Here is a 57,671-nt window from a genome sequence, read left to right on the forward strand (position 1 = left end):
CTGATTTTAATTTCTCAGATTGGCGTTGCAAACTAAGAATATCATCTTGAAAAGTTTTGGCTTCTTTTTCAGATTTATTGCCTTCGATTTCCATTTCTGTTTTCAGACCTTTCAGTTTTGCCTTAGTCGCTTTAAAAACTTCACGATTTTTAATCATTTTTTGTTTTTGTTCTTCCAATTCGTTGAATGGATTGCTGTTTATCAAAGCTTTATGAATGTTTTTGGTCATAAAACGCAATCCTTTCATAATTACAGGATACATCATTACTAGAAAAACCAAGAAAACTCCGGTGGCTGATATGGCAATAGCTTGACCCAACATTGTGAAAAGTGGCGGGATAATATAAGTCCAAGTTAAATAGCCACCAACACCCAAAACAGCGGCTGCCAGAGCCCAAAATAATGTTTTTTCCCCTTTTTTGAGGGTGTCTTTATTGATTGCTATTTCGCCTTTTGACTCGTCGAAATGTTTTAATATGGGAAGTTCAGATAATGCTGTTTTTTCTTGTTCGTATTTTGTACTCATAATTATAAATATTGATTGATTCCTGTAACTACAGTATTGATTGATTCTAAAATTTTGTGTTTGGCGATATTGTTGGCGTCGATTTTTAACTGAATTTGGGTAAACATCTCCTTGTTATCAAAATCAATTCTTGCCAATTCTGCTTTTTTAGCTTCTAATTCCGCTTGTAATTTAGCTATTTGCGTTTCTAAATCGGCAATGTTTTTGGAAAGATTGTATTTTTGAGTTGTTATCGTGTTATTTAAATCTTTGTTTTTAGAATTTCCAGTAGCATCGTATTTGGCATATACTTTTTCTATTTCAGAAATGTAGAACTTTGATTTTTCCAGCAACAACTCTTTTGACAAATCACTTTTAATGGTTTTTCCCATAGTGAAAGCCATTTGGTAACTTTGCGGATTGGTTGGTCCTACAGCCATCACAGATTTATACATTTCAAAAAAATCGAAACCTTCGCTATTTAATCCTTCAAAACCTTTGTTGTAAACTTCGAGGATTTCATTCAGAAAAGGATTCTCACTACTTCCCATAGGAACCGAACTTGTTACCATATTCGTTTCAGGAAACTTATTGTCTCTGATTGGTGATTGTACAGATGTTGGAATTTGAGTTACTTGTTTTTCTGTGTTGTTTGACGAAGATTCGTCATTTACAAAAATACTTTTCCAGTTAAAACCTTCTTTAGTCATTAATTTATTTTTTTGTGGTTCACTTAAATTATACGTACTAAGTTATAAAAAGTTACCGGTTTTATTTAAAAAACTTAAAAATAGTTAATTTATTAAAACAAAGTGCTTTTATTTACGACAATCCTTTTTCGTTAATCATTTTTATAAAATGAAATCCCTTGGGAGCATAGCCTTGATTGTAATAAAAACGATGTGCTTTAAAATTTCCTGTAAAAGCATCTAACACAATCATTGTACAACCTAATTCATTGGCTTTGGCATCAATATAATCGGTCATAATTTTGCCCAAACCTTTCATCCTATGGTCTGGATGCACAATAAAATTATCGATTTCAATGTATTTACCAGACCACAGTTTGGTTCCTGTCCAAAAACCTGTTAACGCTACACAAACATCGTTTTCGAAAATAGCGAGTTGTTTGTAATTGTGCGGAATCATTTCGTTGAGATACGATTCGTATTTTTCTACTGTGAAGTTGGGATACAAATACGTAATTATTTCAAATTGAGAAAGCATTTCTGTTATTGTGGTAAGTTCTCTGGTTTGCATTGAAATTATTTTAAAGTAAAATTACAATAAATATTATACTTTAGAAACTTGTAGTACTTTTGTTTCCTTTTTAAAAATTTAATATGAAAAATTGTTGTTGCCTGATAGTTTGTTTATTCTTATCTTTTTTTTCTTTTTCACAGGATAATGTAGCAACAAAGAAAATTACAAATAATATAACGAAATTTAATTTTAATTTTAATGATGAATATTCTTGGTTAGAAAATACAGAAACCGAAGAAGTAAAAAATTGGGTTAATTTACAAAATGAATTTTCGGAAACTATTTATAAAAGTGTAAAAAAGAAAGTTTCGACTTTAAATAAACTAAAAATTTATAATTCATTAACAACAGGTCAGGTGCCAATAAGTACTAATGGTTTAAAATTTTACTTGGCGACTATAGATCCGAAAAAATCTCCCCATTTATTTTTGCAACGGGACTCTAATTCGCAGTTTGAAGATGTTTTTAATCCGAATAAAATTTATTCAGATAAAAACGTTAGCGTTGATGAAATTTCTATGTCAACCAATTCAAAATTTGTTTCTTGCGCTTTGCGAATAAATGGCAGTGATAAACTTGAAGTACGATTTGTAGATTTATCCAAAAACAAAACTATGAATGATGGTTTAGTAAATGTAAAATTTTCTAATATATCCTGGAAGAAAGACGAAGGTGTTTTTTATAAATTGAACACAAATAAATTTCATTTTGAAAAAGATTCGACCTATAAAGTATTCTATCACAAGCTGAATACAAATCAAAAAGCAGATGAATTAATCTTCGATGGATCAAGCAAAAATACCGACATTACTTTTTTTAACAACAAAACGATGTTTTTTTTAACAGAATATAATCCTGCAACCAATTTAAAAAAGTATTATTATGCAGATCTAAATTTAGATACATTTGAACTTAAACAATTTTATGAAGATGCAAGCAACTCTTTCGAATTTATTAATTATCATAACGGAAGAATATTTTACTCTACAAAAAAGAGTAATTGGGGCGAAATTCGTTCGTTTAATTTTGAAAATATAAAAGATGATGAAAAATTAATTCCACAATTTTACAATAATCTTCTCCAAAAAACCAATTTTACTGAAAAATATTTAATTTGTGAATACAAATCTGAAACAAAAACATATTTGTCAGTGTACGATTATGAAGGCAATTTTATAAAAAAAATAGAATCGCCAATTGGAGCCAATATAACATTTAGAGATTTTGATGAAGCGAAAAATGAATTGTATTTTGATGTTGAATCTTACACAAATCCAACTAAAAATTTTAAAATAAAAATTACCGAAACAAAAGCAACAATACGAAACCCGAATGAAGAAGTAATGTATTCGGCAGATAAATTTGAAATAAAGTGCGTGAATTTTAAAAATAGAGATAACATAGATGTTCCTATAAAAATCATTCATAAAAAAAATTTCCTTTTTAATGGTAATAATCCTTGTCTTTTGAAAGCTTACGGTGGTTTCGGAATTACAAATTCTGCTAATTACGACAATTCTTTATTGAATTTTTTAGATAATGGTGGCGTATATGCATTTGCAGAAATCAGAGGTGGTGGCGAAAAAGGTGTAGACTGGCATATGAAAGGCAGCGGGAAAAACAAAATAAATGGTTTAAACGATTTTATAGATGCTTCTGAGTTTTTAATAAAACAAAAATACACAAACCCTTCAAAATTAGCAATAACTGGTGGTTCTCATGGCGGACTCGTAGTTGGTTACGCACTTACAGAAAGACCAGATTTATACAAATTAGCTATGCCAGAAGTTGGCGTTTTTGATATGATAAATGCTCATAAATACACAGTTGGAAAATACCATTTAGATGAATTTGGAAATCCTAATTTGGAAGACGAATTTAACTTAATTACTAAATATTCCCCTTTGAACAAGATAAAAAATAATGTAAATTACCCAACAACTATTATTTTTACTGCAGACAATGATGATCGTGTTCCGCCTTTTCATTCCTACAAATTTGCCGCTGCTTTACAAAATAGAGATTCTCAAAAAAATCCTATTTTACTAATTACAAAGAAAAATCTTGGACATAATGGAGGCAATTCTTACGATAAAAGCGTTCAGGAAGATGCCAAATTTTATGATTTTTTAATTTATTATTTAATGAAGTAGTAAAAGTATAAAACAGAAAAGCCAGCAAATAATGCTGGCTTTTCTGTTTTATAAAAAAAATCTTATCCTTTCAAAGCTTCCGCTCCACCTACAATTTCTAATATTTCATTAGTAATTGCTGCTTGACGGGCTTTGTTATATGTCAATTTCAATTGATTTCTCAATTCGGTTGCGTTGTCAGTTGCTTTGTGCATTGCCGTCATACGCGCTCCGTGTTCTGAGGCGAAGGAATCTCTGATTCCTTTGTACAATTGTGTTTTCAATGATTTTGGAATCAAAGTCAATACAATTTCTTCTTTTGATGGTTCAAATAAATAATCACCTGTTTGAACTGGCTTATCCGATTTAATTGGAGCTAGTGGCAAAAACTGTTCGGTTTGAACGATTTGTGTAGCCGCATTTTTAAACTGATTGTAAACCACTTCAATTTTATCATAATCGCCAGCCACAAACTTATCTGTTAGTGTTTGGGCAATTTTAGACACGTTTTCAAAAGTCAAAGCATCAAATACTGAACTTTCGTTATTTACAACCGAAAATGTTTTAGATAAAACATCGTTTCCTTTTTTACCAATTGCAAAAACATCTACTTGTTTTCCTGCATAAAAATCGGAACGGTTTTTAACTTCTTTTATTACATTAGAATTAAAAGCGCCACATAAACCTCTGTTTGAAGTTATTGCAACTACTAATACTTTATTAATTTCACGTTGTTTTGTAAAATCTCCACCTACTTCTCCTTCAAGAGTTGCAGAAAGATTTTGTAATAATTCCGTTAGTTTTTCGGCATAAGGTCGCATTGCTGTAATGGCATCTTGTGCCTTTTTTAGCTTTGCTGCAGAAACCATTTTCATTGCCGATGTAATTTGCATCGTAGATGAAACGGAAGTAATTCTATTACGGATTTCCTTTAAGTTTGCCATTTATTTGTAAAAGTTAGGAGTTGGAAGATGGGAGTTGGAAGTAAGATTTTCACTTCTTACTTCCAACTTCTAGCTTCAATCTTAATTATATTTTGCAGATAATTCTTTAGCGGTTTTTTCGATAACATCAGTTATGTTGTCATCTAGTTTACCTGCTTTCAAAGCATCTAATGTATCTCTGTGTTTGTTGTTCAAGTATTCGATAAAATCTTTTTCGAACTCTTTTACTTTATTTACAGGAACGTTTCTCAATAAGTTTTTAGAACCAGCGTAGATAATAGCTACTTGATCTTCAACAGTATATGGAGAGTTTAAACCTTGTTTCAAGATTTCAACGTTACGTTTTCCTTTTTCGATTACGTTTAAAGTAACAGCATCTAAATCAGAACCAAATTTTGCAAACGCTTCTAATTCGCGGTATTGCGCTTGGTCTAATTTTAATGTTCCTGCTACTTTTTTCATTGATTTTATTTGTGCATTTCCACCTACACGAGATACCGAAATACCAACGTTGATTGCTGGACGAACTCCAGAGTTGAACAAATCACCATCTAAGAAAATCTGACCGTCTGTAATCGAAATTACGTTAGTTGGAATGTATGCAGAAACGTCACCTGCTTGTGTTTCGATAATTGGCAAAGCCGTTAATGAACCACCACCTTTTACGATAGATTTTAAAGTATCTGGTAAATCGTTCATATTCTTAGCAATATCATCATCAGCAATTACTTTACAAGCTCTTTCTAACAAACGAGAGTGTAAGTAAAAAACGTCTCCTGGATATGCCTCACGTCCCGGTGGTCTTCTTAACAAAAGAGAAACCTCACGATACGCCACTGCTTGTTTAGACAAATCATCATACACAATAAGTGCTGGACGACCTGAATCACGGAAATATTCTCCAATTGCAGCTCCAGCCATTGGTGCGTAAACTTGCATTGGTGCTGGATCAGAAGCATTGGCAGCAACAATAACGGTGTAAGCCATTGCTCCTTTTTCTTCTAACATTTTTGCAATTCCTGCAACAGTCGAAGCTTTTTGTCCGATAGCAACATATATACAGAATACTGGTTTTCCAGCATCGTAAAATTCTTTTTGATTTAAAATAGTATCCAAACAAACAGAAGACTTTCCTGTTTGACGGTCACCAATAACCAATTCACGTTGTCCACGACCTACTGGAATCATCGCATCGATTGCTTTGATACCTGTTTGTAATGGTTCAGTTACTGGTTGGCGGAAAATAACTCCAGGAGCTTTTCTTTCTAAAGGCATTTCGTATAAGTCCCCACCGATTGGTCCTTTTCCATCAATTGGAAAACCAAGAGTGTTTACTACACGCCCTACCATTTGCTCTCCTACTTTTAGAGAAGCGATACGTTGTGTTCTTTTTGCTGTTGAACCTTCTTTGATTCCAGTTGATGGTCCTAAAAGTACCACACCTACATTGTCTTCTTCCAAATTCAAAACGATTCCTTCTAGACCATTATCAAATTCTACAAGTTCACCATATTGAACATTTGAAAGTCCGTAAACACGAGCGATACCATCTCCAACTTGAAGTACCGATCCTACTTCTTCTAGCGTAGCACCAGATTCAAAACCTTCTACTTGCTTTCTTAATATTGCTGATATTTCAGCAGGTTTAATTTCCGCCATAATTATTATTTTTTCCTACTATTATTTATTTTTTTGAATATAAATCAACTAAATTATTTAGCCCATCTAAATTTGTATAATCAATTTTTTCTAAATCACTACTGCTTACAGAATTACCAAGGTATTCGTTTAATTTAGTTATAAACTTATCAAGTTTTCCGTTTCTAATAAAAATTTGAAATCCTTTTTCTTGATTAGGTACTTTTATTACAAAACTTTTTGAAACTACATCTTGTAAAATACTAATTTTTTCTGTTTTTATAATTTCCTTAAAATATTTCCAAGAAGCAGAAGCCAAACTTAAACCACTTAAACTGCCTAAATCCAATACTGAATTATCTTTAGGCTGATTGGCATCTATTTTTACCAAAACAGCTCTATATATTGTTTCAGTATTATCGTCATTAATTACCGAAAAATAAACGCCTTCTTTAGCTTTATAATTGAAAAATCTTAATTTGCCCTTCTCGTTTTTAGCAATAATAGTTGCCATTTTACCTACACCATCTAAATCGACAATACCAGAATTATTTACAACTATCTTTTCAAAATCAATTGACAATTTACCTTCTAATTTTTCTCCTTTATCGTCAACCGCATAACCATTTTTTTCATAAATATTTACTGAATTCTTTTTGGCCTCAGCAAATTTTTCCTTGTTTTCTTCTTTTTTTGCTGCTAAAAGAGTTTCCGCTTCCATTAAGGTGATGTATTTTTGACCATTCATGTAAGTTTGCTCAACTAATTCCTTAACAAACTTTGCAACAGATTCACTATTGTTTTGATCCAATCTTACTGTTGGTGTGTAGACGAAAGTAGCGTTTGACTCTGTTAATGCAACTACCATTTTTCCGCCTCTATCCACTGCTCTTGCTAATATTCTTTCGCTCAACGAAGATATATCAACATTTAAAACTGGATAAGGCGATGAATCTTGCTTCATTGAGATAGCATACATGCCAACTACTTTAGACATAAATTCATTATTTTGTTGCTCTGTATATTTACTTGAAAAAGCATCATTTGGGATTGTTCCAGAAAAAATCAATTTTTGAGGCGTGAATACAAAATAATTTACATTAGCCAAATCTTTCTGAAGAGAAACTTTAGCTACATTCAATTTTTCAACTTCATCTGAAATAATAGGTCTTTTTTCATCAAAAAAAACATCAAGATTTTCGATTCCATTCGCGGTAAAAATATTGTATTTTTTTGCCAAAAGTTCTGCAATTGCTTTTTTATAGTTTAAAGAAAAAGATAAAAATTCAAAATTAACTTCTGTTTTTTTAGAAGCATCTAAATTAGTAACAAGAAGCCAGCTTTTTGAATTTTGAGCATCAATTTTAAAAGTCTTAAAGGTTACAATTATACCATTTGCATTGTTTATAGAATTGTATTTAAAAATAGTACTTGTGGCATCTTTTTCGACATTTGCGATAGCAACATCATCAAATAAAATTTGGTCTTTTTTCTCTTTTATTTTTTGACCGAAAGAAAAGAAGCTCACGCAGAAAACAAGTGTATATAAAAAATTCTTCATTTATAAAATTTAATTAGTTAATTCTCTTTTTAAAACTTGCAATCTATTGGCAACAGACGCATTGTATTGATTGTCGCCTAGTCGCAAAATAAATCCTCCAATGATGGAAGCATCTATTGTGTTTTTAATCGTGATTTTTTTGTTTGAAAAGGTAGCTATTTTAGCCAACACTTTCGCTTCCAATTCTGGTGTCATTGCAATGGCAGTAGTCACATTAGCAACTTGAACACCATTGGCTTCATCAAACAATTTGTTGTATTCAATCGCAATTGAATCTAAAATTTCAAATCTTTTGTTTTCAAATAACAAATGAAATAGTCCTTTTGTTACGTTGTTTATTGATGCAAAAACTTCCATTAAAGCACTTTCTTTAACCTCAACTCTGATTGTTGGATTTTGGATAAACGAACTCAACTCTAAGTTACCTTCAATAGTGTTTGCAATTAAAGTCATATCTTGACTAACTTCTGAAGCAACGCTTTTTGAAGTAGCTAAATCTAAAATCGCTTTCGCATAGCGAATGGCTGCTCTTGAATTTGACATATTAGTTTAATTTTGCATCACCTAACATTTTTTCCACTAATTTCATTTGTGAATCTTTGTTAGATAATTCTTCTTTTAGTAATTTTTCGGCAATTTCAATTGACAAGCTAGATACGTGAGATTTTAACTCTGCCATAGCTGCGTTTTTTTCACTTTCGATAGCTGTTTTAGCTTGCTCTATCATTCGTAAGCCTTGCGTGTTTGCTTCTTCTTTAGCGTCAGCAATCATTTTTTCTTTGATTTCTCTGGCTTCTTTAAGCATGGTATCACGCTCTAAACGGGCTTCTTGCAAAGTACGTTCGTTGCTTGCTTGCAGATTTTGCATTTCTTTTTTTGCATTTTCTGCAGAAAGCAATGCGTTTTTGATTCCTTCTTCTCTTTCGTTTACTGCGTCAAGAATAGGTTTCCAAGCAAATTTTTTCAATAAAAAAATTAATGCTACAAAAATTAACATTTGCCAAAAGAACAATCCTAACGAAAAATCTTCTAATAACTTCATAATATATAAATTCTATTAAATAATAACTTTAGTAAAACAACAGTTATAACCAACCGTTACAACTGTTGCTGTTTGTTTAATTAAGCTGCGAATAACGCTGCAAAACCAATACCTTCAATAAGTGCAGCTGCGATAAGCATTGCAGTTTGAATTTTTCCAGATGCTTCTGGTTGACGAGCGATAGCGTCCATTGCTGAACCACCAATTCTACCAATACCTAAACCAGCACCGATAACAATTAAACCCGCTCCTACGAAATTTAAACCTTCCATATTATATATATTAAAAATTAAACATTTGTTTTTATGGTTTAATCGTTAATTCGTTTATTCGTTGAATCGATTAAACAAATTAAAGGTTAAACAACTAACCTATTAATGATGAGCTTCCTCGTGATGATGCTCTTCGTTTCCAGCACCAAAATAAAGCGCTGACAACATTGTGAAAATATATGCTTGCAAAAATGCTACTAATAATTCTAGTAATGACAATGCAAATGCTAGTCCGAAAGACAAGCTACTTCCTATCCAACTTTTAAAGAAAAACATCAAAGCTATTATGCTCATCAACACGACGTGACCTGCTAAAATGTTAGCATATAAACGTATCATTAATGAAAATGGTTTGATAATAGTTCCTAACAATTCAATTGGTGCTAAAACAAATTTCATTGGTGTCGGAACTCCTGGCATCCAGAATATGTGTCCCCAGTAGTTTTTATTTGCTGAAAAAGTAGTAATTAAATAAGTAATTAAGGCTAAAGAAGCTGTAATGGCAATATTTCCTGTAACGTTTATTCCTAGTGGTGTTAAACCCAATAAGTTTAATATCCATACAAAGAAAAAGATAGTCAACAAATAACTCATGTATTTCTTATAATGTTTCTCGCCAATGTTTGGAATTGCTATTTCGTCACGCACATATAATACAAGTGGTTCGAAAAAACGACCAACTCCAGATGCGATTCCTCCGTTTTTGGCATATGATTTTGCTAATCCTGAAAAAAGCAACACCATTAATATCGCAGTGAAAAATATGGTAAACACGTTTTTTGTTATAGAAAAATCAAGCGGTTTCACATTTGTTGGATAATGCTCGTCTCCCGTTATAGTTCCTGCTGCATCGGTTTTGTAAATTTTTGCATTGTGCATCAATTTATAGTAGTTTCCGTTAGATTCGGCAACAGCTTCTCCGTGGTGAAATTTTGAGGAAGAAAAAATCTGCAAACCATTGTCCCAAAGAATTACTGGTAATGGAAAACCATAATGTTTCCCTGTTTCTTCATTTGAAAACAAATGAAAATCGTGCGAATCTAAAAGGTGGTGTTTTATGTATGCTTTGATTTTTGATTTCTGATCTTGTGGTTCTGCGTGACCAGCATCGTGATTAGCTTCGGTTTCTGAATGAGATACTGTTGTAATTGCATGTGCTGTATCTGAAACCGCATGTGCTGTTTCTGTATGAACTTTAGTAGAATCGGAAACATTATTTGCAAAACTAAATAATGGAAGACAAGCAATTGCTGCTGTCAATATAAATCTAAGGGATTGCTTTGAAATTATCATATATGAAACTATAATGCTACGTTTGTAAATTTGGTACAAAGGTATAATTTTTATTACTATTTTTTCTTTTTTAAGAAAAAAAAATAAAATGTTGTTTTTAATTGGGTTTTTTTGGGTTTTTCGCATTTAGTAAATAAATGGTAAACAGTGTTTCGGCTACTAAAAAAATTATGAAAAGTGCGAAAAAATTCCATTTTTCTAATGAACTATTTGTGCTGTTTTTTAAAACGGGTTTCACTATCAAATAAGCAAATACCATTTTGGTAGACGATATTAGGAGAAAAGTGTTTCCTACAATATCTATGTTTTTTTCTTTTACCTTTATTAATAGTAGTATTGTAATAATGGTGTAGCTTGAAAAAAAGAGATAAATAATTTCTAAAGAATATGTAAAGGTTTCTGTTTTAAAATCGAAAACCCAAAACAATAGTTTGTGGAACGTGTATAATAGTATAATTGATAAAACTAGTATTCCTAGTTGCTTTAAGTTTGGTTTGAACATTTTATTGGTTTTTTCCTATTTCGTTTACTTGGCGATACACGTTATACAATGCTAAAAACACGCCCAAGATTGTGAATAATTTGTAATAATAGAGGGTTTTGCTTGGATGGTTTTCGTCTAACCAAAAACCGAGTTTGTAACTCAAGAAAATAATAATTCCCATTTGGATTGGAATATTAATTAGTGACAACCACTTATTGTATCCTTTTTTTTCTTGATTATTGTTCGTCATTTTCGAGTTGCGCTGATTTGTCTGTTTTCATTGTACAGGTTGCGCTAAAATCTGCTCCTGGTTCAACTGCTAGTTTTCCGCAGGTAACTTCACCTTGAATAACTGCTTTCGATTTTACGTTTAGGATTTCTTCTATATATAGTTTTCCTTCTACTTTGCCTTCCACATCAACGTTCAAGCACGTTATGTTTCCTGAGACACATCCTGCTGGACCTACAACTAATTTTCCTTTTGAATTAAAATCGCCTATTAAGTGACCATCAAGTCTAAAATCTGCAATAGAGTCAATATTTCCTTTTATAGTTGTACCCTCTACTATTCTGTTGGTTTTTCCGAGTAAATCAGTATATGATTTTGGTTTGTTGTCAAACATAGTTATAGTTTTAATTCGAGAAATTCATTGTAATTCTTTTTGACTTGTATTACCGAATAATTTCTGCTGGAAATTATTGTGGCTGGTATTGTAATTTTGTATTCTTTAGTATCTCTTAACAATTCCATAAAGAAATTAGCATATTCTTTTGAGGTAATTCCGTGGACTACTACAAAATTTTCTGTTTCAGTATACACATCATAAGAAACACTGTAGTTGTCATATTTTTTTTCTGCAATGTAGTTGTTTATTTTGTCCATAACTGTTTTCGTTTCTATTGCATCAGAATTTCCTGCTTTGTAAAGCAATTTCCAACTTTTAGACACCGAATCATTTTGAACTAAACTCATTTGTTCTAATTTAGGAATATTTACATTCAAAATATCTTCTGCTTGTTTACCTTCATCACTGTTGGGGTAACTCAAAGCAACATAATTAAGTGCTTTTTTATATTCTGTAATTCCTTTTAATTTTCCCGTTACATTGGCTTTCAATAATTCGTATTTCGGGATTAAATCATCGCCTGCAAACTGAGTTAAACTTTTTTCAATGCTTTGTGAAACCGAAGCATACTCTTGATTTTCAAACTGCTTGTACAAGTTGTTGTATGTGTCGTTTGGAGATTGTGTTAGTGTCTCTTCATCAATAATTTTACCACTCAATATTTGTGCATATCTCGTATTTGGATAGTTTAAAATAATTTGGTTTTTGATGGTTTCAGCTTTACTCTTGTTTGTTATTTCATAAATTTTGAATAAATTATACATCGATGGCAATATCAATCGTTCTTCAGGATTACTTAATAAAACGGTTTCAAATTTTGAAGCTGAAAGTCCTAATTCTTGAAATTTTTCTTTATAAATAACGCCCAATTGATAATTTGCAAAATCACGTTCTCTATCCAAACTGTCGATTACTTTTTGCGATGTTGGCAATTGTTTTAAATAAAAATCAGCAGTGTAATTCTCTGAAATAGTCTTAACATCATTGGAATCTGTAGTTGTATTTTCTACAACTTCTATGTTTTTTTGCTGACTTGATTTTGATTCGCTTGACCAACGCCAGTTTTCTTTTCTATCTCTCTTGCCCCATCGTTTTTGAAACTCAATTTTTCCATAAGCAACCGTTGCTGGTGTATAAAAATAAAATGCAGCACCGCTATTGGGTGGTTTATTGTTTAATTCTGTTGCAAATTCTGTAGCGTTTTTAGGGTCGCCTTTTCTTAACTCTCTTGGTAAGGTGTTTTCAATTTCTAAAATTCCTGAATTATTTTTATTTGCTTCTAATTTTTTTGCTTCTAAAGCTTTTGCAGTTTCATCTTTGGTTTTTAGTTTGATGATGTGGTTTTCAAAAAAAGTTTTTCTTCCCGTTTCAGACATAGCAACTAATTTTAAGATACTGTCATTATTTTGAACGATATCTTCATATTTGATAACATCGACAAGGTTTTCTCGTTTTTTTAAAATACTAAAATATTCTCTATTTTTTTTGATAAGTTTGGTTAACGTACTATCATAATATTTTCCAGCGGCTATGTACTTTGCTTTGTCAAAATAAATAGTGGCTAAATTTTTATATGTTTTTGCCTGAAGATAATTGTCGTCAGATTTTGCTTTTAATGACTTGTTATAAAACGTTATTGCTTTGGATTTGTTGTTCAACTTATCGTAAAAAATAGCTTTTTGATAATTCAAAATATCGTGATGTGGACGATTCTCTCTGTCTTTAAAAAGTTTGTCATATTTTTTAAGAAAAGCTATTGTGTCTTGTGTTTGATCCACCAACTGAGATTGCATAGCGTGCGATTGCATTACATATTGTTTTGGTGATTTGCGTTTCATTTCGATAACTTCTTGAAATTCAGCAAAAGCACTATCGCTGTATTTCTGCGATTCGTAGAGTTGTCCTAAAATGAAATGATATCGTGCTTTTTCTTCTCTTGATTTCGTTGCTTCTAATGCTATTTTCAATGGAGCGATGGCACTGTCTTTTTGTTCTAAATTAATATGTGCTTGCGCTAAAATAGCATTCGCATCCGCTAACACTTGAGAACTAAGCTTATAGGTTTTTATTAATTTTTTTAGATTTTTTACAGCTAAAGCATCATTTTCTAAGCGAATATTTGTTTTTTCACGCCATATCTTGGCTTCATAAATTTTGTCCGAATTAGAGTATTTGTACAAAATATAATTAAAAGCTTCTAGTGCAGGAATGAATCGTTGATCATAATATCTTGCTTTTCCTAACAACAAGTGCGCTTCATCCATTTGTGCGTTTTTTTCACGCCCTTCAATATTCATAGAGTGTTTCTGAATTGCCTTGGTTGCTTTAGTTTCGGCACGATCAAAATTTGCGTTTTTTGTTTTCTGTCCTGGAAGCATCGCTTGGTCAATTAACTGCATTCGCTCCACGGGTAGAATCTCCCAAAAATTGTCTTTGTAGCCACTTTTTAATTCCGTAATCCCTAATTGTAAGGCAACATCACCGTTGTAAAGTGTGTTGTACTCTGTGTTTAGAGCATGCCAGTTACGACCTACAAAGGAATTTTTTTTAGTAGAACAGGCTACTAAAAAAATCGAAAAAATGATAAAAAAAATATATTTTAAACTAGTTGTTTTCAATGCAAAATGTTTTAAATAGTAACTAAATAAATAGTGTTTTAGTATACTAACTGGTAAAAATACGTTTCTTTTTGAAATTGTGAAATATAAAGTATTTTTTAATTTTTTTAAACTAATTAAAATATGTCCAAATCGTTTATTAATTTTGCATTAAATAGTTTAAAATATGTCCACATTCTACAAGTTAAATATAAAAGAAATTAAACGAGAAACCAAAGATGCTATTTCATTAGTTTTTAATGTTCCGCTAGAATTTCAAGACTTTTATAAATTCACTGCGGGTCAGTATTTGAATTTAAAATTAAAACTCGATGGTGAAGAAATTCGTCGTGCTTATTCTATATGTTCAGCTCCTGATAGTGGCGAACTTCGTATTGCTATAAAGTCAGTCAAAAATGGATTGTTTTCTAAATTTGCTAACGAAAAACTAGCTGTAGGTAATACTCTTGAAGTTGGAACACCTGAAGGGAAATTCACGTTTGAACCGCATCAAGACCGTCAAAAAAACTACTTAGGCTTTGTGGCTGGAAGTGGAATAACGCCAGTTATGTCTATCATTCAATCGGTTTTAAAACAAGAAACTCAAAGTTCCTTTGTTTTGGTTTATGGTAATAAATCTGCTGATGATGCTATTTTCCACAATCAATTAATTGAATTACAACAACATTATCTAGGTCGTTTTTTTGTGCATTTTGTATACAGTCAAGCTAAAGTTGACGGAAGCCTTTTTGGAAGAATAGACAAATCTGTGGTGAATTTTGTGATGAACAACAAACACGCCGAAAAAGAATTTGACAAGTTCTATTTGTGTGGTCCTGAAGAAATGATAAATGTGGTAAGTACTGTTTTAAAAGAAAAAAACATTGCTGAATCCGCTATAAAGTTTGAACTTTTTTCTACTTCGACCAAAGAAAATGCGATTGACACTAGCAAAAACGAACACACTAAAATTACCGTTTTAGTCGATGGGGATGAAGCTACATTTGAAATGTCTGCCAAACAAACTCTTCTTGAAGCGGCTTTAAAACAAGGTATCGATGCTCCTTATTCTTGCCAAGGCGGAATTTGCAGTAGCTGTCTGGCTCGTGTAACCAAAGGTTCGGCTCAAATGAAGAAAAACTCCATTTTGACCGATGGTGAAATTGCTGAAGGTTTAGTTTTAACCTGTCAGGCACATCCAACATCAAGTGAAATTTTTGTCGATTATGATGACGTATAAAACGACAAAGTCAAAAATCAATCACAATAGCAAAAATTAATAGTTTAAGAATAGCTTTTCTAGCTGAAATTAATTGTAATTGTGTTGATTTTTGAAATTGAAATTAAAAAAAATGAAATCAATTCGTGAACTATTCAAAAAAAAAGACTACCTTCTTGAGGAACCAGAAGTGGAGAAACTTTTGGATTATTGTGAGCAATTGCAAGACGAAATTGTGGAATTCAAATTTGATAAAGACAAAAACAAAGAAATAGTTTTACTCGATATGATTCGTGAAGTTATAAAAGGGTGTAATGCTATTGAAAAAGAACAGGTAGAACATGAACGTTTTGGCTACGAATCGCCAAATTATCAGGAAACCATTTCAAACTTGAAACGTTATATTTTAGAACGCTGTCGTGATGAAAGAATTTGGTTGTAAAAAAGAGTTATTGTATTTCTTTTTTTATTTTATCGATAACTGTTTTTGGTAAAATAGTTCGCATCACGTCTTGATATCCTTCCACAATTTTGTTTCCGTAGACTGAAGTTGGCAACAAAGGGTATTTTTCTCTATCGGAAACGATAGCGGTTTCAAAATCTTGGTTGAATGGTAAAAATCCAGCATAAGGATGTGTGGCTCCCCAAAGTGTTATCACTTTTACACCTAGCATCGCTGCTAAATGCGCATTTCCTGAATCCATTGAAAGCATGATTTCTAAATTTGAAATTAAATCCAATTCTTGTTGAAGGTTTAGTTTTCCAGCGGCAACAATTACATTGTTATGGCTTTTTCTCATCTCATCTAAAACTACAATTTCTGAGTTTCCTCCTCCAAAAAGTATAATTTTATTTTCTGGATTTGAGGCTAAATTATCAATAACTTCTTGCATTAAATCCTGTGGATATACTTTTGATTCGTATTGTGCAAATGGAGCGATTCCTATTAATCTTTGGTTTTCAGGTTGAACCAAATCTAAAATTTCTTGGCTTAAAATTGCCTTTTTAGGAAGTTTTACATTTGATAAATTTACTGGAAAACCTAGCCTTTCAAAAGTTTCACAATGTATTTGAAACATTGTTTTTACGGGTTTAAAAATTTTATTTTCGGCTCTTGTTAAAGCAGTTTTATCTGCTCTTTCTTTGTTGGAAGAAGCAATTTTTTTACCAAATAAAACAAACGCTTTTCTAATGGCTTTGGATCGAATTACATTATGCAAGTCAGCAACGGCGTCAATATTAAGTTTTTTTAAATCGATAAACAATCGAATCAATCCAAAAAACCCTTTATGACGATTATTGACATCGACTCCAAAAAAGTTCACATTGGAAATATGATCAAAAAAAGGTTTAAAAAAACTTCGTGAAACAACGGTAAGTTTGACTTCAGGATATTGCAAAACAAAAGCTTTCAAAACAGGAACTGTCATTGCGACATCGCCCATTGCTGAAAGCCTAATTACCAATATATGTTTTATGTTTGACAACTTAGTGATGTAAACTATTTTTTATTTTGATACAAAACAGGATTCAAATCATCATCATTGTACATTTTCATTTGTTTGTATACTTTCATATACTTATCGCCATTTTCTATGTCATTTAATAAATCATCAATTGCGGTGGTTAAATCTTTCTTTTGTTCTAAGAGCACATTTAATTTTTCTTGACATTTTGCTCTATGCTCTGAAGAAGCTTCTTTACGAGTAGCTTCTTCATTCATGTGATAAATTTTTAATGCCAAAATAGACAATCTGTCAAATGCCCAAGCCGGACTTTCTGAATTGATTTTTGCTGAAGATTTAACTTGTACAGCATTGTATTTCTGAAGAAAATAACTGTCAATATATTCGACCATATCAGTACGAACTTGGTTGGAAGCATCGATTTGTCTTTTTAAGACCAACGCAGCAACAGGGTCAATTTGCGGATCACGAATAATATCCTCATAATGCCATTGCACGGTATCAACCCAGTTTTTTGCATACAACAAATGCTCAATTTCTGATAGAGGAAAGGGGTTATTGATAGGTTGTTCAACACTATCGTGCTTATGATAATCGTTAATACTTTGTTCAAAAACGGAAAATGCTACATGTGAAAACATATTTACTATGAATTGATTGAAGACAAATATACTTTTTATACCTTTATCAAAACAAATATTTATCAAAATTTATTACAATGCACATTCATTATATTTCTGAAAAAAACAGTATTCTCAACCATTTTTTAGCCCAAATTCGCGATGTAAATATCCAAAAAGACAGTATGCGTTTTAGAAAAAATATTGAACGAATAGGCGAAATTATGGCATATGAGTTGAGTAAAACACTCGAATACAAAGAAATAAACGTGCAAACACCGTTAGGTCAAAAACAGACAACAACCATTGCGGACAACGTGGTTTTGTGTTCCATTTTAAGAGCTGGATTGGCATTGCATACTGGCTTTATGAGTTTTTTTGATGATGCTGAAAACGGATTTGTTTCTGCCTACAGGCACCATCCAAACAAAGATGATTATTTTGAGATATTAGTCGAATATCAAGCGGCTCCTTCATTTGACGGGAAAAATTTAATATTGTTAGACCCTATGTTAGCTACTGGGCAATCATTAGTCGCTGTTTTTAATAAATTAATTACAGCCGAAACACCTAAAGAAATTCATATTGCGGTGGTAATTGCTACTCCAGAAGGTATTGCTTTTTTAGAAAAAAATCTTCCAAGCAATTGTCATTTGTGGGTTGCCGCTCTAGATGAAAAACTCAACGAAAAAAACTATATTGTTCCTGGTCTTGGCGATGCGGGTGACTTAGCTTACGGTGATAAATTATAACTGAAGAATATAAGTAATTATACTCGCTCCAATTATAATTCCTAGAATTGTTTCTTTTATCCAATATTTCTCTATGGTTTCTAGAAGATTTGTCAACATAATTGATACCGGAACAAAGGTGAAAATTAGGTAACTATTATCCTTGTTTGGGGAAATAAAGAAAACCAAAAGTCCAATTATAAAGGCAAAAATTATTTTTTTGTATGAAGCCTGCATATTTAATGCTTTTTTTGATACCATAAATACCATTGAAAAAAAAGCGATTATTGCAGTTAAAATGTAGATAAACAAAGCTATGTTTTGAAAAATGGTTTCGATGTATTTTAAATCAAAATCTATCTTTATTTTATTCAAAAATAAATTTATAAAATGTTGCCCAACTATTAAATCAACCATTAATCCAATAATTACGACTGTAAAAAAAGCAATAAATGGAATAATCCAGTTTCTATAATCCCTTGAAACATAGAAAATAATAGATACAAAAACCAAAATAATAAATAAAACAACCCAAAAATGAAAGAGACTTGCCACAAAAATCCACAAGGAAGCATCAAATATTTTTTCTTTTGGGGTTTTAAGCGATTGAAGTGAAATTAATCTTCGGAGTGCTAATAATAGGAATGCATTTGAAATAATTAACGAACCATTGGATAGGGTTTTTGGAAATAAAATCAAAAAAACAAAGAACAATAGAAAAGTATAACTGTTGTCTTTACTCAATCCGTTGCGTTTGGTAATAAAATTAGTTATAAATAAAGAACCTAATAATATGAGTAATAAGGTCACTTTTTCTCCAATTTGTATTGCAGTTATTGAACTGAAATTAGATTGGAATTGAAACAATAAAAAGCACAAAACCAACAATGTTGTAATTAAAACATAATTTATTGGTCTAGATTTACTAAAAACGCTTGTTATCATAAGTATATTTTATATTTTTGCAATGTAAATATAATACATTATAAAATGAAATCATTTTTTGAAGCATTACAATGGTTAAATGACGAAATATTAATGGCCTTGCACGAAGCGTTACGATTCTTAGAATTGGACAACTGGTGGTTAGCAAATATTATTTCTTGGGCTTTTATCATTATTTGTTGTTACTATTCTTGGTATTGGGTAAAACAATTGCAATTGCACAAAGACAATAACGAAGAAAATCAAGATACAACAGCGCATTCTTTTTTAAAGTAAATCGAGACCAATATCGGTTCTAAAATACATCTTATCAAAATGTAGCTTGTCTATATTTTGATAAGATTTTTTTATGGCTTCTTGAAAATTATCTCCATAAGAAGTGATTGCTAAAACCCTACCGCCATTACTCAAAACTTGTCCGTTTTCTTGCTTTGTTCCTGCGTGAAAAACGATAGAATCTGTAATATTTTCTATTCCAGTAATTGCTTTTCCTTTTTCATATTCTTCAGGATAACCGCCAGAAACCAGCATTACGGTTGTGGCGCTTCTGGAATCAATTTCTAAAGAAACGGTATCGAGTTTTTCATTGGCAACAGCCTGAAATAATTCCACTAAATCGGTTTTAATTCTCGGAATAACCACTTCGGTTTCGGGATCGCCCATTCGTACATTGTATTCAATAACAATAGGTTCTCCTTTCACGATTATTAGCCCAATAAAAACAAAACCTTTATATTCGATTCCCTCTTTTTTTAATCCATCAATGGTTGGTCTTACAATTCTAGTTTCTATTTTTTCCATCAAAATAGCATCTGCAAATGGCACTGGAGAAACCGCACCCATTCCACCAGTATTCAATCCTGAATCGCCTTCGCCAATGCGTTTGTAGTCTTTGGCGGTTGGCAGAATTTTATAGTTTTTACCATCAGTCAAGACAAAACAACTCAACTCAATTCCGTCTAAAAATTCTTCAATAACCACTTTCGAGCTGGCTTGACCAAATTTTTGATTCACTAACATATTGCGTAATTCTTCTTTGGCTTCCGCCAAATCTTGAATAATCAAAACCCCTTTTCCAGCAGCTAATCCATCGGCTTTTAGCACATAAGGAGATTGTAATGTTTCTAGAAATTGACATCCTTTTTCGACTGTTGTTGCGGTAAAACTATTGTAACCAGCCGTGGGAATGTTGTGTTTTACCAGAAACTGTTTGGCAAATTCTTTACTGCCTTCTAATTGAGCACCTACTTTTGATGGTCCAATAACTGGAATGTTTTTTAAATCAGTATCGTTTTTAAAGAAATCGTAAATTCCTAAAACTAATGGATCTTCTGGACCCACAACAACCATTTCGATATTTTCTTGAAGCACAACTTTTTTTATGGCTTCAAAATCTAGAATATTCAGATTTAGATTTGTTGCAATAGAAGCAGTTCCTGCGTTTCCTGGTGCCACAAAAAGTTTAGAGCACTTGTCACTTTGAAGCATTTTCCAAGCTAGTGCATGTTCGCGTCCTCCAGAACCTAAAAGTAAAATTGTCATTGTGTAGTTGTTTTAATCTGAACTTGTTTCAGATTCTGTTGTTTTGCAAAAGTAGGTTGTTTTGAATTTGGGTAAAAGGGATTCTTGCAAAAAATTAAGTCGAAAGTGTATTTTCTTTTATTATTTTTGATAAAATTTATTTTTAATGTTCCAACTATTCGATTTAACGCTTCTACTAAATGGTTTTCCAATTAAGAAAGCCAAAAGAGATTTAGAAAAAACTGTCCTTTTATCTGAAACTGATTACTTCACTTTTTTAGAAGCTAAAAAGAAAGAAATTGTAGCCTTTCATTTGAAAAATAATCCTTTTTATTGTGAGTTAGTAGGTTCAGAACCTATTAAATCTTGGGAGGATTTGCCTGTTTTACATAAAAAAAACCTTCAAAAACCATTAAAAGAAAGACTTTCAAAAGGATACAACCTAAAAAATAGCTACATAAATAAAACCTCAGGTTCCAGCGGTGATCCTTTTGTTTTTGCAAAAGACAACTATTGTCACGCACTAATTTGGGCAAATATTATGCGCCGTTTTGCGTGGTATAAAATCGATTTTAATCATTCGTTTCAAGCTCGGTTTTACGGAATGCCTTTGGATTTTATTTCCAATAAAAAACTTCGTATTAAGGATTTTTTTAGCAATCGTTTTCGTTTTAATATTTTCGATTTTTCTGATGAAGGCATTCAAAAAATGATTAAAAAATTTGAAACTACAAAATTTGATTATATCAATGGATATACGAGTTCTATTGTTTTATTAGCCCGTTATTTAGAACGCAACAACCTGTTTTTAAACACTATTTGCCCAACTCTGAAGGTTTGTATTGTGACCTCTGAAATGCTTTTTGAACAAGATAAAATACTGCTTGAAGAACGATTTAGAATTCCTATTGTAAACGAATATGGTTCTGCTGAATTGGAAATTATAGCTTTTGAAAATCCTGATGGAATTTGGAAAATAAACTCGGAGACCCTTTTTGTAGAAATTCTTGATGACAACAATATGGTTTTACCTTATGGAAAAGAAGGCAGAATTGTGGTTACTTCGCTTTACAATAAGGCACATCCTATGATTAGATATGATGTAGGCGATTATGGTATTCTTGATGAAAAAAGCACATTACAAAATCCCATTTTAAGAAAATTAATTGGTCGGACTAATGATGTTGCTCTGCTACCAAGTGGGAAAAAATCGCCTGGAATGATTTTTTATTCTATTACCAAAAAACTTTTTGATGATGATGGAAATGTCAAGGAATTTAAAATTATTCAAACCCATTTGGACACTTTCGAAATAGAATATTCCAGTGAAAATGAGCTTTCTGGATATGAATTGGAAAAAATAAAATCGACATTTACTGCTTTTTTAGAGCCTAATTTAAAGTATGTTTTTACCCGAAAATCAAAACTAGAAAGAGAAAAAAGTGGTAAGTTGAAGCAATTTAAGTCGTTGTTATAATTATTCGTTCCAATATTTACTGTAAAAATTATTAGTTTCCATTAATTTATTATGATCTCCTGATTCTGATATAGTTTTGTTTTCAAGAATATAAATTGAATCTGCTATGCTTTTCAAAATATTTAATCTATGAGAAATAAACAATATGGCGCAATTTTTTTTTGCTTTCTGTAATAGTTCAAGTGTAAATTTTTCAGTATTTCTGTCCATTGCAGCCGTAGCTTCGTCAAGAATTAAAAATTGTGGTTCTTTATATAAAACTCTAGCTAATGCTATTATTTGTTTTTGTCCGCCTGATAAATTAATCCCTTCTTCACCTAAAATTGTTGCCAAACCTTGTGGCAATTGATTAAAATAATAATCAAAACCAAATTCTTGAAAAAACAGCAATAATTTTTCTGGATTTTCTTCTTTACCCAACAAAACATTATCTATAACATTCCCACTAAAAATTATTATTTCTTGCGGAATCACCCCAATTAGGTCTCTATAATTTTTTAATCCTATTTCTAAAAACTGATATTGATTGTTTACAGTGATTTTTCCGTTCTCAAAACCATAAAAACGTTGCAATATCTGCCCTAAAGTACTTTTACCACAACCGCTTTCTCCAACAATAGCTGAGAGTTTTCCTTTTTCGATTGTAATATTTACATCATAAAACAATTCGCTTCTTCCTGCAAAACAAAATGATAGATTTTGTATTTCTATTTTATTTAAATTTTGTAATTCAATACCTTGCTCGTTTTCTTTTTCTAAAGATGAGAATTCAAGCATTCTCTTGAATGCAATTTTTGCTTCATTTATTGGAATTGAAACTAGTGCTAAATTAGCTATTGATGGTAATAGAGAACCTGAAATTCCTAAAATCGCCATTAGTTCACCTAATTTCATTTCTTTATTAAAAACCGCTATGGAGGTGTAAATAAGAATTCCAATTAAAAAAACAACACTAGAAAAACCAGATTGTCCTAATAATTGAATATTAATTTTGCCTAGACAAAACGTTTTTTCTTGAAATTTATTAAAAATAGATTCGTTAATTTTACTATAAACATCTTGACGATTATGATTTTTTATAGTTGCAATCCCTTGCATACTTGAAATATAGTTGCTTTCTGTAAAAGCATAACCTTGCATAACTTCATTTTGTGAAGCTACTATTTTTCTATTATTCTTGTAAATGATATAAAAATAGATTGGTAAACTAATTAAAGCAATAATAGCTACTTTCCAAGAATATATAAACAAAAAAACAATTGAAACTAAAGAAACCAGTATATCAATAACAAAATTGCTTGCTAGTGTTTTTATGACACGTTGCACGCGTTGTGTGTCATTTAAACGAGCTACAAGTTCACCGATTTTTCTTGTATCAAAAAAAGACTTTGGTAAATGTAATAATGAGGAATAAAAACCAGCATTTATTCTATTGTTAAAATCTTGTGACTGTTTTAAAAGGAAAAACTCACGTAAAATCATAAAACCAACTCTTGCTAAAAGCAAAACTATTAAAAGAATAATTCCTGTAATTAATTTGTTAATGTTGTTAGACGGTAAGATATCATCAATTAATTTTTGAGAAAAAATAGACATTGCCATACCTAAACCCGCAATAAAAAAGCCAATTATAATACTAAAGGATAAAATTTTGTAATCGTTTTTAAGCAATTCCAAAAAATATTGTTTTTGTGATTTAGATGAGTCGTCTTTTTTTACAAATTGCTTGTTTTGTGACAGAGTTAAGCAGCTTTTAGAAACCCATATTTTATCTAATTCTATTTCTGATAAATTATAAACTCCTTTGCTTGGATCACCAATTGTAAACCCTTGATTTTCAGAAAAACCATAACAGACCATATAATGTTGCAATTGATTTTCTATCAAAACATGGAGAATTACTGGTTCTCCATGGTCTTTTAATGCTTGCATATCAGCTTCACATCCTTCAGCTGAAAATCCAAGTTTATTTGCAACTTGATATAAACCCAACATTGTTGTGCCTTCGCGAGAAGTACCGCTCAAGTGTCGAAGTATTTCAATAGTTGCATTGCCACCATTAAGTTTAATTATGGATAATAAACAAGCAACTCCACAATCTGATTGGTCGAGTTGTAAAGTATGTGTTTTTTGTATTAATTTTAAATTCATCTTTAATTATTCGGGGAGGTTGGGGGATTTAGTAATCGAATAATTTTATTTATTTTTGTTTGACCTTTTAGTATCTTAATAAGTTGTTTATTATTATCGTAGATAACTAAACTAGGAATAGACTTAACGTCAAATGTGCTAGAAAAAGTAGCTTTTGAATCAAAAATAAAAGTAACGTTATCATAACCTAATAGTTTGTGTTTTTGTGCAAATACTTTAATTTTTTCTGTGTTCTCGAATGAAATAAATAACAATTGAACCGAATTAAACTTATTGATATTTTGTTTAATCATTATCGCTTCTTCATTGCAAAAATCACATTCAGTATTAAAATAGATAAAAACAGTAGCCTTATTTTTACTCAAATTATCATTGTTGAAAGTGCTATTTTCAAGTGTTTTATACTCAAAGGAAGGCATTGTTTTAATACGTTCAGCAATTTCTTTTTTATGGTTTATTTTATTTGAAACTTTATAGCCAATAAAGACTAATAATGATAATACAACAAGTGGTATTATTATTTTTATATATTTTTTCATTTTTAATTAAGCTTTTACACGTTTGATAAATTAAATGAGCGTTTTGTAACAAACTTAAATTTTAGGAGTTGTTAAGCATAAAAAACATAACAACAGTAATCCAAAGAATCATACTTGGAATATAACTGTATCCAACTATTTTTAAACCATATTCAGTGGTTGAATCCGTAATTTTCCCCACAAGAGTTGCTATATAAATTACATAAGCCATCTCAAAAAAATTAAGTACTTGAAAAGGATAAATAAACCAAGGTTCTAAACCGTTATAACCAATAATGTTTAGTCCGGACAATGGATAGAAATATTGAAAATCTTCTAAAGTATAATTAATTTGAAAAAAGTAAAACCAAACGATTTTGAAAACAGGAACTAACAAAAATATAAATTCTGCTTTAAGAATTATATCCCAAACAGATTGGAACGAAATCTCTTTTTTGCTAAAAAAGAAAACGCCTATATAAACGGAACTAGCAATCAAAATAGTTTTGATTAAGACATAAACAGGAAAGAAGGAATAAGAAATCCACTTCCATTTGTCTTGTAAATCGAAAAAACTTTCTATTTGAGATGATGTGAGTTTTTCAGCTAGAGAAGTATAGAGCAATTTGTCAAAATTAAGAACCTTTTTGGTTATTTCTGTTACTAGGATTAGGGCAAGAGTAAGCACTAGGTACTTTATGAAAGTACTTTTCATTATTTTAATACTGTTATGTGAATTTATAAAGGAGTAGCAATTTTAAATTGCTACTCCTAAAGTTTTAAGACGGTAAAAAAAATTTTTAATTACGAAGTCTAGTTTTGAAAGGGTTTTGCTTTTCAATAACAGGTACGACCAATGTTAAAACAAAACCAAAAATTAAAAAATTATTTATTTCAGGACAAATTTTAAATACCCTATTTACAATAAAGCTTAGGACAAAAATAATACTAAGTAAATTCCTTAATTCTAATTTTTTTATTTTCATTTATTTTAATTATTCCAGCATTCCGCTATGGAGCTTGAAAAAACTGCTCCTGCTGGAGCCCAACCAATAATTAACATACCAAGTCCAAAACACTTTAGAGGACTCATTGTTCCTCCAGTTAATTTTTCTAAATCTAATCTATTTATTTTTTTCATTTTTGTGTAGTGCTATTACAGCATTAAAGTTGATTATAAAAGACAATAGAAAAAATACGTCGATAATCGTTCTGTTCGTGAATAAATTATAATAATGCGACAATATTCCAGCAAATATTAATAATGTAGAAGCAATTAAACTTAATTTTAAATTCGTCATAATTATTTTAATTTATATTTTTAGTAGCAATGTCCACTAGTAGCACCAATTGCAACCGCTCCAGGCCAAAAACCACAACCAACACAAACTGCGAGACCCATACCACGAAGCAAACAATCTCTCATCATTGTTCCGCCTTCTAGGTTTTCCATCTGATTTAATTCTAATTTTTTCATAATTTTAAAGTTTTTATTTGTTAAACAAGTACAAAAATGAAAAAATCAACATCAAACACTTATCAAAATAACAGATAATTTATTATATTGCAAAATATTTTATAGTGTTTTTTGTTAACGTTTATTGGTCAGCGACTTAAAATTAAAATTTTTATGGAAATAGGTAAAAGATTAAGAACACTTCGAGCGGAAAAAGGTTTTACTCAAGAAAAAATTGCTGATTTACTCAAAATTCCTCAAGCAACTTATTCCAATCTAGAAAACAACAAAGGAAAATTGGACTTGAAAGTTGTCGAAAAAATTGCTAGCATTTATGAAATTGATGTTTTGGACCTTTTGAAAGAAGATGGATTCGTCTTTAATCAAAAAAATAAAAAGGGTGATAATAATGGTTTGGTCATCAATCAACTATCAGAAAAACTTATTGAGCAATACGAACTTCGATTGAAAGAAAAAGATGAAATTATTGCAGATTTAAAGTCTAAAGTGTTATAATTTCTTTACATACAAAGGTTTCACAACAAGTTGTGTGAACAAAAAACCTATCATACAAAATAGTGAAACCACAACATTCAATTTATGAAATTGTCGGTACACCGAATAATTATGCGTTACTAAACTGCCTTTTGAAGCAGAAATAGAGTCTTCTCTTACTCTATAGAATGCTAAACTTTCTGGAACGGGTTGTGTGGTTTTTATTTTTTTTAATAGTGTGAGCCAAACCATCCAATCTTGTCTTTTTCTGCTGGAAGAAATGGCTATTTTTCCAAAATATTCACTGTTGTAAATTCCTGTAAGATTGCCTACATAATTACAAAAAAACAATTGTTTGTAGCTTACTGTTTTTGGTGCTTCTACTCGTTTGTTTAACAAATTACCGCCTTCATCGATACAATCATAAAAAGAAAACGTGAACGGCAAATTATTGTTTTGCATAAACGCCAATTGTGTGGCTAGTTTTTTTGGTTTCCATAAATCATCGGCATCTAGAAAAGCGATATGTTTTCCAATAGCAACATTTAAAGCGGTGTTTCTAGCTACACCAGCACCTCCGTTTTTAGACAACTGTATTAAGTGAATTCGATGGTCGTCTTCCATAAAATTTTGAATACTTTCAATTGTTTTATCGCTAGAACAATCGTCCACAATAATCATTTCCCAGTTGGAATGGGTTTGTGATTGAACCGATTGAATGGTAGCTGATATGAACTTTTCAGAATTGTATGTTGGCGTAATTATTGAAACAAGTTCCTTCATACTAATAGGCTTTTTCTTGTCCTTTAAAAATATTAATTACCGTCAAAAAAATAATTTTTAGATCTAATAACAAAGACCAATTTTCAATGTAAAACAAATCATATTTGATGCGATTAATCATTTCGTCATCGGTTTCAATTTCGCCTCTAAACCCTTTTACTTGAGCAAGTCCCGTAATTCCTGGTTTTATATGCAAACGAAAATTGTATTTTTTAATTTTGAGTTGGTATTCATTGTTGTGTGACCATAAATGAGGTCTTGGTCCAACAATGGACATATCTCCTAGAAAAACATTAAAAAATTGAGGCAATTCGTCAAAACTGCTTTTTCTTAAAAAAGCACCTGTTTTGGTTATTCTTGGGTCATTTTTGGTTACAGATTCTTCTGTTTTATCATTGATTTTCATAGACCTAAATTTGTAACAAAAAAACTCTTTTTCGTCAAGTCCTGGCCGCCCTTGTTTGAAAAAAACAGGGCCTTTTGATTCCAATTTAATCAAAATAGCTATGATAGGAACTAACCAAGACATTATAAAAAACAGAATAAATAGAGAAAATAATAAATCAAACAATCGTTTAGAAAACTTTAATAAAGGTTCGTTAAGTGGTGTTCTTTTTAACGAAAGTATGGGGAAAAACTCGTAGTAATCTATTTTTAAATTTTTAGCATAAATTTCATTAGACTCTGGAATGAATTTGATTGTTTTTTTGTGGTAATCTGCAAATTCCACTAAATCTTTAAGCTGATGGTTTGAAAGTTCTTTCAATGCACAATATATATCATCAATCTTATTGTTTAACACAAATGTTTCTATCTCGGAAATTGTTCCTATTACTTCCTCAGTCTTAACTTTATCTGAAAAAAAACCTTTGAAATGATAGCCGTAATCAGAACGATTTTGAAATAATTTTTGAAGGTTTCTTGAACTTTTGGTGTATCCAATAATAATTACATTCCTGTAGTTTCCTCCTAAAACAATTCGGTATTTTTTTAGGTAATAGAAAAGTAGTGATTTGAACACTGTAATCAACACAAAAGTTAAAGCTATAAAAGATAATAAGTATTTAAAGCTAAAAATTATTTCACGTGTTATGGAAAAAAAAGCAATGATTATTAACGAAAATAAAAACAATTGTTTAAACAATAATGTCATTATTTCGGTAGGTTTTGTAAAACGATATACTTCGTAAAAACCAATATAATAAGCCAATGCTAACCAAGAAATTACTTCATAAACTAAAAAATAAGGCAACGATATTGGAAATTCTTCTAAAAAGAAAACAGACAAAACAACTAGTATTACACAGTCTATGGTAATACTAATGGGTCTAATGTATTTCGAATATCTTCCTTTTGACATTTTTTTTAATGAATATAACCAGAGAAATCCTTATGTTCTTCTTTTAAAAGTTCCGATTTAGGTAGTGCTTTGAAGTATTCATAGGTAATCTTCATTCCTTCAGAGCGGGAAACCTTAGCTTCCCAGCCTAACAATTTTTTAGCTAAAGTAATGTCTGGTTGACGTTGCAAAGGATCATTTTCAGGCAAATCGTGGTACACAATTTTCTGATGGGTTCCAGTAAGTTTTATGATTTCTTCTGCAAAATCTTTAATCGTTATTTCATCAGGATTTCCAATGTTTACGGGTTCAACATAATCAGAATGCAACAATCTAAAGATACCTTCAACTTGATCGTCCACATAACAAAAAGAGCGTGTTTGAAGCCCATTTCCAAAAATAGTTAAATCCTCACCACGCAATGCTTGACCTATAAAAGCAGGAATTACCCGACCATCATTAAGACGCATTCTAGGACCGTACGTATTGAAAATACGAACTATTCGAGTTTCCAGTCCGTGAAAACGGTGGTAAGCCATCGTGATGGATTCTTGAAAACGCTTGGCCTCGTCATAAACACCTCTTGGACCTATGGTGTTTACGTTTCCATAATAACTTTCAGTCTGTGGGTGTACTAATGGATCTCCATATACTTCGGATGTGGAAGCGATTAAAATTCTAGCTTTTTTTACTCTTGCTAATCCTAACAAATTGTGTGTTCCTAACGAGCCTACTTTTAGGGTTTGAATTGGAATTTTTAAATAATCTATTGGACTTGCTGGTGATGCAAAATGCAAAATATAATCTAAATCACCTGGAACGTGAACAAATTTTGATATATCGTGATGATAAAACTCAAAGTTTTGCAGTTTGAACAAATGTTCAATGTTCTTTAAGTCGCCTGTAATCAAATTATCCATTCCAATTACATAGTAACCTTCTTTAATAAAGCGATCGCACAAATGCGAACCTAAAAATCCTGCTGCTCCAGTTATTAGAATTCTTTTCATTTTTTTATAGGGTTTGCAATAGTGATTCCTTCCAGTCTTTAATTTCTATTCCAAAAGCGGTCTTGATTTTTGATTTGTTTAAAACACTATATTTTGGTCGTTTTGCAGGCGTAGGAAATGCTTCGGTTGGAATCGGTTTTAAATCAATAGTTACATTATTTACCCTAAATATTTCTTGTGCAAAATCAAACCAACTGGCTGTTCCTTCATTACTAAAATTATAGATACCGTACTCTATTTGGGATTTGGGATTTTCGATTTTCGATTTTAAAATTATTTGCATAATCGCATTGGCTAAATCCACAGCATTTGTAGGTGATCCTATTTGGTCGCTAACAATACTCAAACTATCTCTTTCAGAAGCCAATCGCAACATTGTTTTCATAAAATTATTCGCAAATTGGGAATACACCCAAGAGGTTCTAATTATGAAATGTTCTTTTAAGTTTTCCGAAATGGCTTTTTCGCCATCTAATTTTGTTTGTCCATAAATTCCCAATGGATTCGTAATGTCTGTTTCTAAATACGGTTTGTTTGATGTACCGTCAAAAACAAAATCAGTAGAAATATGTATTAGTTTTACACTGTTGTTTTTACAAGCAACAGCTAGGTTTTTGGATCCAAGAACATTAATGGCTTCTGCCTTTTCAAATTCTGTTTCTGCTTTATCCACTGCGGTGTAAGCTGCGGCGTTGATACAAAAATCAATTTTATTGCTTTTAAAAAAAGAATTTACACGCTCTTGATTTGTAATATCTAAATCTTGCGAGGATGCAAAAACAAATTCACAATCGCTGTAATCTGGAGCAATGTGTTGTAATGATTGTCCTAATTGACCTGATGCTCCTGTTACTAAAACTACCATACTTTCTTAGCGTTTTCTAGTGTTGGTAAAACAACATCTTTCTCTGAAATTATGAGTTTTTCCTCTGGGAAATTCCAATCGATTCCTAATGCTGGATCATTATATATTAATCCTCCTTCAGAATCTTTGTTATAAAAATTATCGCATTTATAAAAGAAAATAGCCGTTTCGCTGGTTACTAAAAATCCGTGAGCAAATCCACGTGGAATAAACAATTGCTTTTGATTTTCAGCTGATAATAAAATCGAAAATGACTGACCGTATGTTGACGATTCCGGTCTCAAATCGACAGCAATATCAAGTACTTCTCCTTCCAAAACACGAACCAATTTTGCCTGAGCAAATTCGCCGGTTTGATAATGCAAACCACGTAAAACGCCTTTTGAGGAGAACGATTGGTTATCTTGTACAAAATGTACTTTTTGACCCACAGCATTATTAAAAGTAGTTTCATTGAAACTTTCCATAAAATAGCCTCTTTCGTCTTTGAAAACTTTAGGTTCTAGTACAAAACAGCCTGATAAATGAGTTGGTATAAAATTCATTTAAAATTATTTAACGTTAAAAATTTGTTCTAATATTTTAATGGTAATCAAATACGTTGGCTTCACACCTGTTGTTCCTAATCCACCAGAAGCCAGTGTACTTCCTGTTTCTAGAGGGTTATCCGAAGCGTAATACGCATAACGTACTTTAACATCTTCGTTAATACTCTTTCTTATTTTTGATGCCGATTGAATTGCTTTTTGATAATAAGCGCCTTCCATTTCTAACCCTATTGCTCCCCAAGTAGATTCGTGAAAAAACTTCAACAAATCCTTATTTTGTAATGAGGTTCCTAGAACAGAAATCATTGGACCCGCAAAAACTGGAATATCATTTCCTTCAAACATTTGTGGTGTCAATTCGTTATGAAACGGATAATTGTCAGCGGTTCCCTCATTGATGTGAGCATTAGGAATCATAATATCGCCTTTTCCGCCTTGTAAAATGCCTGCTTTTCCCATTATAGAAACCGATTCTACATTTAGGAAAATAGTATTGTTTTCTTTTTTGTACGGTTTTAATAATTCATCAATAGTTTCAAAGGCTTGCTCTCCAAAAGCATAATCCATAACGATTAAAACTGGTGCTTCTTTGCCTATTTTTGATTTAGGAAAAGATGATTTTGCCCAATCAATTTTGGAAGTATCAAATATTTGAACGTCAATATTAGTTCCTGAAGTGTCTGGTAAAGAAAACATACCGTGTTTCAAAGCTACTTCTTCTACTTTAGAACGAACATCGTGTGCTCCAGATTTGCTTAATTCTTCATAAATAAAGAAATCAGATTTGTCTTTGAACTTTGTTTTCAAAACGGTAGTGGCAAAAATGGAGTTCATCACACTGTGCATATTAGCACTAATAATATGAATAGGTCTTGTCAATAAATTATTTTTATCTAAAACTTCTTTAATGTTTGTGGCCCAAACCTCTCCGTGAATATGATGCCCTAATCGTTCTCTTAAAATAGGACTAAAAGTAATGGTTCTTTTATTGTTGTCCAACACTTCTTCTATGGCAATTTTTCCCAACCAATATACAATATCCAAAAAACGATCTGGGGTTGATGGGGTTGAAAAATCATCATAAATTGCAGAAACCTCAGCAAATGTTCTTCCTAACACATTAGCTGCGTGTGATATTGCTTTTTCTCTTTCTATTAAAGGTAATTTTTTACTTTGTAAAGCAGCTTGTTCCAGTTTTAACCAATCACGGGAAACTTTGCCTTCATCATCAATAAGAACCCTGTTTTTAATTTTGTGGGATTCAATAAAAATAAATGTCAAATGCGTCAAAATATCATAAATATCCGAACGCCCTCGGGTAATTTCAACATTCATTTGTTCTTCATCAATGCGGTAGCAATTTCTTCTACGTTTGGGTGGAACAATCGCTTGAAAATGCGAATTAGAATACCCTTCATCAGACGTTAAATTGATGTATCGACACTCTTCAATCCCAATTGGTAATCGCTCAATAACATATAATAATCCGTTGAGTTCAACTTTTTCTTCGGCAATAGATCCATAAATTTCTGGACGCAATGCTAGTAATGCTTCTCGTAATGTGTCGCCTGATACACCCATTGGTTTATAGAAACCACGGTTGAATAAATGGCGCATTGTGATGTACAATCGTTCGATAGCAGCCGACGATTCTTGCGCTCTTGAGCGCGAAATGTTTTTAATTTCTTTCATTAAAATTTTTATTTTATAACCAACAAAGGTACTGTTTTTATTTTTAGTTGGTTAAAATGAGATTTATTGCTGGTTCAAATACTTTTGTATTTGGCGTTTTACTTCTTAACTTATTCCATTTTCCGCCATAAAAAGTCCAGAGAAAAGGTCTTTCTACATAGGCACAAAGAATAATTGGAAAATACGTGTTTTGCGTTTTTGTGGTTTTTGAAATTAAATCTGTCGTTGTTTTTTGAAACTTATTTTTTTCAATAATCAATCGTTCTACCCCTACAAAAATTCCTTTTTTTGCTATTGATAGATTAAAGTCTGAAACATTAAAAATAGTTCTTCTTTGTCCTTTTTTTACAGAAACTATAAAGTTTTTATCCAATAATTCTTTTCCTGGGAATCCCGTTGAATCAACATCGTAAAAATGAATTTTAATACTTGCTTCTTCTATTTTACTATCCGTATAAACAGATACTTGTTTGATAAATCTAGTTTTTTTATACGATGGATTATATTGGAAATATTTAGCGTCCATTCTTGGTCCATTGTCAAATGCTTGATAAATTTGATTTTCTGTTTGACCAATTTCTATTTTTTTTGTTTCTTTTTTATTTGAAAGAACCACTTCGTTTAACTCATAAGTCACAGCGTTTAATTTAACGATTTCAGCTTCAGTAGCTTTAATTGTTTTCTGTTCAAACCCCAAAGCAGAAAAAACCAAATTCTTATTTTTATCATTTACATTGATTACAAATTGACCGTTTTCTTCTGTTGAAGTGCCTATGTTTTCATTTTCAACCGAAACGTTAACATACGCAATAGGGTTGTTGTATTGATCTACAACAATTCCTTTTATTTGTGCTGAAATTGAAAAGCTTACAAAAAACAGAAATACTATGATTTTTTTATTTATCATCCCTATTATAATTTTTCAACAATACTTCTATCATTTGACAACCTTGGAAGTTTATTCTGACCGCCTAATTTTCCAATAGATTTCATATACTCCTGAAATCCATTTTTGGTAACTTTTGTAATTACTACCGTTCTTAACACATTTCCTTCTATCAAATCATCGTAATACAAATTCTGTTTTCGCATCGAAGCATCTATTTTTAATGCAAATTCTTCTAGGTTTTCGGGTTCGTTTTCAAACTCAATAAACCATTCGTGATAAGGTAATCCAGCATCTGGAGTAATTTGTGGTGCCACTGTAAACTCGTTGACACGAATGTTTGTATTTTGGACGGCTTCTTGCAAAGCACTTTCTACCTCTTTGCCTATTACGTGTTCTCCAAAGGCTGAAATATAATGCTTAATTCTACCTGAAACTATAATTCGATAGGGTTTTAATGACGTAAATTGTACTGTATCACCAATATTATAAGCCCAAAGTCCTGCGTTGGTAGAAATAATTAAAACATAATTTACGTTTAATTCGACTTCTCCAATGGTGTGTCTTTTTGGATTTTCGGAAAAAAACTCGTCTGATCTTATAAATTCATAAAAAATTCCTGAATTAAGCAGCAATAACATTCCTTTTTCTTTCTGGGAATCTTGATAAGCAAAAAAACCTTCCGATGCAGGAAAAAGCTCAATTGAGTCTACTTTTCGTCCTATTAAATTTTCAAATTTGGCACGATAGGGTTCATAATTGACACCGCCATAAATAAATAAATTGAAGTTTTTGAATAATTCACCCACTGGTTTTTGCCCTTTCTGATACAATTTTTCAAAATACATTTGCACCCACGATGGAATTCCAGAAATTACCGTCATATTCTCGTTGAAAGTTTCTTCGACAACAGCATTTACTTTGGTTTCCCAATCTTCGATACAATTGGTTTCCCAAGAAGGCATTCGATTTTTTTGCAAATATTTTGGAACAAAATGCGCTACAATTCCTGAAAGACGTCCAAGTTTGATTCCGTTTTTTTCTTCAAGAACTGGACTTCCTTGCAAGAATATCATTTTGCCATCTACAAAATCTGCCTTTCCAGTTTCATAAATATACGATAAAATGGCGTTTCGAGCCGCTTTAATATGCGTTGGCATTGATTGTTTGGTTAGCGGAATGTATTTTGCACCAGAAGTTGTGCCTGATGTTTTGGCAAAATATAATGGTTTTCCTTTCCAGAGAATATTCTTTTCCCCTTTCACCACTTTGTCTACATACGGTTTTAATGCTTCATAATCTCGAATAGGAACATTGTTCTGAAAATCTTCGTATGATTTTATTCTGCTAAAAAAATGATCTTTTCCAAATTGTGTAACTACTGCTTGACGAATTAATTTTTTAAAAACTTTTTGTTGCGTTTCAATGGGATTTTGCGCCCATTTTTGGGTTTTCTTATAAATTGTTTTTGCGAATTGTTTTGCAAAATAGGTTTTTACTGACATCTTTATTTTTACCTAAAAAGGTGTAAAATTATTGACTTTATTATACGGTAAATATAATACTTTACATCTAAATACCAATAAAAAAGTCCCATAGCATTTTGTTTATGGGACGCTTGGATTTGTTATGAATTATTATAATATAAATAATACGTGTTTTTTAAGTATAATTAACAAATAAAGGGCTTGCTTTATTGTTTGATAAATCTTCTTTTCAAAACTCCTTTTGTTGACTATAGTTTAAGAATGTGAATGCCTTTACTTAAATTAGCAACATTGATGCGTTTTATGCTGACTGAGTTGAATTCTATTTTTTTTCTATTAAATCATAAATTTCATAACCAACAATGTCTGATTCTTTTTTAAAATAAAGTCTACAGGATTCTTCACGTCCAAAATTTGTTGTAAAACTGAATTAATTCTTCTCCTTTTTTTCTGAAGATAATACTTTTTGAATTATGAGTAACTACGGATAATCAAAACTTTTTTAATTCTTAAGTTTGTTAGAAATACTCGTACCGATATTCGTATACAGAATAACCCCTCCTACTAACTTTTACTAATAATCCAACTTTGTTGTATTCTAATACATATTCATCATTACTAAAAGGAGTTTTATAATCTTCAGGTTTTCCTTTAAGAATTAGGTATTCTCTAACAATCATTTTAGTTATAAACTGATTGTTTTCACCATAAGCATATTCATATTTAATTATTTTTTTTCCATGGGTCTCATTATACTCAAAAATAGATAGTAAATTTTGGAAAGTGTTTTTAGGAACAAATTCGCATATAAAACTTGTCGGGTATTCATCTTTATCAATAAATACTTGTTTGAGTCCTTTGTTAGAATAATAAGATTCTGTATTTACTTTACGAACTTCACTTTTTCTAAGAATTTTTGTAATAGTATCATTTCTAAAAAACAATTCGTAATTAATAAATACATTGTTGGGTGTAGCATCAAATTTTGCTTCAAGTTCTTTATCACCTTTAACAAAAACACTATAAAATTTGTTGTTTTTACTTTTAGTATAAACATCTCGTATATTAGTTATTCTTCCATAAATATCATAATTAAAAACAGTATTTAATTCCCAATAATTCCCTTTAGGAGGAAATAAAATTGCAACAACTTTTCCTTCATTATTAAAAGTAAATTTATTAGAATAATTTTCACCAACACGATAAGTAATTCTGCTTTTTACTTTATTTATTTTGTAAATACTATCGGATTGTTGTAAAAGAAAATGACATTCTTTATTAAGTCTCTGAGTATATTGAGCAGATATACTACTTGTAATTGTTAATAAAATAATTAAAATTGTAAGCTTCATTTTCTTTTGTATTTTGTGTTTATTATTTAACATTATAAAATGCATCTTAAGTTTTTTTTGAAATAAATTTAAAACACCTAAAATCAGGTATTTTAATCGGTTAGCTTTTAATTCTGAGAAGTGTGTGTTTTTGACTTCTGCTCTTTTATATCTTTCGATTGAGCCTCTATTTTTTTTCTTAATTCTAATTCTTCTTCCGAGGCATCAAAATTATATTCAGATGGATCTACATATTCTGAAGCCATAATAGAGTCTTTGTTGACTTTTGCATATTCTAAATCGCCTGTCAAAACTTTTTTTACGGATTCGATATAAGCATCGTTTTTCTTTAAAGCAAATTCTAACGAATCAGATTTTAAGGCTAAATTCAATGCGTTTTGTTTTAATTCTGAAGAAGAATACCCAGGAATATACTCCCGAAGTGGTGTAAATGCAATGATATAACTTGTTACCGAAATTAAAAAAATAGCTCCTATTGTAGCAACAAGAAACACATTTAAGATATTGAGTTTGAAAGAAAATTTTTCCTCAAAAGTATCATCGTTTAAAATAACCAGTCTGTTCTTCGTAGTTATTTTATCGAGAAAGGCTTTGCGTTTGAATCGTTTTACTGACATAAAAAGGGAACTTTCTAACAAATATAAAACATTTATTATAATTGTTTTGTTTGAAAAGTGACAACGTTAATTTTATGCTATAAAATTACTCGGTTTATTAAAAATACTTACCTTTGTGGTATTATTTTTTGATTAAGAATTTGCGAAAGCGTAAAATACAGAAACAATGGGAAGATTTGGTGCTACCGAAATTATAGTTATATTAGTTATTGTCTTATTATTATTTGGCGGTAAAAAAATTCCTGAACTTTTGAAAGGATTAGGAACAGGAATCAAGGAATTTAAAGATGCTTCTAAAGGAGATCAACCTGCAGATGCTAAAAAAGAAGAAACGAAGGAATAAATTTTCTTTAGTTACAAAAAAATAAATCCCAAATTCAATAAATGCGTTTGGGATTTTTTGTGCTTTTTATTTTCATCTTTACGGAATTTATTTTTTAAAGTTTCAAAACTTCTTCCACAATTTTTTGCTTACAATCTTCCCAGTTGAAATCTTTGAACATTTTAGGTTGAAGTTGAGAATCTGCATCTTCAAAAAAAGCTAAACTTTTTTGGACCATAAAAATGGAGCCATTACTATATTTTTTTTCATAAAATGATACCATTTCTTCCAATGAAAATTCATTCAATAAAAAATACAAATCGATAAAATCTTTTTTGCTTCCTCTACCTGCAATTGCATTTAATTTCATTGCGGCAATATCTTTGGTAGAAAGCATTCTTATGTTTTCAATATGCAAACATTCTGTAAGTAATTGGTATTTATAGTTTACAAAATCTACTTTAACATCGTTAATTTTAGTTGTCAAAATATTTTTTGTGCTTTGTGCTACTTTTACTTCTCCAAATTCTGATAGTTTTTCAATAAATAATTCTGAATTGATTTCTGAATTTCCAAACATATCAATATCAATAGAATTTCGATGACCCATTTGTAAAGCTAATGAAGTTACTCCAACCAAATTAAAATCTGAAAACAATTTTTCAGACATAATTTTTTTTAAGAGTTCCATAAGTTCAGGTACAACTGTCTGTGTTTGTAGCATCTGAATTCAGTTTTGTCTATTTTAAAAATAGCAGATAAATAAGAAAGGGTAACGGCATCTAAGCTTCTTAAATTTAAAGAAACTTCTTTTATGGTTTCTAAACCGTAAAGTTCTTTTAATAAATTCCAATCAGTAATAAATCCATACTCTAAAACTTTTTGTATAAGATGAGATTTGTGTTCTTCAAAATTAAATCCATTCAAATCTACATCCCAAAAAAGGAATTTCGAAAAATCATTTATGGTTATTTCTTTCTTCATCAAAACAAAGGTAACGATTTTTACAAAATCATCGTCAACTGAATTCTTTTTCTATCTTCATCAACCTCAACGACTTTTACAGTAACGTGTTGGTGTAACTTGACCACTTCATTCACGTCACTCACAAAACCTGCTTTGAGTTGCGAAATGTGGACCAGTCCGCTTTCTTTGGTGCCAATATCGACAAAGCAACCAAAAGCCGTAATATTATTGACAATTCCAGGTAAAATCATTCCTGTTCGAACATCTTTAATGGTTTTTACATTGGGGTCAAATTCAAAAACTTTAGCAGATTTTCTGGGGTCTAATCCAGGTTTTTCGAGTTCTTTGATGATGTCTTTTAAGGTCAATAAACCAATTTCTGGCGTGATGTAATTTTCAGGTTTTATTAAAGCGGTTTTTTCTTTATTGGCAATCAAATCATAAACCGAAAGTTTCAAATCTTTAGCCATTTTCTCAACTATCGAATAAGCTTCTGGATGTACTGCTGAATTGTCTAACGGGTTTTTAGCGTTCGAAATTCGAATAAAAGCCACGCCTTGTTGGTACGCTTTTTCTCCTAGTCTTGGTACTTTTTTGAGTTGTTTTCTGTCTTCAAATGGGCCATTTTCTGAACGATATTGCACAATATTTTCGGCTAGTTTTTCACCAATTCCAGATACATAACTCAACAAATGTTTACTCGCTGTATTGATATTTATCCCCACCGAATTCACACATCTGATAACCGTATTATCTAACTCTTCTTTCAATTTTGTTTGATCCACATCGTGCTGATATTGTCCTACGCCAATGGCTTTTGGGTCAATTTTTACCAACTCTGCCAGCGGATCCGACAATCGTCTTCCAATAGAAACCGAACCACGAACCGTAACATCATAATTTGGAAATTCATCTCTCGCAATTTTTGATGCCGAATATACCGATGCACCTGCTTCAGAAACTATGAAAACCTGAACTGGCTTGTCAAAGGCTATTTTTTTGATAAAAAATTCGGTTTCACGTGAAGCCGTTCCGTTTCCTATAGAAATTGCATCGATTGCATAAGCATTGACCATCGATTTTATCTTCTTCATCGCCATCGCATCTTCGTTCTGTGGTGCGTGTGGATAAATGGTTTCGTTGTACAATAAATCACCTTTTTCATCGAGACAAACAATTTTGCAGCCCGAACGAAAACCAGGATCGATAGCTAAAATTCTCTTTTCGCCTAGTGGTGGCGCCAGTAATAATTGTCCTAAATTTGTAGCGAAAACGTTGATTGCCGTTACATCGGCTTTGGCTTTGGCTTCTTGCAAAGCTTCGTTTGAAATTGCAGGATTTAGCAGACGTTTATACGAATCTTCAATGGCTAATTGCACGTGAGAAATAGATGGAGAATTACTGTTTTTTATGATAATTTCATCTATTAAATCGTAGGCTTCGTCAATATCAACTTCTATTTTAAGTTTCACAAAACCTTCGTTTTCGGCTCGAAGCATTGCTAATAATCGATGCGATGGTGTTTTGCTTAAATTTTCGGACCATTCAAAATATTGCGAGAATTTCTTTGCGCCTTCTTCTTCCGCTTTCTTTTTAACAACTTTGGTTTCAATGATTGCTTTTCGTTGAAAAAGTCGTCTCAATTGCTTGCGGACAAAGATGTTTTCGTTGATCCATTCGGCAACAATGTCTCTTGCGCCTTGCAAAGCATCGTCTTCATTGATGATATTTTTATTGATGAATTTAGTTGCCAAGAAATCGACATCGTCTTTATTTTGAGCCAAAATCAGTTGCGCTAGTGGCTCCAATCCGTTTTCACGAGCCACATCGGCGCGGGTTTTTTTCTTCTTTTTGTAGGGCAAATAAATATCTTCGAGTTCTTGCAAATCGAAACTTTCGGTGATTTTTTTAGATAATTCTGGGGTTAAGGCATTTTGTTCGTCTATAGATTTTAGGATGGCATCTTTACGCTTTACAATTACATCGTATTCTTTGGAGAGTTTGGCAATTTGTTCAATAAAAACCTCATCCAAATTGCCTGTTGCGTCTTTTCGATATCGAGAAATAAACGGAATCGTGCAATCTTCGTTAAGTAATTTTAGGGTTGCTTCGATATTTTTCGGCGTGGTTGCTACTTGTTTCGCTATGAATTGTATATTGGTCATTGATTAATTTAGGAATTAGGATTTTTTGATATTAGATTTCTCCTTAGTCGAAATTGACAAATTTTAGGCTCAAAAATAATATCTTTGTAGCTATTCAAAAAACTTATGTTCACAATTTTTATTTATTTTCTTGTTATCAATCTTGTTGGATTTTTTCTAATTTGGTATGATAAAAAAATGGCTATTGCTCAAAAGTATCGCATTGCTGAAAAAACACTTTTATCGATTGTGGCTTTTGGAGGAGTTATTGGTTCTGGATTGGCAATTTTCGGCTTCAGGCATAAGATAGCAAAAAAATCATTTTTATATTCTTTTTATGGTATTGCTATAGTACAAATTTTGATTGTTCTTTATTATTTAAAGAATTATTATTCATAACTGTTTTTCCTAAAATTTCTCTTCATAAAATTTAAAGCTACTTCTACAATTTCTCCCATTGATTTTGCTTTTTTAAATCCTAAATCTAAAGTAAACTGATACACTTCTGCTTTGAGTTGGTTAATATGTTCTATGGGTGCTAGGGGAGTGGATTTCATAGCTAATAATAAATCTTGTACTCTTTTTTCTGAATCCAAAAGCCTTTTTACTAATATGGAACGTTCTTCATTTTGATATTGTTCTATTGCGTTTTTATTTAGTTTTTCTTTTACTAATTTATTAAACGGATAATTTTCTTTAAACAAATGTGGTTTATACTTTTTAAAACTACCTTCATAACATTGTTGGTCAAAATCAATTGCTCTAATTTTAAAAACTCTTTGGTCAAAATCATAAATAGGGATAATAACAAAATTATAAGAGCGCATATCGCCAAGCAGTCCTATCATACAGCGTTCGTTAAATTTTACAAATTCTTTAGCAATTTGGGCTTTTTCGTGTTCATTGCAGTTTTTTATGTTTTCTTGCAGAAACACATCTCCTGGAATTCCTAATATGTGTTCTTCGATTAGAGTGTCTTCAAAAACAATAAAATTTATTCGATTTGGCGACAAAATATGCTCTAGTTCTAATCCAAAAACACGGGAAGCATCTGCCTTTTTTATATAAAAATGGGTATAGTTGTCATTTAAAATGTTTCTGATTTTAACTCGAAATGGCTGTGAATTTCCAAAGGTGCAAAAATCGATATAATCTACATTTAAAAATTGAATATTGCTTTCATTTCCATCAGAATGTAGGTGTGTGTATATTTTTTTTAAACTGAGATCTATTTCTTTTTTCTCAAATTCATTATAATAAACTCTATTCCACAAGGTGTCATTGTTATTTTTGTCATATACGGAAATTCCTCCCTGAAAACGCAACAAATCATCGTAACAAACATTTGTTTTTGTTAGTCTTTTATATTTTTCAAGATAACTTTTTAACTGATTGTTAATTGGATAATGCTGTTTTTTTAGTTGTGGCTTAGTATCATTCATTATTTTAATAAATATGTATTTGTAAATTTAACGAATAAAGCTGTTTCAATTATGAAACAGCTTTATTATATTTAAAATTTTTCTTGAATTATTGGACTTGAATTATACAATCTCCCTGTTCTATCATTGCTTTTTCGTTTAACATTATTTTAGAAACTATTCCGTTTTTAGGGGAACAAATTGTAGTTTCCATTTTCATAGCTTCTATGATAAATAAAGGGGTGTCTTTTTCAATTTTTTCACCTTCGGCAACTAGAATCTTAAGTAAACTTCCTTGCAGTGGTGCTCCAATATCGTTTTCTCCATTAGCTTTTACATTAATGCTTTTTAGGGATTTTATAGCATTGTCTTTTACTAAAACATTTCGGGTTTGACCATTAATCTGGAAGAAAACTTCTCTAACGCCTTCGTCGTTTGGTTCTCCCATATATCTAAACTTAACTATAATGTTTTTACCTAAATCTAAATTTATTATAATTTCTTCGTTTGACTTTAACGGATAATAAAAGCTAGGTGTTGGTAATTTTTCGACGCTACCAAAAACTTTTCTAAAGTTATAAAAATCTTCAAAAACCTTTGGAAACATTATATAAGACAACAAATCTTCCGTAGTTAATTTATCATCAAATTTAAAATGCAACTCCTTTAATTGCTCTTCAAAATTAATTGGTGCTAAATGTGCGTTTGGTTTTTCGGTATATGGTAATTCCTTTTTTAATACAAGCTTTTGCAATTCCTTTGGAAAACCGCCATAAGGTTGCCCTAAATCTCCTCTAAATAGTTGTTTTACTGATTCTGGAAAAGCAAGCGTATCTCCTTTTTCGAAAATATCTTGTGCCGTTAAGCTGTTTGATGTCATAAACAAAGCCATATCACCAACTACTTTAGATGATGGTGTTACTTTTACAATGTCTCCAAACAATTGATTCACTATAACATAATTTTCTTTAATGGTTTCAAATTTATCTTCTAATCCTAAACCTCTTGCTTGAGGCAATAAGTTAGAATATTGTCCGCCAGGAATTTCGTGATCGTAAACCTCTGCCGTTCCGGCTTTTAATTCGCTTTCAAAAGGATAATAATACTCTCGAACAACTTCAAAATAATTAGAATATTCATTTAATTTTTTAAGATTAATTGGGTTTTCTCTTTCCGAACCTTCTAAAGCCGCAACTAATGAATTGAAATTTGGTTGCGATGTTAATCCACTCATAGATGCTAAAGCGACATCTACTATATCTACACCAGCTTCAATTGCTTTTAGGTATGTTGTAGATTGAATAGAAGAAGTGTCGTGTGTGTGTAAATGTATTGGAATTGAAATGTGTTTTTTAAGTTCTTTTATTAATACTTCTGCCGCATAAGGCTTTAATAAACCCGCCATATCTTTTATGGCCAACATGTGAGCTCCAGCAGCTTCAAGTTCTCTGGCTAAATCAACATAATATTTTAAATTAAATTTTTGTCGTTTTGGATTTAAAATATCTCCTGTGTAACAAATGCATGCTTCAGCTATCGCATTGGTTTTTTCATTTACAACTTTTATACTTTGTTTCATTCCTTCAATCCAGTTAAGTGAATCGAAAATTCTAAAAACATCGATACCGTTTTCGGCACTTTTTATAATAAACTGTTCTAAAACATTATCTGGATAAGCGGAATATCCTACTGCATTGCTTCCTCTAAATAACATTTGAAGCAATACATTTGGCGCTGCTTTTCTAATTAAACGCAAACGCTCCCAAGGATCTTCGTGCAAAAAACGCATAGTAACATCGAAAGTAGCACCTCCCCAAACTTCTAATGAAAACAGTTGTGGAAAGTTTTTTGCAATGCCTTCTGTTACTTTTAATATGTCGTAATTTCGTAATCGTGTTGCAAAAAGCGATTGATGTGCATCTCGCAAAGTAGTATCTGTATAGAAAATTTTAGACTCGTTTTTAATGTATTGGATGAATTTTTCTCTACCCATTTCATTTAATAAGTCTTTGGTTCCTTTCGGATATTCTGATTCTAAAACTCTGGGAACTAGTGGTTTTCTAAAAATTTTATCTGTATCTATTTTTTTAATATCTGGATGTCCATTTACTTTTACTTCTGCTAAATATTTAATTAATTTTGTAGCTCTGTCTTTAGAATATTCATAACGAGAAACTAATAAAGCTGGGTTTTGGGGAATAAAATTAACCGTTGCTTCTCCGTTTCTAAATGTTTCATTAGACATTACGTTTGTTAAAAACGGAATGTTGGTTTTTACACCTCTGATTCTAAATTCTTCTAAAGTTCTTCTTAATCTATCAGAAGCTCCTTTTAAAGTCCGACCACTTGAAGAAACTTTGACCAACAAAGAATCAAAAAAAGGAGAAATTGTAACTCCAGAATAACAGTTTCCTTCATCTAAACGAATTCCATATCCTGCTGCGTTTCTATACGCTATTATGGTTCCATAATCGGGTTTGAAGTCATTTTCAGAATCCTCTGTCGTAATTCTACATTGTATTGCCCAACCTTTGCATAGCACATCTTCTTGGTTGTGAATAAATATTTGGCTGTGCGATAATGGATGTCCTGCTGCAATAATTATTTGTGAACGAACAATATCAATTCCAGTAATTTCTTCTGTTATAGTATGCTCAACTTGAATCCTTGGGTTTACTTCTATGAAGTAAATATTTTCATTGTTGTCTACCAAAAATTCAACGGTTCCTGCATTATTGTAATTTACGTACTTTGCTATTTTAATAGCATATTCATATAGTTTTTGCTTTGTTTCTGTTTTTAAAATCGAAGGAGCAATTTCTATTACTTTTTGGAAACGTCTTTGTACAGAACAATCTCTTTCGAATAAATGAACCACATTGCCGTAGTTATCCCCTAATATCTGAACTTCAATGTGTTTTGGATTATCAATAAATTTTTCAATAAAAACAGTGGCGTCTCCAAATGATTTTAGAGCTTCACTTTTTGCGTTTACAAAAGCGGTTCTCATTTCTTCATTACTATGAACCACACGCATACCTCTTCCGCCACCACCTGCTGCTGCTTTTAACATTATTGGAAATCCAATTGTATTTGCTTCGGTTATGGCGTCTTCAACTGTTTCAAGAATTATTTTAGAATCTTGTATTAATGGAACTCCAACAGCTTTAGCTACTTTCTTTGCCTCAACTTTATCTCCAAGTTGCAACATCGCCTCAACTCTTGGACCCACAAAAACGATAGACTCTTCCAAACATCTTTTTGCGAAAGCAACATTTTCTGATAAAAAGCCATATCCTGGATGAATTGCATCCACCCGATTTTCTTTTGCCACTTTAATTATGGCCTCAATATCTAAATAAGGTTTAATCGATTCTGTATCATCCCCTATTTGAAAACTTTGGTCGGCTTTGTAACGGTGCAATGAATAACGGTCTTCAAAGGTGTAAATAGCGACTGTGTCGATTTTTAATTCGGTTGCAGCACGAAATACACGAATAGCAATTTCTCCTCTATTTGCAACGAGAAGTTTTTTAATAATAAAATTTGTTGACATGTTTAATTGTATGTTGTGTATGACACAAAACTATAAAATAAAAAGGCTAAAGTGTTATTATAGAACTTGTATTTAAATAAACAGAGTTAAAATTATAGAAATGATAATTTGAGTTCTGTTTTTTGAGAAATTCATAAAAAATCTAATCTTGAACGATAAAATCTTTCGAATCTAATTTCTGAAATTCGGGCTGGATATTAATGTGATTAATTTGAAATTTTTGCAACAATACTTCTTCTATTTCAGATAATAAAGTATTAAACTCACTCATTTTTATATCTTCCGAACAGTCTAAATGAGCTTCCAAGTGTAATTCGTGATCGTTCAAATGCCAAACGTGAATATGATGAAGTTTATTAACGCCTGAGATTTTATGCACTTCACGAACCAATTCTTTAATATCGATATTTGAGGGTGTAAAAAGCATTAACATTTTAGTGGATTGTTTCAATAAATCGTACCCAACATAAATCAGATAAATAGCGATTGCAAAAGTCAAAACACTATCAATCCAATAGATCTGATAATATTTCATTAGAATTCCACCTATTAAAACCGCCACAGAAGCCATCATATCAGTAAAAAGATGAATGTAAGCCGATTTCATATTGATATTATGTTCTGCATCTTTTTTTAGCATTAATGCCGAAAGTCCATTGACTGCTATTCCTAAAACAGACAACCAAATAACTAATTCCGATTTAATAACTTGTGGATTTGAAAATCGATGTGTGGCTTCAAATATTAAATAAACAGCCACTATAATCAAAGTAATTGAGTTCACAAAAGCCGCAATTAATTCTGCTCTTTTATACCCAAAAGTTTGATTTAATGACGCTTTTTTCTTGGATAAAACATTGGCAATGTAACTAAATATCAAAGTTAGTACATCAGAAAAATTGTGTAAAGCATCGGAAATTAAAGCCAAACTTCCTGAAAGGATGCCGCCAACAACCTGTGCAACAGTGATTACAATATTTAATACGATTGAAAATAAAAGGTTTCTACCTTTTACTTCGTGATGTGCGTGGTTGTGTGACAAAATTAATTTTTTCGTTTTTCAATTTCTGTTTCAACTTTTTTTAATTTAGTACCATTGTTAAGCATTAAAAATAAAGAGCCCAATATAAAAAAAGCGTGCTTACCTATATTATCTTTATAAACTGCATAAAGCGTCATAGCAACAGAAACAACTGCAAGACCAATAAATATTTTTTGCCAATTTGATAATGATTTTTGTTTTGCTACTAATTCTTCAAGCGATAAATTGGAATAATCATTTTTCTCAATCATATTTTTATTTTATTTATTTAACAATTAATTTTTCCCACTCTCGAAGCGTGTCTTCCTCCTTCGAAATCCGTTTTTAAGAACGTTTCAACCATTTCTATGGCTTGTTGTATAGAAGTAAAACGCGCAGGAATACTAATAATATTTGCATCATTGTGTTGGCGTGCCAAAGCGGCAATTTCTTTTGTCCAACACAATGCAGCACGAATTCCTTGGTGTTTGTTTGCTGACATCGCAATACCGTTTCCGCTTCCGCAGATAATGATTCCGAAATCCGCATTTTTATTTTCAAGATCCAAAGCTACTTTGTGACCAAAATCTGGATAATCTACCGAATCTACCGAATCGGTTCCATAATTAATAACATCATGACCATTTGCCTCGAGCATTTTCACAATTGCAAATTTATATTCTGGTCCAGCGTGGTCGTTTCCTATTGAGATTTTCATTGTTGTAGTTGTTTGTTATCTTTACAAAATTAAACATTTGAAAATGAAATTTACCGCAAATATTTCAAGATTTGAAGAAAGCAAAGTTTTTTGGACCTCTATAATTATTATTCCTGATGCCGTTTATAAAGAAATGATAAAAATATCGCCCGATAAGCGAATTATTTGTACAATAAACAATTCAATCACTTTTCATTGTGCGATGATTCCAAAAAAACCATTTCACTACATTATGCTGAGCAAAGATAAAATTAAGACTTTAAAATTAAATGTTAATGATATAATTTCTGTTGAAATTGTTGCTGATACCTCTGAATTTGGAATGGAAATTTGCGAAGAATTGCAAGAGGTTTTAGCCTCTGATGATGAAGGAAATTTATGGTTCCAAAAATTAACACCTGGAAAAAAAAGAAGCCTTTTATATATGCTTTCCAAAACCAAAAATTCACAATTAAAAATCAAAAAATCATTTGTTTTTATAGAACATTTAAAACGAAATAAAGGTGAATTTGATCCTATAATTTATCAAGAAGAGTATAAAAATTTCAGAGACAAAAATTCTATATAAATTTTTTTCAATGTAATTTACTGCAAATCAACAACTTACTAATTTTTTTGTAACACTGTTAATAACCCAACTCAATTGCTTGATAATCAATTAACCTTACCTTAACAACTTCTGTTAACAACTTTGGAAAGAAAATCAAAACTTTTTTATTCTTGTATCAATTAAAATCGTAATCCAAAATGCAATCGAGAAAATCTAATTTAGTTAAGTGTTTTTATAGACTATTTATCACCCAAAAAGGAAAGGTTATTAACAGAAAAGAACACTAAACTTATCAAGAAAAGTAGTTGTTTTTTGATTGTTAACAACTGTTAGTAAAATATCAAAACAAGTTCTTTTTCATTACTTTAGATTTATTTAATAGTGTTAATTGTCTTGTATAACTTTCAATAACTTAATTATTGTGTCTTTTATACGAAAGTTATAGTAGCTATTAACACGCTATCATAACCATAAAAAAATAATTTAATTTTAATTTTTCTTTTTGTTGTTTTTAATAGATGTTGATAAGTTTGAAAAAGATTAAACGATAAAAGACGGATAGATAAAAGACAAAAGTTGAATTCTAATCGATATTAGTCTATTATCTCTTTATCTATTATCTCTCCGTCTATTTCTCTTCAAAAAGTTATATTTTCTTTAAATCTGAATTCTAAAATCTTATTCGTAAATTTCAACTTTATAAAAATGAATTATGAGTAAAATGCCAAAAAAGTTTGGAAAAAAAGAGAAAGACTTCTCCACAAAAATTATAAAAATGCTATCACAAAACGCCAATAAAGGATTTAATTACAAACAAATTGCAGCCCTTTTAGAAGTTGATGATACTAAATCTAGAAATGAAATTATTGCAGCTTTAAAAATTCTAGCTTCTACAAAAAAAATTATTGAATCTGAACCTGGAAAATATTTAGTGAAAGCCATTTCACAAGATTATTACGAAGGAACCATTGATATGACTTCCCGAAAAACAGCTTATTTTGTTTGTCCAGATTTTGGTGAAGATGTTTTTATTCCGACCAATAATTTGAACAGAGCTTTAGATAAAGACACGGTTAAAGTCTATGTTTACAACCGAAGAAAAGGAAAACGTCCTGAAGGAGAAGTGATAGAAGTCGTTGAAAGAGCCAAAACTGATTTTGTGGGTGTAATAGCCATTCATCCTAATTTTGCTTTTGTTTCCACCGCAAATCCAAAAATGTACACAGATATTTTTATTCCAAAAGATAAAATTGGAGATGCAGAAAACGGTGATGTTGTGTTGGTTCATATTGAAGATTGGCCTAAAAAAGCCGATTCCCCTTTTGGAACAGTAACCAAAGTTTTAGGAAAACCAGGAGAACACAATACAGAAATTCACGCTATTTTGGCCGAGTACGGTTTACCATCTGAATTTCCTGTTGAAGTAGAAGTTTTTGCACAAAAAATAGATACTTCTATTCATGAAGATGAAATTGCCAAACGTCGTGATATGCGACAAACCTTAACTTTTACTATCGATCCAAAAGATGCAAAAGATTTTGATGATGCACTTTCGTTCAAAAAATTAGAAAACGGGAACTACGAAATTGGAATTCACATTGCCGATGTTTCTCATTATCTTCAAGAAGGAACTATTTTAGATGATGAAGCGTATCAACGGGCCACTTCTGTTTATTTAGTAGATCGTGTTGTACCAATGCTTCCTGAAGTTTTATCAAATTTTGCATGTTCGTTAAGACCAAACGAAGAAAAATATACGTTCTCCGCTATTTTCGAGATCGATGAAAAAGCAACAGTTATCAATCAATGGTTTGGAAGAACAGTAATCGATTCTAACCAACGTTTTGCGTACGAAGAAGCCCAGTATATTATAGAAACCAAAGACAATACAATTCCTCTTGAAACATCAATTACAGGGAGTACTTATGTAGTTTCAGACGAAATAGTTGCTGCAACTTTAAAACTTGACGAGTTAGCAAAAATTATGCGTCGCAAGCGTATGAATGATGGCGCCATTTCTTTTGATAAAGTGGAAGTAAAATTCAATTTGAGTGAAGATGGTGATCCAGAAGGTGTTTATTTTAAAGTTTCTAAAGATGCCAATCACTTGATTGAAGAGTTTATGCTTTTGGCAAATAAAAAAGTAGCCGAGTATATTGGCAAACAAAAGAAAACTTTTATTTATAGAATTCACGACGAACCAAACGAAGACAAATTGTATGCTATGCAAGCCGTTATTGCAAAATTTGGTTATAAAATCGATTTCAGAAATGGCGATATTTCCAAAGCATTAAACCAATTAATGGAAGATGTTAACGGCACAAAAGAGCAAAATCTGATTGATACTTTAGCCATACGAAGTATGAGTAAAGCCAAATATTCAACAGATAATATTGGACATTATGGTTTGGCTTTTGATTATTACAGTCATTTTACCTCACCAATTCGTCGTTATCCAGATGTGATGGTACATCGATTATTGCAGTTTTATTTAAACGAAGGAAAATCGGTTTCAGAAGAAGTATATGAAGAAAAATGTTTGCATTGTTCCACTATGGAAGGTTTAGCAACTAATGCCGAACGCGATTCTATCAAATATATGCAAGTAAAATACATGCAAGATCATCAAGATCAAGAATTTTTAGGTGTAATTTCTGGTGTGACCGAATGGGGAATTTATGTCGAAATTATCGAAAATAAATGCGAAGGAATGGTGCGTATTCGAGAAATCAAAGACGATTATTACACGTTCGACGAAAAGCAATATGCACTCGTTGGTGCTACAACCAAAAGTTTATTACAATTAGGTGATGAAATTTACGTTAAAGTAAAAACCGCTGATTTAGTTAAGAAACAATTGGATTTTTACTTTTTAAGAAAAAATTAAATATATGTCTTATAAAGTTTAAATATCAGTTTGGTATAACTTTAAATACAATACAAATGAAAAAGATACTTTTATTAACTTTTATATTGGTTTCCCAATACCATTTTGGGCAAGTAACCAAAAATTTAGGAGATTTTACTAAAGTGACTGCTTTTGATAAAATATCCGTTCAATTAATAGAATCAAAGGAAAATAAAATCGAATTTCAAGGGAAATATCAAGCCGAAGCTGAAGTTGTTTTAGTCAATGATGAGTTGAAAATTAGACTTCCAATGGGAAAATTTCTAGATGGTGAAGATTTAGTAGCTAAAGTATATTTTCAAAATTTAATTGCTGTCGAAGCTAATGAAGGTTCTTACTTATCTTGTGATACTGAAATTGAAGCATCTGATTTTGAAATAATTACCAAAGAAGGGGCAGAAATAAAATTAAATCTTCACATTCAAAATTTAATTTTAAAAGCATCACAAGGCGGAAAAATTAGACTTTCAGGGTATGCAGAAAATCTTGATGTAATAATCAGTACTGGAGCTATTGTAGATGCAAAAGAGTGCAAAACAAAACAAACTAAAGTTTCAGTAAACGCTGGTGGAAGTGCTGATGTTTTTGCCTCTGATTTAGTTGAGGCAAAAACCAGAGCAGGAGGAACTATTACTATTTACGGAAACCCGAAGCAAGTCAATGAGAAAAAAGTGCTTGGAGGAAAAATTATTATAAGTAAAAGTTAGTTTGATTTTAAATTATTAACTTGCCATTTCTCCTAAACACAAAATTTTATGTTAGAATACATTTTAAGAAACGGAATCCCATTAGGCTTTTTTTTGAGTTTTATGATAGGTCCAGTTTTCTTTGTGTTACTAGAAACAGCACTTACTAAAGGCTTTCGAGCCGCATTAATGTTTGATTTAGGGGTTATTTTAGCCGATGTTTTCTTTATTTCTATAGCTTATTTAGGAAGTTACCGATTGATTCAGAGTTTAAAAGACGATCCAGCATTGTATATTTTTGGTGGAATTATTATGGTAACCTATGGCTTAATATCGTTTTTTAAACTACGTAAAGCCGTAAAAGCAGATGATGAGGAAGAAGCGGCAGAAGTTATCAAAAAAGACTATCTAAGCCTTTTTATTAAAGGATTTTTACTCAATTTTATAAATATTGGAGTTTTAGGTTTCTGGTTGCTTATTATTATTACTTACGGACCAAAACTTCAAATGGACAACTCAAATGTAGTATGGTTTTTTACCACTGTAATTGTTTCTTATATTGCAACAGATATTTGTAAAATACTATTATCTAAGCAGTTAAAAAACAAATTAACACCACCAAATATTATCAAAATAAAAAAAATAAGTAGTATTGTAATGGTTATTTTTGGTGTTTTTCTATTAATTGAAGGTTGGTATCCTAGCGAGCAAAAGTTTGTAAAAAATGCGATTAATAAAATGGAGAAAAAGTAGTTTTTCAAGATGAATTTATCATTTTCAATAGAAGAACGAAAACCAGTTTGGATGGCACTTTCTGAGTTTTATTTAGATACAGAACTTTCAGATAATACTTTTATTCATATAGCTGAAACTTTCAAAAAATCTCCATATTCATTCGCTGAAATCAGAGAAATAAATAAAAAAGAAGTATTTCCCCTACTTCAAGTGAATCTTTTAAACGTTGCTGGTGAATGGAAAGGTTTTGATGAGGAATGGCTTGTAACAACAATCTTATTTACATTAGAAAAACAAAATTTAAAATCATTTTTTTTTAATAAATTCTACTACATAATGTTTCAAAACAGGAATAAATCATATTGGAAGAAGGTTCAAGAAATATATAATAACCTATAAAATATAAAAATATTTCAGTATTTTATTGTATAATCATCGTCTGGATTCGAACATATCTTTACTCAATTTTTTCTAAAAATTTCCATAAAAAAAACCTCCAAATTTCTTTGAAGGTTTTAGAGGCATCGTCCGGATTCGAACCGGAGTAGGAGCTTTTGCAGAGCCCAGCCTAGCCGCTCGGCCACGACGCCATTTGTTTAGCGGATTGCAAATATAAGAAAAAAGTTATTAGCCAAAAGCCAAAAGCCAAAAACTTTAAACAAAACTGCCTATTATCTTTTTGTCTATTATCTATTATCTGTAAAAAACGCTTCCATTTCAATTGTAACCGCTTCAACATCACCACCAATAGGCGGATTTAGTTTAGAAACAGAAACTTTTATATAATTTAAATTTGTAATTTTTTGCATCGAAGTTCCAATAATTCTTCTCGCCACGTGTTCTAATAAGTTGGATCGAATAGCCATTTCATCAACCACAATTTGATTTAAAAGCACATAATCCACTGTATCTTTCAAATCATCTGATAAAGCTGATTTAGCTAAATCGGTTTTTATTTCTAAATCAATTCGGTAATTAGATCCTATTTTTGCTTCTTCAATCAAACAACCGTGGTACGAAAACGTACGTATGTTTTGTAGTTTTATAGTTCCCATTTTTTTTCAATTTACCCTAAAGTCTAATATCTATTGTTTTTAAGTCTATTATCTATCATCTAAATTTTTATCTTTGCTAAAATAAAACAATATAATGGCATCAGAAGATAAATCTTTAAATTTCTTAGAACAAATCATAGAAGACAGCTTAGCTAGTGGTTTTCCTCAAGATAAATTACGTTTTCGTTTTCCACCAGAACCTAATGGTTATTTGCATATTGGTCACGCCAAATCAATTTGTCTTAATTTTGGATTGGGATTAAAGTACAATGCACCAGTAAATTTACGTTTTGACGATACAAATCCTGCTAAAGAAGAACAAGAATATGTTGATGCAATCAAAGAAGACTTAACTTGGCTAGGCTTCAAATGGGCAGAAGAACGTTATGCATCTGATTATTTCCAGCAACTATATGATTGGGCAGTTTTGATGATAAAAAACGGTAAAGCTTATATCGACAGTCAATCCTCTGAAGAAATGGCAGCTCAAAAAGGAACGCCAACGCAAACTGGAATCGATGGGCCATTTCGTAATCGTTCAGTTGATGAAAATTTGGCTTTATTTGAAGGAATGAAAAACGGTGATTTCCAAGAAGGAAAACACGTCTTGAGAGCCAAAATCGATATGGCTTCTACCAATATGTTGATGCGTGATCCCTTGATTTATAGAGTATTGCACAGACATCATCACAGAACTGGCGATAATTGGAAAATATATCCTATGTATGATTTTGCACATGGTGAAAGCGATTATATCGAACAAATTTCACATTCTATTTGTACGTTAGAATTTGTAATGCACCGCGAATTGTACAATTGGTTTTTAGATCAAATTTATGATGAAAATAAAGTCAGACCAAACCAATACGAATTTGCTCGTCTGAACTTGAATTACACCGTAATGAGCAAAAGAAAGCTTTTGCAACTAGTTCAAGATAAAGCTGTTAATGGTTGGGATGATCCACGAATGCCAACTATTTCTGGATTGCGTCGTCGTGGTTATACTGCTAAATCTATCCGTACTTTTTGTGAAACTATTGGTGTTGCAAAACGGGAGAATATTATTGATGTGTCACTTTTGGATTTCTGTTTGCGAGAAGATTTGAATAAAACAGCTCCACGTGTTATGGCTGTTTTAGATCCAATAAAACTCTTAATTACAAATTATCCTTCCGATAAAGAAGAATTACTCGATGCAGAAAACAACCAAGAAGACGAAGCTGCTGGATTTCGAAAAGTACCTTTTTCAAGAGAATTATACATCGAAAAAGAAGATTTTTTAGAAGTTGCTCCAGCTAAATTTTTCAGATTAAGTATCGGAAATGAGGTTCGATTAAAAAACGGATATATTATTAAAGGTGAATCAGTTACAAAAGATGTAAACGGCAATATTACTGAAATTCAAGTCACCTACGATCCAGATTCTCGTTCGGGAAGCGGTAGCGAGGCTAGTCAACGAAAAGTAGCAGGAACTTTACATTGGGTTTCTGTAAAACACGCCTTGGAAGCCGAAGTTCGTTTGTATGATAGATTGTTTATAGACGAAGCGCCAGATGCTCACAAAGAAAGAAATTTCTTGGATTTTATGAATAAATCCTCATTAGAAATAGTTAAGGGATTTGTCGAACCAAGTATTGCCGATGCTAAATCTGGCGACCAGTTTCAGTTTCAACGTTTGGGTTATTTTAATGTTGACAAAGAGTCAACTAACTCAAAATTAGTGTTTAACAAAACAGTTGGACTTAAAGATGCTTGGGAAGAAAAAGGCAAAAAAGAAGAAAATTTATTGATGAATATGCAAAAAGAAATCAATAAATATGTCAAAGAGAAAGACGAAACTGTTGCCGAAAATTTATTGATTCCAATTATTGAAAATATTAAATCGATTGATAATTACAGTTTGATTGTCAACACGATTATCAAAAACATCAAGAATGATAATAATGCTTTGTTATTTTCTAACTTGATTTTGAAACATTCTGATAAAGTTTCTGCAAAAGATATTGAAATAGAACAATTATCAAAACTATATTCGATGTCATTAAAAAGTCAATTGGCTTCAGTTCGAATTTTAGCCATTCAAAATTTGAAAAAGGATTCTGATAATTTCATAAACTTTCAAATGCAATTATCAGAATTAAAAAATTCAGAGAAAAGCGAAAAAGTTTTGGAATTATTATAAATCCTCAAGCCATAGTTTTTATGAATCAAAAATCCGCCATCGAGCGGATTTTTCTATTATAGTTTTTTGTTATTAAAAATTAAAAAACCATAGTTTTTTATAAAAAAAAAGACCCCCATAAATTAGTTTTAATCAAATAAAAAAATCAGTTAAGGTGTTTAGGTGTTTTATAAAAAATAATTTATTAAAAAGCCTTATTTTAGTTTTAGTATTTAAAATTATAAAAAATACATTTTATGAACATTAGATATTTGACTATTGATAGTAAATAGTCAAATATTTTGAATTGATTTAATATTGTTTTACATTTGACTATTGATGGTAAATAGTCTAATATATGAAAATTAAAGAAAAAATAATTAAACTCTTTGATTTAGAAAAAGAGTTGAGTGTAACCGAAATTGTGAATGAGCTTTCTGTATCTAAACAAATGGTTCATTTAATTTTGAATAGTCTAGTCGAAATCGAATATATAGAAAAAATTGGAAGTACTCCAAAAACTATTTATAGAAAGAAGGAGTTTCAAACAATTTCTTCTATTCCAAAAATTAGTATTTCGAAAGAAAAGCAAACTTTTCTAAATGAAAATTTTATCCTTATTACTGAAATTGGTCAATTACTCGAAGGTTTAGACGCTTTCGAAAATTGGTGTCAAAAAAGAAAACTGCCTTTAGAAAAAACCATTGACGAATTTATATTAACCAAAGACAAATACAACAACGATCTAGATAATAACGGTTTAATTTCAGGTTTAGATAAATTGAAAAACACAAAAGGGTATGATAAAATTTTTGTTGATGAATTGTTATATTTAGATTTTTATGCTATCGAACGTTTTGGAAAAACAAGATTAGGCACCATTTTGCATTATGCTAAGCAAGGTCAAAATAAAATGTTGATGAAGATTTTGATACAAGAAATCAAACAAAAAATAGATATTATAATTTCAGAATATGATATTGATGCAGTTGCTTTTGTTCCACCAACTATAAAACGGGAAACACAATTAATGAAGTTTTTAGCAAATGGATTGAAAATTAACTTACCAGTTATCGAAATCCAGAAAATTGGCGGTATTATTCCAGTTCCTCAAAAGTCATTGAACAAAATCGAAGAGCGAATCAATAATGCCCAAAACACCTTTGTTATTAAAGGAAATGTTTCTTATAACAATCTTTTATTGATTGATGACGCAGTTGGTTCAGGCTCCACTTTGAACCAAATTTCTGGTAAAATAAAGCGAAAAGAACTGGCTAAAAACATTATTGGTCTTGCAATTGTTGGAAGTTATAAAGGTTTTGATGTTATTACAGATGTTTAAAACTAAAAAGAGTTCCAAATTTTGAAACTCTTTTTATATTCATAGAAAAATTATTTTTACAAAATAGGATTTCCTTCTTCGTCCAATTTTGAATCAGATTGATGTGTGATGTGGTGACCAGAATTTGGTTTTAATTTCTTAGTCGCTTTTTTCATTGATTCGCTAACTTGATTACTTGCTGTAAAACTAGCCACCATATTATTCAACATATCACTTCCAGCTTGTGGAGAATTCGGCAATAAAATCAAATTCGAATTGGTTTCTGCACCAATAGCTTGCAAAGTATCATAATGTTGCGTTACAACAATCAAAGCTGATGCTTCTTGCGAACTGATTCCAACATTGTTCAAGTTGGCAACACTTTCTACCAAACCACGAGCAATTTCACGTCTTTGGTCAGCAATACCTTGACCTTGAAGTCTTTTGCTTTCAGCCTCAGCAGTTGCTTTTGCTACGATTCTAATTCTTTCGGCTTCACCCTCGAACATTGCAGCTGTTTTTTCACGATCGGCAGCGTTAATTCTGTTCATAGCATTTTTTACTTGAATATC

General features: G+C 31.1%; 59 protein-coding genes and 1 tRNA gene (2 of these 60 cut by a window edge). 16 read left to right on the forward strand and 44 right to left on the reverse strand.

Going from position 1 to position 57,671, the window contains the following annotated elements; all coding sequences use genetic code 11:
• The 3 genes from RMO70_RS04620 to RMO70_RS04630 form a co-directional block, all read right to left on the reverse strand.
• Positions 1 to 526, reverse strand: partial view of a hypothetical protein gene (locus RMO70_RS04620; protein ID WP_310555247.1) — the beginning only. The gene continues 599 nt to the left of window position 1, outside the view; only the first 526 of its 1,125 coding nucleotides appear in the window; its start codon is at positions 524 to 526; its stop codon lies beyond the left edge, outside the window.
• 2 nt (positions 527 to 528) lie between these two features.
• Positions 529 to 1,215, reverse strand: coding sequence for a hypothetical protein (locus RMO70_RS04625; RefSeq protein WP_310555248.1), 687 nt, complete (start codon positions 1,213 to 1,215; stop codon positions 529 to 531).
• Between the two features lie 112 nt (positions 1,216 to 1,327).
• Entirely contained in the window at positions 1,328 to 1,765 is a 438-nt protein-coding gene (locus RMO70_RS04630) for a GNAT family N-acetyltransferase (RefSeq protein ID WP_409025069.1), read from the reverse strand.
• A gap of 83 nt (positions 1,766 to 1,848) precedes the next feature.
• Between RMO70_RS04630 and RMO70_RS04635 the strand changes: the two genes are divergently transcribed.
• Positions 1,849 to 3,921: a prolyl oligopeptidase family serine peptidase gene (locus RMO70_RS04635; protein WP_310555249.1), complete on the forward strand. Its 2,073-nt coding sequence runs from the start codon at positions 1,849 to 1,851 to the stop codon at positions 3,919 to 3,921.
• A gap of 62 nt (positions 3,922 to 3,983) precedes the next feature.
• Here the strand turns inward: RMO70_RS04635 and atpG are convergent, their stop codons facing one another.
• From atpG to RMO70_RS04690, 11 genes are all read right to left on the reverse strand, one after another.
• Positions 3,984 to 4,844 carry an ATP synthase F1 subunit gamma gene (gene atpG / locus RMO70_RS04640; RefSeq protein WP_310555250.1) on the reverse strand — a complete coding sequence of 287 codons (861 nt, stop codon included), beginning with the start codon at positions 4,842 to 4,844 and terminating at the stop codon, positions 3,984 to 3,986.
• Between the two features lie 81 nt (positions 4,845 to 4,925).
• Positions 4,926 to 6,503 (reverse strand): F0F1 ATP synthase subunit alpha, encoded by a 1,578-nt coding sequence (gene atpA / locus RMO70_RS04645; protein WP_310555251.1) that lies wholly within the window; start codon positions 6,501 to 6,503, stop codon positions 4,926 to 4,928.
• 25 nt (positions 6,504 to 6,528) lie between these two features.
• On the reverse strand, positions 6,529 to 8,043 hold the full coding sequence (locus tag RMO70_RS04650) for a hypothetical protein (RefSeq protein ID WP_310555252.1): 1,515 nt from the start codon (positions 8,041 to 8,043) through the stop codon (positions 6,529 to 6,531).
• Between the two features lie 9 nt (positions 8,044 to 8,052).
• Complete coding sequence (gene atpH / locus RMO70_RS04655) at positions 8,053 to 8,586, reverse strand: ATP synthase F1 subunit delta (protein ID WP_310555253.1); 534 nt, start codon at positions 8,584 to 8,586, stop codon at positions 8,053 to 8,055.
• 1 nt (position 8,587) lies between these two features.
• Positions 8,588 to 9,088 (reverse strand): F0F1 ATP synthase subunit B, encoded by a 501-nt coding sequence (locus RMO70_RS04660; protein WP_310555367.1) that lies wholly within the window; start codon positions 9,086 to 9,088, stop codon positions 8,588 to 8,590.
• Positions 9,089 to 9,165: 77 nt separating this feature from the next.
• Positions 9,166 to 9,357: an ATP synthase F0 subunit C gene (gene atpE, locus RMO70_RS04665; protein WP_100842815.1), complete on the reverse strand. Its 192-nt coding sequence runs from the start codon at positions 9,355 to 9,357 to the stop codon at positions 9,166 to 9,168.
• 102 nt (positions 9,358 to 9,459) lie between these two features.
• Positions 9,460 to 10,650, reverse strand: coding sequence for a F0F1 ATP synthase subunit A (gene atpB, locus RMO70_RS04670; protein ID WP_310555368.1), 1,191 nt, complete (start codon positions 10,648 to 10,650; stop codon positions 9,460 to 9,462).
• Positions 10,651 to 10,747: 97 nt separating this feature from the next.
• The gene (locus tag RMO70_RS04675) at positions 10,748 to 11,152 is read right to left on the reverse strand and encodes a hypothetical protein (protein ID WP_310555254.1); all 405 of its coding nucleotides are present in this window, start codon (positions 11,150 to 11,152) and stop codon (positions 10,748 to 10,750) included.
• 1 nt (position 11,153) lies between these two features.
• Entirely contained in the window at positions 11,154 to 11,384 is a 231-nt protein-coding gene (locus tag RMO70_RS04680) for an AtpZ/AtpI family protein (protein ID WP_310555255.1), read from the reverse strand.
• Positions 11,371 to 11,757, reverse strand: coding sequence for a polymer-forming cytoskeletal protein (locus tag RMO70_RS04685; protein ID WP_310555256.1), 387 nt, complete (start codon positions 11,755 to 11,757; stop codon positions 11,371 to 11,373). The genes RMO70_RS04680 and RMO70_RS04685 overlap by 14 nt, the downstream gene beginning before the upstream one ends.
• Positions 11,758 to 11,759: 2 nt before the next feature.
• Positions 11,760 to 14,378, reverse strand: coding sequence for a gliding motility protein (locus RMO70_RS04690; protein ID WP_310555257.1), 2,619 nt, complete (start codon positions 14,376 to 14,378; stop codon positions 11,760 to 11,762).
• A 166-nt stretch (positions 14,379 to 14,544) separates the two neighbouring features.
• Between RMO70_RS04690 and RMO70_RS04695 the strand changes: the two genes are divergently transcribed.
• Together RMO70_RS04695 and RMO70_RS04700 are read left to right on the forward strand one after the other, a co-directional pair.
• Positions 14,545 to 15,597 (forward strand): ferredoxin--NADP reductase, encoded by a 1,053-nt coding sequence (locus RMO70_RS04695; RefSeq protein ID WP_310555258.1) that lies wholly within the window; start codon positions 14,545 to 14,547, stop codon positions 15,595 to 15,597.
• 112 nt (positions 15,598 to 15,709) lie between these two features.
• Positions 15,710 to 16,018, forward strand: a complete 309-nt coding sequence (locus tag RMO70_RS04700) for a hypothetical protein (RefSeq protein WP_310555259.1) — start codon at positions 15,710 to 15,712, stop codon at positions 16,016 to 16,018.
• Between the two features lie 7 nt (positions 16,019 to 16,025).
• Here RMO70_RS04700 and RMO70_RS04705 read toward each other — a convergent pair whose 3' ends face one another.
• Together RMO70_RS04705 and RMO70_RS04710 are read right to left on the reverse strand one after the other, a co-directional pair.
• Positions 16,026 to 17,021, reverse strand: coding sequence for a glycosyltransferase family 9 protein (locus tag RMO70_RS04705; RefSeq protein WP_310555369.1), 996 nt, complete (start codon positions 17,019 to 17,021; stop codon positions 16,026 to 16,028).
• Positions 17,022 to 17,077: 56 nt separating this feature from the next.
• Complete coding sequence (locus RMO70_RS04710) at positions 17,078 to 17,683, reverse strand: DUF4254 domain-containing protein (RefSeq protein WP_310555260.1); 606 nt, start codon at positions 17,681 to 17,683, stop codon at positions 17,078 to 17,080.
• A gap of 77 nt (positions 17,684 to 17,760) precedes the next feature.
• On the opposite strand from RMO70_RS04710, the gene upp reads away from it, so the two are divergent.
• Positions 17,761 to 18,414 carry a uracil phosphoribosyltransferase gene (gene upp / locus RMO70_RS04715; protein WP_310555261.1) on the forward strand — a complete coding sequence of 218 codons (654 nt, stop codon included), beginning with the start codon at positions 17,761 to 17,763 and terminating at the stop codon, positions 18,412 to 18,414.
• On the opposite strand, the gene RMO70_RS04720 is transcribed toward upp, so the two are convergent.
• Entirely contained in the window at positions 18,409 to 19,338 is a 930-nt protein-coding gene (locus tag RMO70_RS04720; RefSeq protein WP_310555262.1) for a DUF6427 family protein, read from the reverse strand. The genes upp and RMO70_RS04720 overlap by 6 nt on opposite strands.
• A 45-nt stretch (positions 19,339 to 19,383) precedes the next feature.
• Here RMO70_RS04720 and RMO70_RS04725 point away from each other — a divergent pair, with 45 nt between their 5' ends.
• A complete protein-coding gene (locus RMO70_RS04725; protein ID WP_310555263.1) occupies positions 19,384 to 19,614 on the forward strand; it encodes a DUF6341 family protein in 231 nt (76 codons plus the stop codon).
• Here the strand turns inward: RMO70_RS04725 and purD are convergent.
• Complete coding sequence (gene purD / locus RMO70_RS04730; RefSeq protein WP_310555264.1) at positions 19,606 to 20,880, reverse strand: phosphoribosylamine--glycine ligase; 1,275 nt, start codon at positions 20,878 to 20,880, stop codon at positions 19,606 to 19,608. The genes RMO70_RS04725 and purD overlap by 9 nt on opposite strands.
• 145 nt (positions 20,881 to 21,025) lie before the next feature.
• On the opposite strand from purD, the gene RMO70_RS04735 reads away from it, so the two are divergent.
• Positions 21,026 to 22,336 (forward strand): phenylacetate--CoA ligase family protein, encoded by a 1,311-nt coding sequence (locus RMO70_RS04735; protein WP_310555265.1) that lies wholly within the window; start codon positions 21,026 to 21,028, stop codon positions 22,334 to 22,336.
• Here the strand turns inward: RMO70_RS04735 and RMO70_RS04740 are convergent, their stop codons facing one another.
• From RMO70_RS04740 to RMO70_RS04760, 5 genes are all read right to left on the reverse strand, one after another.
• Positions 22,337 to 24,487 carry a peptidase domain-containing ABC transporter gene (locus tag RMO70_RS04740; RefSeq protein WP_310555266.1) on the reverse strand — a complete coding sequence of 717 codons (2,151 nt, stop codon included), beginning with the start codon at positions 24,485 to 24,487 and terminating at the stop codon, positions 22,337 to 22,339. It abuts the gene before it with no gap.
• Positions 24,488 to 24,489: 2 nt separating this feature from the next.
• Entirely contained in the window at positions 24,490 to 25,026 is a 537-nt protein-coding gene (locus RMO70_RS04745) for a redoxin domain-containing protein (protein WP_310555267.1), read from the reverse strand.
• 61 nt (positions 25,027 to 25,087) lie between these two features.
• Positions 25,088 to 25,720, reverse strand: a complete 633-nt coding sequence (locus RMO70_RS04750) for a hypothetical protein (protein WP_310555268.1) — start codon at positions 25,718 to 25,720, stop codon at positions 25,088 to 25,090.
• Between the two features lie 276 nt (positions 25,721 to 25,996).
• Positions 25,997 to 26,146 (reverse strand): hypothetical protein, encoded by a 150-nt coding sequence (locus RMO70_RS04755; protein ID WP_310555269.1) that lies wholly within the window; start codon positions 26,144 to 26,146, stop codon positions 25,997 to 25,999.
• 180 nt (positions 26,147 to 26,326) lie between these two features.
• The gene (locus RMO70_RS04760; protein ID WP_310555270.1) at positions 26,327 to 26,482 is read right to left on the reverse strand and encodes a hypothetical protein; all 156 of its coding nucleotides are present in this window, start codon (positions 26,480 to 26,482) and stop codon (positions 26,327 to 26,329) included.
• A 153-nt stretch (positions 26,483 to 26,635) separates the two neighbouring features.
• Between RMO70_RS04760 and RMO70_RS04765 the strand changes: the two genes are divergently transcribed.
• Positions 26,636 to 26,977: a helix-turn-helix transcriptional regulator gene (locus RMO70_RS04765; RefSeq protein WP_310555271.1), complete on the forward strand. Its 342-nt coding sequence runs from the start codon at positions 26,636 to 26,638 to the stop codon at positions 26,975 to 26,977.
• Here RMO70_RS04765 and RMO70_RS04770 read toward each other — a convergent pair.
• From RMO70_RS04770 to RMO70_RS04815, 10 genes are all read right to left on the reverse strand, one after another.
• A complete protein-coding gene (locus RMO70_RS04770; RefSeq protein ID WP_310555272.1) occupies positions 26,972 to 27,739 on the reverse strand; it encodes a glycosyltransferase family 2 protein in 768 nt (255 codons plus the stop codon). The genes RMO70_RS04765 and RMO70_RS04770 overlap by 6 nt on opposite strands.
• A 1-nt stretch (position 27,740) precedes the next feature.
• Positions 27,741 to 29,099 carry an undecaprenyl-phosphate glucose phosphotransferase gene (locus RMO70_RS04775; protein WP_310555273.1) on the reverse strand — a complete coding sequence of 453 codons (1,359 nt, stop codon included), beginning with the start codon at positions 29,097 to 29,099 and terminating at the stop codon, positions 27,741 to 27,743.
• Positions 29,100 to 29,104: 5 nt separating this feature from the next.
• A complete protein-coding gene (locus RMO70_RS04780) occupies positions 29,105 to 30,088 on the reverse strand; it encodes an SDR family oxidoreductase (protein WP_310555274.1) in 984 nt (327 codons plus the stop codon).
• A 4-nt stretch (positions 30,089 to 30,092) separates the two neighbouring features.
• Complete coding sequence (gene rfbD / locus RMO70_RS04785) at positions 30,093 to 30,953, reverse strand: dTDP-4-dehydrorhamnose reductase (protein WP_310555275.1); 861 nt, start codon at positions 30,951 to 30,953, stop codon at positions 30,093 to 30,095.
• Entirely contained in the window at positions 30,947 to 31,498 is a 552-nt protein-coding gene (gene rfbC, locus RMO70_RS04790) for a dTDP-4-dehydrorhamnose 3,5-epimerase (RefSeq protein WP_310555276.1), read from the reverse strand. The genes rfbD and rfbC overlap by 7 nt, the downstream gene beginning before the upstream one ends.
• A 6-nt stretch (positions 31,499 to 31,504) precedes the next feature.
• On the reverse strand, positions 31,505 to 33,193 hold the full coding sequence (locus RMO70_RS04795) for a DUF6909 family protein (protein WP_310555277.1): 1,689 nt from the start codon (positions 33,191 to 33,193) through the stop codon (positions 31,505 to 31,507).
• A 43-nt stretch (positions 33,194 to 33,236) separates the two neighbouring features.
• On the reverse strand, positions 33,237 to 34,100 hold the full coding sequence (locus RMO70_RS04800) for a carboxypeptidase-like regulatory domain-containing protein (RefSeq protein WP_310555278.1): 864 nt from the start codon (positions 34,098 to 34,100) through the stop codon (positions 33,237 to 33,239).
• A gap of 5 nt (positions 34,101 to 34,105) precedes the next feature.
• Entirely contained in the window at positions 34,106 to 35,584 is a 1,479-nt protein-coding gene (locus tag RMO70_RS04805) for a GH3 auxin-responsive promoter family protein (protein WP_310555279.1), read from the reverse strand.
• A gap of 500 nt (positions 35,585 to 36,084) precedes the next feature.
• On the reverse strand, positions 36,085 to 36,918 hold the full coding sequence (locus RMO70_RS04810; protein WP_310555280.1) for a hypothetical protein: 834 nt from the start codon (positions 36,916 to 36,918) through the stop codon (positions 36,085 to 36,087).
• Between the two features lie 107 nt (positions 36,919 to 37,025).
• Positions 37,026 to 37,535: a peptidase gene (locus RMO70_RS04815; protein WP_310555281.1), complete on the reverse strand. Its 510-nt coding sequence runs from the start codon at positions 37,533 to 37,535 to the stop codon at positions 37,026 to 37,028.
• Between the two features lie 166 nt (positions 37,536 to 37,701).
• Between RMO70_RS04815 and tatA the strand changes: the two genes are divergently transcribed.
• The gene (tatA, locus tag RMO70_RS04820; protein ID WP_310555282.1) at positions 37,702 to 37,878 is read left to right on the forward strand and encodes a twin-arginine translocase TatA/TatE family subunit; all 177 of its coding nucleotides are present in this window, start codon (positions 37,702 to 37,704) and stop codon (positions 37,876 to 37,878) included.
• A gap of 94 nt (positions 37,879 to 37,972) precedes the next feature.
• On the opposite strand, the gene RMO70_RS04825 is transcribed toward tatA, so the two are convergent.
• Genes RMO70_RS04825 through RMO70_RS04835 form a run of 3 tightly spaced genes read right to left on the reverse strand, consistent with a single transcriptional unit; the run spans position 37,973 to position 40,988 of the window.
• The gene (locus tag RMO70_RS04825; protein WP_310555283.1) at positions 37,973 to 38,581 is read right to left on the reverse strand and encodes a nucleotidyl transferase AbiEii/AbiGii toxin family protein; all 609 of its coding nucleotides are present in this window, start codon (positions 38,579 to 38,581) and stop codon (positions 37,973 to 37,975) included.
• Positions 38,536 to 38,841, reverse strand: a complete 306-nt coding sequence (locus RMO70_RS04830; RefSeq protein ID WP_310555284.1) for a DUF6922 domain-containing protein — start codon at positions 38,839 to 38,841, stop codon at positions 38,536 to 38,538. Before RMO70_RS04830 ends, RMO70_RS04825 begins: the two co-directional genes overlap by 46 nt.
• Positions 38,842 to 38,861: 20 nt before the next feature.
• A complete protein-coding gene (locus RMO70_RS04835; protein ID WP_310555285.1) occupies positions 38,862 to 40,988 on the reverse strand; it encodes a Tex family protein in 2,127 nt (708 codons plus the stop codon).
• A 105-nt stretch (positions 40,989 to 41,093) separates the two neighbouring features.
• Between RMO70_RS04835 and RMO70_RS04840 the strand changes: the two genes are divergently transcribed.
• Positions 41,094 to 41,366 (forward strand): DUF1294 domain-containing protein, encoded by a 273-nt coding sequence (locus RMO70_RS04840; RefSeq protein ID WP_310555286.1) that lies wholly within the window; start codon positions 41,094 to 41,096, stop codon positions 41,364 to 41,366.
• Here RMO70_RS04840 and RMO70_RS04845 read toward each other — a convergent pair.
• The 5 genes from RMO70_RS04845 to rpiB form a co-directional block, all read right to left on the reverse strand.
• Positions 41,357 to 42,409, reverse strand: a complete 1,053-nt coding sequence (locus tag RMO70_RS04845) for a hypothetical protein (RefSeq protein ID WP_310555287.1) — start codon at positions 42,407 to 42,409, stop codon at positions 41,357 to 41,359. The genes RMO70_RS04840 and RMO70_RS04845 overlap by 10 nt on opposite strands.
• 88 nt (positions 42,410 to 42,497) lie before the next feature.
• Positions 42,498 to 45,944 carry a pyruvate carboxylase gene (locus tag RMO70_RS04850; protein ID WP_310555288.1) on the reverse strand — a complete coding sequence of 1,149 codons (3,447 nt, stop codon included), beginning with the start codon at positions 45,942 to 45,944 and terminating at the stop codon, positions 42,498 to 42,500.
• A 142-nt stretch (positions 45,945 to 46,086) separates the two neighbouring features.
• Positions 46,087 to 46,986: a cation diffusion facilitator family transporter gene (locus RMO70_RS04855; RefSeq protein WP_310555289.1), complete on the reverse strand. Its 900-nt coding sequence runs from the start codon at positions 46,984 to 46,986 to the stop codon at positions 46,087 to 46,089.
• Between the two features lie 2 nt (positions 46,987 to 46,988).
• Complete coding sequence (locus RMO70_RS04860; protein ID WP_310555290.1) at positions 46,989 to 47,237, reverse strand: hypothetical protein; 249 nt, start codon at positions 47,235 to 47,237, stop codon at positions 46,989 to 46,991.
• A 17-nt stretch (positions 47,238 to 47,254) separates the two neighbouring features.
• Positions 47,255 to 47,683: a ribose 5-phosphate isomerase B gene (rpiB, locus tag RMO70_RS04865; RefSeq protein WP_310555291.1), complete on the reverse strand. Its 429-nt coding sequence runs from the start codon at positions 47,681 to 47,683 to the stop codon at positions 47,255 to 47,257.
• Between the two features lie 43 nt (positions 47,684 to 47,726).
• Between rpiB and RMO70_RS04870 the strand changes: the two genes are divergently transcribed.
• The 5 genes from RMO70_RS04870 (at position 47,727) to RMO70_RS04890 (ending at position 52,961) form a co-directional block, all read left to right on the forward strand.
• The gene (locus tag RMO70_RS04870) at positions 47,727 to 48,251 is read left to right on the forward strand and encodes a YdeI/OmpD-associated family protein (protein ID WP_310555292.1); all 525 of its coding nucleotides are present in this window, start codon (positions 47,727 to 47,729) and stop codon (positions 48,249 to 48,251) included.
• A 694-nt stretch (positions 48,252 to 48,945) separates the two neighbouring features.
• Positions 48,946 to 51,120, forward strand: a complete 2,175-nt coding sequence (gene rnr, locus RMO70_RS04875; protein WP_310555293.1) for a ribonuclease R — start codon at positions 48,946 to 48,948, stop codon at positions 51,118 to 51,120.
• Between the two features lie 56 nt (positions 51,121 to 51,176).
• Positions 51,177 to 51,848 carry a head GIN domain-containing protein gene (locus tag RMO70_RS04880; protein ID WP_310555294.1) on the forward strand — a complete coding sequence of 224 codons (672 nt, stop codon included), beginning with the start codon at positions 51,177 to 51,179 and terminating at the stop codon, positions 51,846 to 51,848.
• 48 nt (positions 51,849 to 51,896) lie between these two features.
• Positions 51,897 to 52,580 carry a LysE family transporter gene (locus RMO70_RS04885; RefSeq protein ID WP_310555295.1) on the forward strand — a complete coding sequence of 228 codons (684 nt, stop codon included), beginning with the start codon at positions 51,897 to 51,899 and terminating at the stop codon, positions 52,578 to 52,580.
• A 9-nt stretch (positions 52,581 to 52,589) separates the two neighbouring features.
• On the forward strand, positions 52,590 to 52,961 hold the full coding sequence (locus RMO70_RS04890) for a hypothetical protein (protein ID WP_310555296.1): 372 nt from the start codon (positions 52,590 to 52,592) through the stop codon (positions 52,959 to 52,961).
• A 120-nt stretch (positions 52,962 to 53,081) separates the two neighbouring features.
• On the opposite strand, the gene RMO70_RS04895 is transcribed toward RMO70_RS04890, so the two are convergent.
• A tRNA-Cys gene (locus tag RMO70_RS04895) sits at positions 53,082 to 53,152 on the reverse strand.
• A gap of 96 nt (positions 53,153 to 53,248) precedes the next feature.
• The gene (gene folB, locus RMO70_RS04900; RefSeq protein WP_310555297.1) at positions 53,249 to 53,617 is read right to left on the reverse strand and encodes a dihydroneopterin aldolase; all 369 of its coding nucleotides are present in this window, start codon (positions 53,615 to 53,617) and stop codon (positions 53,249 to 53,251) included.
• Positions 53,618 to 53,711: 94 nt separating this feature from the next.
• Here folB and RMO70_RS04905 point away from each other — a divergent pair, with 94 nt between their 5' ends.
• Positions 53,712 to 55,799, forward strand: coding sequence for a glutamine--tRNA ligase/YqeY domain fusion protein (locus RMO70_RS04905; RefSeq protein WP_310555298.1), 2,088 nt, complete (start codon positions 53,712 to 53,714; stop codon positions 55,797 to 55,799).
• A gap of 337 nt (positions 55,800 to 56,136) precedes the next feature.
• Positions 56,137 to 57,120 carry a hypothetical protein gene (locus RMO70_RS04910; RefSeq protein ID WP_310555299.1) on the forward strand — a complete coding sequence of 328 codons (984 nt, stop codon included), beginning with the start codon at positions 56,137 to 56,139 and terminating at the stop codon, positions 57,118 to 57,120.
• Between the two features lie 56 nt (positions 57,121 to 57,176).
• Here RMO70_RS04910 and RMO70_RS04915 read toward each other — a convergent pair whose 3' ends face one another.
• Positions 57,177 to 57,671: the 3' portion of an SPFH domain-containing protein gene (locus tag RMO70_RS04915; RefSeq protein WP_310555300.1), read on the reverse strand. The gene runs 498 nt beyond the window's last position; the window shows 495 of its 993 coding nt (coding positions 499–993); its start codon lies off the right edge, out of view; its stop codon occupies positions 57,177 to 57,179.

It is taken from the genome of Flavobacterium sp. (assembly GCF_031422135.1).
Lineage (GTDB): Bacteria > Bacteroidota > Bacteroidia > Flavobacteriales > Flavobacteriaceae > Flavobacterium.

Coding starts and splice junctions, on each gene's coding strand:
- RMO70_RS04625 (WP_310555248.1), bottom strand. CDS start 1,215: ATGACTAAAGAAGGTTTTAACTGGAAAAGTATTTTTGTAAATGACGAA.
- RMO70_RS04630 (WP_409025069.1), bottom strand. CDS start 1,765: ATGCAAACCAGAGAACTTACCACAATAACAGAAATGCTTTCTCAATTT.
- RMO70_RS04635 (WP_310555249.1), top strand. CDS start 1,849: ATGAAAAATTGTTGTTGCCTGATAGTTTGTTTATTCTTATCTTTTTTT.
- atpG (WP_310555250.1), bottom strand. CDS start 4,844: ATGGCAAACTTAAAGGAAATCCGTAATAGAATTACTTCCGTTTCATCT.
- atpA (WP_310555251.1), bottom strand. CDS start 6,503: ATGGCGGAAATTAAACCTGCTGAAATATCAGCAATATTAAGAAAGCAA.
- RMO70_RS04650 (WP_310555252.1), bottom strand. CDS start 8,043: ATGAAGAATTTTTTATATACACTTGTTTTCTGCGTGAGCTTCTTTTCT.
- atpH (WP_310555253.1), bottom strand. CDS start 8,586: ATGTCAAATTCAAGAGCAGCCATTCGCTATGCGAAAGCGATTTTAGAT.
- atpE (WP_100842815.1), bottom strand. CDS start 9,357: ATGGAAGGTTTAAATTTCGTAGGAGCGGGTTTAATTGTTATCGGTGCT.
- atpB (WP_310555368.1), bottom strand. CDS start 10,650: ATGATAATTTCAAAGCAATCCCTTAGATTTATATTGACAGCAGCAATT.
- RMO70_RS04675 (WP_310555254.1), bottom strand. CDS start 11,152: ATGTTCAAACCAAACTTAAAGCAACTAGGAATACTAGTTTTATCAATT.
- RMO70_RS04680 (WP_310555255.1), bottom strand. CDS start 11,384: ATGACGAACAATAATCAAGAAAAAAAAGGATACAATAAGTGGTTGTCA.
- RMO70_RS04685 (WP_310555256.1), bottom strand. CDS start 11,757: ATGTTTGACAACAAACCAAAATCATATACTGATTTACTCGGAAAAACC.
- RMO70_RS04695 (WP_310555258.1), top strand. CDS start 14,545: ATGTCCACATTCTACAAGTTAAATATAAAAGAAATTAAACGAGAAACC.
- RMO70_RS04700 (WP_310555259.1), top strand. CDS start 15,710: ATGAAATCAATTCGTGAACTATTCAAAAAAAAAGACTACCTTCTTGAG.
- RMO70_RS04705 (WP_310555369.1), bottom strand. CDS start 17,021: ATGGGCGATGTCGCAATGACAGTTCCTGTTTTGAAAGCTTTTGTTTTG.
- RMO70_RS04710 (WP_310555260.1), bottom strand. CDS start 17,683: ATGTTTTCACATGTAGCATTTTCCGTTTTTGAACAAAGTATTAACGAT.
- upp (WP_310555261.1), top strand. CDS start 17,761: ATGCACATTCATTATATTTCTGAAAAAAACAGTATTCTCAACCATTTT.
- RMO70_RS04720 (WP_310555262.1), bottom strand. CDS start 19,338: ATGATAACAAGCGTTTTTAGTAAATCTAGACCAATAAATTATGTTTTA.
- RMO70_RS04725 (WP_310555263.1), top strand. CDS start 19,384: ATGAAATCATTTTTTGAAGCATTACAATGGTTAAATGACGAAATATTA.
- purD (WP_310555264.1), bottom strand. CDS start 20,880: ATGACAATTTTACTTTTAGGTTCTGGAGGACGCGAACATGCACTAGCT.
- RMO70_RS04735 (WP_310555265.1), top strand. CDS start 21,026: ATGTTCCAACTATTCGATTTAACGCTTCTACTAAATGGTTTTCCAATT.
- RMO70_RS04740 (WP_310555266.1), bottom strand. CDS start 24,487: ATGAATTTAAAATTAATACAAAAAACACATACTTTACAACTCGACCAA.
- RMO70_RS04745 (WP_310555267.1), bottom strand. CDS start 25,026: ATGAAAAAATATATAAAAATAATAATACCACTTGTTGTATTATCATTA.
- RMO70_RS04750 (WP_310555268.1), bottom strand. CDS start 25,720: ATGAAAAGTACTTTCATAAAGTACCTAGTGCTTACTCTTGCCCTAATC.
- RMO70_RS04755 (WP_310555269.1), bottom strand. CDS start 26,146: ATGAAAAAAATAAATAGATTAGATTTAGAAAAATTAACTGGAGGAACA.
- RMO70_RS04760 (WP_310555270.1), bottom strand. CDS start 26,482: ATGAAAAAATTAGAATTAAATCAGATGGAAAACCTAGAAGGCGGAACA.
- RMO70_RS04765 (WP_310555271.1), top strand. CDS start 26,636: ATGGAAATAGGTAAAAGATTAAGAACACTTCGAGCGGAAAAAGGTTTT.
- RMO70_RS04770 (WP_310555272.1), bottom strand. CDS start 27,739: ATGAAGGAACTTGTTTCAATAATTACGCCAACATACAATTCTGAAAAG.
- RMO70_RS04775 (WP_310555273.1), bottom strand. CDS start 29,099: ATGTCAAAAGGAAGATATTCGAAATACATTAGACCCATTAGTATTACC.
- RMO70_RS04780 (WP_310555274.1), bottom strand. CDS start 30,088: ATGAAAAGAATTCTAATAACTGGAGCAGCAGGATTTTTAGGTTCGCAT.
- rfbD (WP_310555275.1), bottom strand. CDS start 30,953: ATGGTAGTTTTAGTAACAGGAGCATCAGGTCAATTAGGACAATCATTA.
- rfbC (WP_310555276.1), bottom strand. CDS start 31,498: ATGAATTTTATACCAACTCATTTATCAGGCTGTTTTGTACTAGAACCT.
- RMO70_RS04795 (WP_310555277.1), bottom strand. CDS start 33,193: ATGAAAGAAATTAAAAACATTTCGCGCTCAAGAGCGCAAGAATCGTCG.
- RMO70_RS04800 (WP_310555278.1), bottom strand. CDS start 34,100: ATGATAAATAAAAAAATCATAGTATTTCTGTTTTTTGTAAGCTTTTCA.
- RMO70_RS04805 (WP_310555279.1), bottom strand. CDS start 35,584: ATGTCAGTAAAAACCTATTTTGCAAAACAATTCGCAAAAACAATTTAT.
- RMO70_RS04810 (WP_310555280.1), bottom strand. CDS start 36,918: ATGAAGCTTACAATTTTAATTATTTTATTAACAATTACAAGTAGTATA.
- RMO70_RS04815 (WP_310555281.1), bottom strand. CDS start 37,535: ATGTCAGTAAAACGATTCAAACGCAAAGCCTTTCTCGATAAAATAACT.
- tatA (WP_310555282.1), top strand. CDS start 37,702: ATGGGAAGATTTGGTGCTACCGAAATTATAGTTATATTAGTTATTGTC.
- RMO70_RS04825 (WP_310555283.1), bottom strand. CDS start 38,581: ATGCTACAAACACAGACAGTTGTACCTGAACTTATGGAACTCTTAAAA.
- RMO70_RS04830 (WP_310555284.1), bottom strand. CDS start 38,841: ATGAAGAAAGAAATAACCATAAATGATTTTTCGAAATTCCTTTTTTGG.
- RMO70_RS04835 (WP_310555285.1), bottom strand. CDS start 40,988: ATGACCAATATACAATTCATAGCGAAACAAGTAGCAACCACGCCGAAA.
- RMO70_RS04840 (WP_310555286.1), top strand. CDS start 41,094: ATGTTCACAATTTTTATTTATTTTCTTGTTATCAATCTTGTTGGATTT.
- RMO70_RS04845 (WP_310555287.1), bottom strand. CDS start 42,409: ATGAATGATACTAAGCCACAACTAAAAAAACAGCATTATCCAATTAAC.
- RMO70_RS04850 (WP_310555288.1), bottom strand. CDS start 45,944: ATGTCAACAAATTTTATTATTAAAAAACTTCTCGTTGCAAATAGAGGA.
- RMO70_RS04860 (WP_310555290.1), bottom strand. CDS start 47,237: ATGATTGAGAAAAATGATTATTCCAATTTATCGCTTGAAGAATTAGTA.
- rpiB (WP_310555291.1), bottom strand. CDS start 47,683: ATGAAAATCTCAATAGGAAACGACCACGCTGGACCAGAATATAAATTT.
- RMO70_RS04870 (WP_310555292.1), top strand. CDS start 47,727: ATGAAATTTACCGCAAATATTTCAAGATTTGAAGAAAGCAAAGTTTTT.
- rnr (WP_310555293.1), top strand. CDS start 48,946: ATGAGTAAAATGCCAAAAAAGTTTGGAAAAAAAGAGAAAGACTTCTCC.
- RMO70_RS04880 (WP_310555294.1), top strand. CDS start 51,177: ATGAAAAAGATACTTTTATTAACTTTTATATTGGTTTCCCAATACCAT.
- RMO70_RS04885 (WP_310555295.1), top strand. CDS start 51,897: ATGTTAGAATACATTTTAAGAAACGGAATCCCATTAGGCTTTTTTTTG.
- RMO70_RS04890 (WP_310555296.1), top strand. CDS start 52,590: ATGAATTTATCATTTTCAATAGAAGAACGAAAACCAGTTTGGATGGCA.
- folB (WP_310555297.1), bottom strand. CDS start 53,617: ATGGGAACTATAAAACTACAAAACATACGTACGTTTTCGTACCACGGT.
- RMO70_RS04905 (WP_310555298.1), top strand. CDS start 53,712: ATGGCATCAGAAGATAAATCTTTAAATTTCTTAGAACAAATCATAGAA.
- RMO70_RS04910 (WP_310555299.1), top strand. CDS start 56,137: ATGAAAATTAAAGAAAAAATAATTAAACTCTTTGATTTAGAAAAAGAG.